Raw genomic sequence first — 57466 nt, 5'->3', positions numbered from 1 at the left:
TTTACATCATATATTGTTTCTATGTCACCTTGAGCACATTCGAAAGGTTTTTAACTTCTTACATTTTTTAAAGGTTTCGACTGAGCTCAACCTTACATTATTAATTCATTAAACATAAAAAGAGCTCAAACAAATTGTTCAAATACGGAGTATTCACGAACTCAAATATTTAAAATAGAATACATGAGCAATCCTTAACGCAATATTTAGTTTTAGATTGAATCCTTTTACTACTTTTATGTTTTTATTTAAAACTTTATAAGTAATGAAGGTTGCAAATCATAATCTAGAAATAGACGGCATTGATAAAAAAATTCTTCGCACTCTGATGGCAGACGCGAGAACACCCATTCTTGAAATTGCAAGAAATGTTGGTATTTCTGGCGCAGCTATTCATCAACGATTGAGAAAACTTGAAAAGTCTGGTTTGATTTCGGGTTCCAAATTCGTTATTAATCCAAAAGTTTTAGGATATAACACCATGGCATTTATTGGTATTCATTTAGATACAGCCATGAGCCATAGTGACGTACTGAAACAGCTAAAAAAAATTCCTGAAATATTAGAATGCCATTACTCTACGGGAAGTTGGAATGTATTTATTAAAATTCTTTGTAAAGACAATGTGCATTTAATGCACTTACTAGAAAAGGAAATTCAATCTATTCCTGGTGTTTCACGAACGGAAACCTTTATTTCACTGGATCAGCAAATAGATAGACAAATAAGTATATAAAAACAAAACCCAAACGAAAGCTTGGGTTTTGTTTTTATTAAGATTCCTGCTTTTGCAAGAATTAGTTACATTTTCATCAACCAAGAACGTACATCGACTTCCTTCTTAATTAAATCTCTTAAATCATCTATTTTAACACGTTCTTGCTCCATGGTATCTCTATGACGAATCGTAACCGTATTATCCTCTAAAGTATCGTGATCTACTGTAATACAAAATGGTGTTCCGTTTGCATCTTGGCGTCTGTAACGTCTTCCAACAGCGTCTTTTTCATCGTAATCTACATTAAAATCCCATTTTAATTCGTCTACGATTTTTCGGGCTACTTCAGGTAAACCATCCTTTTTAACTAATGGCAAAACAGCGGCTTTTACTGGCGCTAATACACTTGGCAATTTTAAAACGGTTCGTGTTGTACCATTCTCAAGTTCTTCTTCAACTAAAGAATTTGAGAATACGGCTAAAAACATACGGTCTAAACCGATAGACGTTTCTAACACATACGGAACATAACTTTTATTTTCTTCAGGATCGAAATATTGTAGTTTCTTACCTGAGAATTTTTCGTGCTGACTTAAATCAAAATCAGTTCTAGAATGAATCCCTTCTAATTCTTTAAATCCGAACGGAAATTTAAATTCAATATCGGCAGCAGCATCAGCATAATGTGCTAATTTTTCATGGTCGTGAAAACGATAATTCTCTGCCCCCATTCCTAAACTTAAATGCCATTTCATTCGTGTTTCTTTCCAATGCTCGTACCATTTGGCTTGAGTGCCAGGTTTAATAAAAAACTGCATTTCCATTTGTTCAAACTCACGCATTCTAAATATAAATTGTCTTGCTACAATTTCATTTCTAAACGCTTTTCCTGTTTGAGCAATCCCAAAAGGGATTTTTAAACGGCTTGTTTTCTGAACATTTAAAAAGTTAACAAAAATACCTTGTGCTGTTTCTGGACGCAAGTACAAATCCATCGCATTTTCGGCAGACGCACCCAATTTGGTTCCAAACATTAAATTGAACTGTTTAACCTCTGTCCAATTTCTTGATCCTGTTAACGGGTCAGCAATTTCTAACTCTTCAATAAGTGCCTTCACATCCGCTAAATCTTCATTTTCTAAAGATTTTGCCATTCGCGAAAGCGTTGTATTTATTTTTTCTTGATAGCCTAAAACACGGCCATTGGTAGAAATAAATTCTTCTTTATTAAAGGCATCACCAAAACGTTTTGCTGCTTTATCAACTTCTTTATCAATTTTAGCTTCAATTTTAGCACAGTAGTCTTCAATTAAGACATCAGCTCTATAACGTTTTTTGGAGTCTTTATTATCAATTAACGGATCGTTAAACGCATCAACGTGCCCCGATGCTTTCCATGTGGTTGGATGCATAAATATAGCAGCATCAATACCTACTATATTGTCATTCATTTGCACCATTGCTCTCCACCAATAATCGCGGATATTTTTCTTTAATTCTGCCCCGTTTTGGGCGTAGTCGTAAACTGCGCTTAAACCGTCATATATTTCGCTGCTTTGAAATACATAACCGTATTCTTTTGCATGCGAAATTACCTTCTTAAATTGATCGTCTTGATTTGCCATGGTGCAAAAATATAAAACCGCTTCAAACAAATAGCTTGTTTGTTAAAAAATAAGTAGTCAATTCTTTTATTTTTTAATTAAGTTTACAAAAGTTCATATTGTCTTTCAATGCTACAATCTATTGTTAATGTATTCTTTCCTAAAGTATGTTATGCTTGTCATGACCTTTTAGGTGATAACGAACAAGATATTTGCACCCATTGCAGAAACAGTTTACCTGTAACCGACTTTCATTTTAATGATGATGATACCGTTTTAAAGGTGTTTTATGGGCGCGTTAAAGTTATCAATGCGACGGCTTTATTACGATTTGAAAAAAAAGGAATTGTTCAACAATTAATTCATAGTCTAAAATACAAAGGGCAAGAACAAATTGGTGTCTTTTTAGGTGATTGGTTAGGAGGTGAGTTAAAAACGGTGAAAGCTTATGAAGATATTGACCTTGTAATTCCGGTACCACTTCACACAAAGAAACTTAAAAAACGGGGTTACAATCAAGTTGCTAAATTTGCACAACACATTGCTTTGGCTTTAAATGTTCCTTATAGGGATAATATACTTTTAAAAGTAACCAACACAGAATCGCAAGTACTAAAAAAACGCCTGGCAAGATGGAATGACTCAAACGAATTATTTACTCTTAAAAACAAACACACCATAGCAAACAAACATATTTTATTGGTGGATGACTTAATTACGACTGGAGCAACCATGGAAGCTTGCATCTCGGTTTTAAATCGTGCAGATAATATAAAAATAAGTGTGGCATCCATGGCAATTGCGTAACGAGTTTGTCGTTATATCTGTAAAATTATGTAGGTTTGCTTAAATTTTATTTTGGTAATGAATAAAACGGTTTCAAATTTTATTTTTATAGTTGTTATAGGTCTAATTTTTATTAATTGTGCCAACCGAGGAACACCTCAAGGTGGCGACAAAGACATTACACCGCCTAAAATACTAAAATCTGAACCAGAGAATTTTTCAACAAATTTTAAAGGCAAAGAAATTAAAATATATTTTGATGAATACATTAAGATTAAAGATATACAAAAACAACTAATTATTTCACCACCAATGAAAACACTGCCAGAAATAACCCCCTTTAGCAGTGCTAGTAAATCTATTACCATTAAAATTTTTGACACCCTTCAGCCTAACACAACCTATGCGTTTAATTTTGGAAACAGTATTTCTGATAACAATGAAGGAAATCTGTTCCCTTACTATCGTTATGTGTTTTCAACGGGAGATTATATAGATTCATTAACAGTGAACGGTCAAATTTTTGATGCCTTAGACAAAAAGCCAGACACCTTCGTGTCTGTTGGCTTGTATGAAGTGGACTCTACCTTTAATGATTCCATTATTTATAAAGAAAATCCAAAATATGTTACTAATACCTTAGACAGTGCAACCACCTTTTCTATTCAAAATATTAAGGCTGGGACTTACATGCTATATGCCTTAAAAGACGCAAATCAAGATAACAAATTTCAACAAAAAACAGATAAAATTGCGTTTTATAACCACTTTATAACCGTTCCAACAGATTCTACATACAATTTACGCCTATTTTCAGAAAATTTAGATTTTAGATCTTTCAGACCTCAAAATATTGCAGGCCAAAAAATTGTTTTTGGATATGAAGGTGATTATGAACATATGCATATTGATTTACTATCTGATACTCCAGAAGACTTTAAACACCGTATTACAAAAGACGAAAAAACGGATTCTTTATATTATTGGTATGCGCCTAAAATTGAAGCAGATTCATTAGTTTTCAAAGTAACAAACAAAGATTTCGAAAAAGACTATACGGTTAATCTTGGGGACAAAAAGCGTGACTCCTTAACTATTAAAGCTACCCCAACAGGAGCTATAAGAGTTGATGAAGATTTGAAAGTTTCAGGATCTATCCCATTCACTGCCTTTGATGCTTCAAAAATAACCATCATGGATAAAGATTCTACTCTGGTTGATTATACGACAACATTTGATACTATTACCAACAATTACATATTTAATTTCAAGAAAACGGAAGACAACACTTATAAGATTCAGGTGCTACCAGAAGCGTTTACAGATTTATTTGACACTAAAAATGATACTCTAAATTTTAATGTTAAAACAAAAAAGTCATCGGAGTTTGGATATGCGCGTTTTACCTTAGTTAATGCTACGTATCCCATTATTTTTCAATTAGTTAATGAAAAAGGTGATGTTCAATATGAACAGTATTCAAGTAAACAAGAAATTTTAGATTTTTTAAATTTAACTCCTGGAAAATATACTATTCGCGTTATTTTTGATACTAATGGTAATAAAAAATTTGACACTGGTAATTATCTAAAAAAAATACAACCAGAACGTGTTAGCTTTTTTAAAGAAATAGAAATACGTGCTGATTGGGGCTATCCAGAAACTCTTGTGTTTAAGGAAGAAGAGTAAAGTTGTCCTTGTCGTTTAAAAACTTAAGCTTGTTCCTGTAATAATTAATATGATTCTTTTCTAAAGTAACGACTCCTACTTGCTCCCTATTGGGTTTAAAAGCAATTATCTCATTTCCAAGAACATCAAAAGTTGCAGAATGACCACAAAACTCATTTTGTACTTCGTCCAACCCAACACGATTAATTCCGATACAGTAACACATATTTTCTATGGCTCTTGCTTTTAGTAAGGAGTCCCATGCAAAAATTCTAGGTTTTGGCCAATTGGCAACATATAGCAAGACGTCATAATCTTCAATGTTTCTTGCCCAAACAGGAAATCGTAAATCATAACATACTAACGGACAAATTTTCCAGCCTTTAAACTCAACAATTAATTTTTTACTGCCGGCAGTAAAAACTTTATCTTCACCAGCCAAGGTAAACGTATGTCGTTTATCATATACCTGAATATCTCCAGAAGGTTCAACAAAAAGCAAGCGATTATAATAGGTTTCGCCTTCAGAAATAATAAGACTTCCAACAATAGCGGCATTTGTTTTTAAGGCTCTCTTTTTCATCCATGCCACCGTTTTTCCATCCATGGTTTCAGCAACCTCTTTAGCATTCATAGTAAATCCTGTAGAAAACATTTCTGGAAGAATAATAACATCAACAGTCTTTGATATGCTTTCTATTTTTTCTTTTAATTGTTTTCGATTCTTTTTAGGGTTTTCCCAAACCAAATCTGTTTGAATTAAGGCTATTTTAAGTTGCTCTTGCATGATTATAGGGTATTTAATATATCTGCTGCTTTTTTAAGGGTTTCATTGCTTTTAGCAAAACAAAATCGCAACACGTTATTATTTAAATTATTGGTATTGAATACCGACAATGGAATGGATGCAATTCCTGATTCTGCAGTTAATCGCTTGGCAAATTCCACATCGTTTTCTGTAGTGATGTCTGAATAATCTAAAACCTGAAAATACGTACCTTTTGATGGTAAAAACTTAAACCTTGACGATTCAATTAATCCTAAAAACAAATCCCTTTTCTCTTGATAAAACTGAGGCAAGTTCAAGTAATAACTTGGTTCTTTTAAATATTCTGCTAAACCTTTTTGCAAAGGATGATTTACACAAAACACATTAAATTGATGCACTTTTCTAAACTCGCTCATCAATTCTTTGGGCGCGCAACAATACCCCACTTTCCATCCCGTATTATGAAACGTTTTTCCAAAAGAAGCCACCACAAAACTTCGTGATTTTAAATCGGGAAACAAACACGCACTTTGGTGTTTTTCACTATCAAAAATAATATGTTCGTATACTTCGTCACTCAACACCACAATATCAGTTCCGTTTGTTATTGCTTCCAATTGAAGCATGTCTTCTTTTGAAAAAATACTACCGCTAGGGTTGTGAGGTGTATTGATAATAATCATTTTTGTACGATTAGTAATCTGTTCCTTTACCTGTTCCCAATCGACATTATACTGAGAGTGTTGTAATTGGATTGATATGGTTTTGCCGTCGTTTAATTCAATAAAGGGCTCATACGAGTCATAGGCGGGTTTAAAAATAATAACCTCATCGTCTTTACTAACGAATGCCGAAATAATGCACGAAATAGCCTGAGTAGCACCCGCTGTAATTGTAATTTCTGATTCAGAATCGTAACTTGATTGATAGAGTAAATCAAATTTTTCAGCAATCTGTTCTCGCAACTCAAAAACCCCAGCCATAGGCGCGTATTGATTATAGCCTTTTCGCATAGCTTTCGTTACTAAATCAATCAGTTTGGGGTCACTCTCAAAATCCGGAAATCCTTGAGACAAATTAATAGCTTGATGCTTGGATGCCAAAGCACTCATTACCGTAAATATTGATGTCCCTACATGAGGAAGTTTAGATTGATATTGCATATTTTTCATTAAATATATAGTAAATTTACAATAATAAATAGATGCTTTTATTTTTAACCCCTTTGAATTTTTTACATTATGAAATTTCTTAAAATTATACTGTTTTTTTTAACAGCAACAATGTCTGCTCAACAAGGAGGCATGTGGATTCCTTCGCTTTTAGAAGGTATGAACGAAGAAGAAATGACCAATCTTGGAAGCAAATTAACAGCTAAAGATATTTACGATGTTAATCACTCCAGTTTAAAAGATGCCGTTGGTCATTTTAATGGCGGCTGTACCACGGAAGTAATTTCTCCTCAAGGTCTAATATTAACCAATCATCATTGTGGTTTTAGTCAAATACAATCTCATTCTTCACTTGAAAACGACTATTTAAAAAATGGTTTTTGGGCTATGAATTTTGATGAAGAATTGCCAAATAAAGGATTGTATGTAGAGTTCATTGTAAGTATTCATGATGTTACAAAAGAGGTTTTAGACATGGTTAATGATGATATGACTGAGAAAGATAAACAGTCTATGATCTCAAAAACCAGTAATGGCATTATGAAAAATTGGCCAAGAGAATCTTGGCAAGACGTAAAGATTAAATCATTTTATAAAGGCAATCAGTATTTCCTATTTGTTACAGAGCGTTTTGAAGATATTCGTTTGGTTGGCGCACCTCCAACAAGTATTGGTAAATTTGGAAGCGACACAGATAATTGGGTATTTCCAAGACACACGGGTGATTTTTCAATATTTAGAATTTATGCCGATGCTAATAATCATCCAGCAACCTACAGTAAAGACAATAAACCCTACCAACCAAAACACTTTTTACCAATTTCGTTAGATGGCGTTGAAGAAGGGGATTTTACAATGGTTTTCGGATTTCCAGGCACAACTAATGAGTATTTACCTGCTGTTGCTATCGAGCACATTACTAAAAATTTCAATCCAACCAATATCGCTATTCGCGAAGCTGCTTTAAAAGTGATTGATGCTGAAATGAAAAAAAATGATGCTGTCCGAATTAAATACGCTTCAAAACAAGCCCGAATTGCGAATGCATGGAAAAAATGGATTGGTGAAGATTTAGGTATTAAAAAAAGCAATGCTGTGGCCAAAAGACGCGATTTTGAAGCCACGTTTAAAAACGCTTTAAAAGAAAAAAATTTAGTTGAAAAGTATGGTTATATTTTGCCGGAATTTGACCGGTTATATAAAGATTTCGCACCTGTAGATATCAAGCGCCGTAATTTTATTGAAGTCTTTTTAGTGACGAATGAGTTGATGCAAATGACCCTTAGAGCCTATCAGTTTGAGCAAGCAATCACTGCCCATCCTGACTATTTAGAAAAAGCGAAAGAGAGATTAACAGGAATCTTGAAAGGCATACATAAAAATTATGATGTTAATGTGGATAAAGGTGTTTTTGTTAACATCATGCCTTTATATGGCAAAGAAGCCGATGTTTCAATTTATAATCAAACGGCATTTACCAATTTAGACGATGCCTTAAAATTATTTGAAGGTGATGTTAACGATGTTCTTAAAAAATTGAATGAAGATGCTGCTTATCAATATGCCAAACCTATTATTGATGAATATTATAATACCATTGATAAAGAATTTCAGCAAAAAAACGAGATTATCACAGCTTTACAAACCACCTATATGACAGCGTTAATGGAAGCTTTGCCTAACGCGCGTTATTTTCCAGATGCAAATAGCACGCTTAGAGTAACTTACGGTCAAGTGCGGGGTTACTCTCCTAGAGATGCGGTATACTATAACCCCGTGAGTTATTTAGATGGCGTTATGGAGAAATACGTACCCGGCGATTATGAATTTGATGTACCTAAAAAACTACGTGATTTATATGAAACTAAAAATTATGGGCCATATGCTGATAAAAACGGGAAAGTTCCAGTCTGTTTTTTAGGAACAAACCATACCACTGGAGGAAACTCTGGAAGTCCAGCAATTGATGCCTATGGAAACCTTGTAGGATTAAATTTTGATCGTGTTTGGGAAGGTACAATGAGTGATATGTACTATGATCCTGAAATTTGTAGAAATATTATGGTCGATTTACGTTACGTGCTTTTTATAATTGATAAATATGCTGGAGCAACAAACTTAATTGACGAAATGACTTTGGTACATCCTAAAAACAAAAAACACTAAAGCAAGATAGTTTGTAACTTAAATGAGTTACTAAACTAAACATGTATTAAAAAAACAGTGCTCAGATTTATATTATGAGCACTGTTTTTTATCTTTTTTAAGTAATTAATTGTTTATTTTTAGTTCTGCTTCTTTTAGTTTTTGTTCTAATTTTTTAAGTCGCTTTTGCCATTTTTCATCATCATTTGGAGACAAACCTCCTTTATTTTTCAATTGGGTATACTCATCTTTTACACTATTCAATTTTTCTCTTATCTCAAAAAAATCGTCTCTTGCGTCTTCTCTAGCTTCTATTTTATCATCTAATTGTTTCTGCTGTTCGTTAAGTTCCTTCTCCTTTTGTTTTAATTGCTTTAACGATTCTTCAATTTGATCTTGTTTTTTCTCTTCAGCTTGTTTGACTTCATGACGTTTTTCTAAAATAGATTGTATGTTTTCTTTTTCAACTTTTGTCAGTTTATCCGTTACGTCTTTATCGTTAGTATAAAAAGAATTTCCTTTAACCGTATATACTTTACCGTCATTTGTAATAACACGTTCGCTACTGCTGCAAGAAGTTAGAATTGTTAGTGCAATTACAACTATTAATTTTATTTGTTTCATATTTTTTAATGTAAATGTTCTCTATCCTTTTAGATGCATTATCTATAAAATAGTCACTTTTTTTTAAATAAAAAAACTAAACAATATTCATCTTTTTCAAAAGAAAAGAGGCATTCATGTTTTTACAAACACCCCCTTTTAATTTATAGTCAAAATAAAGTTCGTTATTAATAATCTCGGCATCAAAATAATAGTTTTTAACGGCATCGAGTTCCTTTTCAATCTCACATAAGCTTAAATCGTGTGTTGCAATAATTCCAGTAGCATTAGACGCTACCAATTTCTCAACAAACTTTCTGGAACCAATGGCTTTATCTGTGCTGTTGGTACCCTTTAAAATTTCATCTAACACAATAAAATAAGGTTCTTTTTGAATGGCATCCACAATGTACTTTAAACGGGTTAACTCCGAAAAGAAATAGGAACTTTCATCGGTTAAAGAATCAGAAGTTCTCATACTGGTAATTAACTTAACAGGGCTATATTGACTTGACTTGGCGCATACTGGCAAGCCCATATTAGCCATCACAATGTGCAAGGAAACCGTTCTTAAAAACGTACTCTTTCCTGCCATATTAGCGCCTGTAACAATAAAGAACTGCTCACAATCTATCAATAAGTCACTATCAACGCGTTTTTCTTTATTAAGTAATGGATGTCCTAATTGTTCTGCTTTTATAACGAAATTATTATTTACAATCTCCGGAAAGATAAAATCTGGATGATTAAACGCAAAATTACCGAACGAATTATAGGTATCAAAAAACGAGACCACTTCAAACCAATCGGCTACTTTATGTGCGTATTGCTTAATCCACTGTTCAACCCGATAACTGTTCTTTAAATCTAAAAGAAATAATCCGTTTCCAAAAATGGCTGAAATTAGGTTATTCCGATTATCAAGCGCATCTAAAGACTTAGAAAATTCCTTAAAAATCACTGATGCTTTTTTTTCTTCAGATTGAATTTGATGTTGCTTTTGTTGTAACAATTCAGAAGAAAATGTAGTACTTTCAATTTGCCTTAAAAGCAAGGCGTATTGACGAAATGTATCTTTCAATTGATCACAATGTGAGGCTAAATCACTTATTTTTTTGAGATACACAGAAGTTATTGCCAACCCAACGAGCAACCAATATCCAATTAATGATTTATCAACCATATCAAAAATAATCAATCCTAATAGCGCGAAAGAAGCCAAACTAACCACAAGGGGTAACCATTTTACTATTTTTGGCAGAAAAGGTTTATAGTTTTTTAACCAATCAATAATATAGGCTGCTGGCGTTTCTACTTTAATAAGGGCAGATGTGGCTGCATAATGTTGTCGCCATTCGGGTTTTGAATTTAAATTTTTAATAGCCTCTTGACGTAATTTAATATTGTTGATATTATTAGCCTTTAAAGCATCAACTAGCTTTTGAGTTCCTTCTTTAATGGCTGTTCTATTTATGTATTGAAAAAAAGATCCTCTTCCAAATAAATCAATATCTAAACTGTAAAAATGATTGGTTTCTTGAAATTGTAAACCATCATCTCTATGATGAAAATTTCCAGAATGGATTTGTATTTCTTCCTGATTGATTTTGACGAGCTCAGTATAAAAATCTCTTTCTGATTTAATCCTGGTATATTTTAAAAGTAAATAGATAAATACTATAGCTCCTATTATACCAGACATACTAGCGAATTGCCAAGAGTTAAAGAGCATATATATCCCAAAAGCAGTTGCTAAAAACACGAATACCCTGATTGTACTTAAAAAGGCCATTTGTTTATTTCGCTTTTGTTCTTCGCTTTGGTAGGTTTTTAATTGCTGCTTATAGTATTCTAAAGGGTGATTCATGGTATTTTGATTGCTCTATAAATAAACAAAAAAGCCCTAAAATACTTCAGGGCTTTTTAACTTTTTTTAATGTATCATGTTAGTTTCTACCTCCAAAAATTTGCAACGCCCAATATAACAACGAGGCTAATGCACCAATTGCAGCCACTAAATAGGTTCTAGCAGCCCATTTTAAAGCATCTTCAGAACCTGCATACTCATCTGGTGTTACTATATTTCTGTTTTTCAACCATGCTAAGGCTCGGTTACTAGCATCATACTCTACAGGTAACGTAATAAAACTAAATATAGTAGCAAAGCCCATAAACACAACACCTAAGGCAGCAACCCACCATCCTAGTCCCATGCCTGCAGCACCACCTAAAACAAGTCCTCCAATGATTAACCATTGCGACATTCCAGAGGTTACACTTACCACAGGAACCAAAGAAGATCGCATTTGCAACCAACTATAGGCTTTGGCATGTTGAACCGCATGTCCACACTCATGTGCTGCAACGGCAGCAGCAGCGGCATTACGCTGATTGTAAACCGCTTCACTAAGGTTGACTGTTTTATTTTTTGGATTGTAGTGATCTGTTAAACGACCAGGTGCAGAAATAACTTCTACATCATAAATACCATGGTCCGATAGCATTTTTTCAGCTATCTCTTTACCACTCATACCATTTTTTAAATGTACTTTAGAGTACTTTTCAAATTTTCGTTTTAGGGTACTGCTTACTAACCAACTTACTAAAGCAATCGCACCTATTAATATATAATATCCAATCATTTTTATTATTCTTTAATTACAAATTAAATATAACAAAAATAGCGCCACTTTTTACTTATGAAATTTTGTCAGATTGAAAGAGATTTAATCCCAGTGAAAAGCTTCAATAATTTCTTTATAAACGACCTCGCCTTTTACAATGTTTAAGCCTTTAGCTAAGGTTTTATCGCTTTCGCAGGCTTGTTCCCAACCTTGATTAGCCAATCTAAGCACATAAGGCAATGTCACATTTGTTAAAGCCACCGTAGATGTATAAGGAACGGCTCCCGGCATATTCGCCACACAATAGTGAACCACATCATCAATAATAAAAGTTGGATCTTCGTGCGTAGTTGGTTTAGTCGTTTCTATACAACCACCTTGATCTACAGCCACATCTACAATAACTGCTCCTGGATGCATATCTTTTAGCATATCACGGGTAATTAATTTTGGAGCTTTGGCACCTTTTATCAAGACACCACCAATAATTAAATCGGCTTCTTTAATACGCTTTCTAATGTTATACTGACTAGAAAATTCGGTCACCACATGATTGGGCATAATATCATTTACATAACGTAACTGTTTCATATTAATGTCCATAATCGTGACATGCGCACCCAAACCAGCGGCCATTTTAGCAGCCTGAATACCCACAATACCAGCCCCTAACACTAAGACTTTTCCCGGAGGAACACCTGGCACACCACCAAGCAAAACACCACGACCCTTAATAGGTTTTTCTAAATATTTAGCACCTTGTTGAATGGCCATACGCCCAGCTACTTCAGACATGGGAACTAATAATGGTAACGAGCCATCATCATCCTCAACCGTTTCATAAGCAATACAAACAGACTTACTGTCTATCATGGCTTTAGTTAAGGTTTCACTAGATGCAAAATGAAAATAGGTAAAAATAACTTGATCTGGTTTTATCAATGCGTATTCTGATTCAATAGGCTCCTTTACTTTTACAATCATATCACTGATTGCATAGACCTCCTCTATTGTTTCAAGAATAAGAGCACCGGCTTCTATATAATCGTCATTAAAAAACCCGCTGCCAAATCCAGCATCGCTTTGTACATAGACTTTATGGTTGTTTTTGGTTAGTTCAAATACACCTGCAGGCGTCATGCCTACACGGCTTTCGTTGTTTTTAATTTCTTTGGGCACACCTATAATCATGATATCAATTATTTTATCTGTCAAAATTGAATATTTTAATTGATACCCCAAAATTAAATAGGGGTTGATTGACATAATTTATTTGTTTCTTGTCGAAAACCCTAAAAAATTAGGGGTCTAAAAAATATTTAATATTTTTTAGACCCCAATATAAACTGAATAAAAGCGATGTTATCCTACAATATTGACGATTTTACCAGGAACAATAATCACTTTTTTAGGTGTTCTGCCTTGTAATTGTTCTTTGGTTTTTTCGTGGGCTAAAACAGCTTCTTCAATGGCTTCTTTACTTAAATCTAACGGTAATTCCATCGTGAAACGCATTTTACCATTAAATGAAATAGGATATACTTTATTGCTTTCTACCAAATGACTAGCATCAAATGTTGGAAATGCTGCGGTTGCAATCGATTCGTTATGCCCTAACTGACTCCATAATTCTTCAGCGATGTGCGGTGCATACGGTGAAATTAAAATTAGTAATGGCTCTAAAATATCTTTAGATGTACATTTTTGAGCGGTTAACTCATTGGCTGCAATCATAAAGGTTGAAACCGAGGTGTTAAACGAGAAATTCTCGATATCTTCTTCTACTTTTTTAATCGTTTTATGAAGTGTTTTTAAGCTGTCTTTGGATGGTTCTGCATTGGTTACTTTCAACCCATTATCATCAACATACAATTTCCAAAGTTTTTTAAGGAATGAATGCACACCCGTAATTCCAGCCGTATTCCAAGGTTTGTATTGCTCTAACGGACCCAAAAACATTTCGTAAAGTCTTAAGCTATCTGCACCATAATCGATACATATTTGGTCTGGATTGACCACATTGTATTTGGACTTAGACATTTTTTCGACTTCGCGTTTTACTTTAAAGGTTCCATCTTCTTCTGTAATAAATTCGGCATCCTTAAACTCTGGTCTCCAAATCTTGAATGCTTCAATATCTAATTCATCAGATGCGTTTACAAAAGAAACGTCTGCATGAATATTATTAATTTGATGAACAGTAACAGTTTTTCCAAAAGAATTTATATACTTTGAATTCCCTTTTAAAGAATTAAGAAAATTATCAATTTTATTTTCTTGCTTGGAGTTATACTTTTCAACCTCACTTTTAGAAACTAATACTCCTATTGACTTCGGGGATTCATTTTTGGATGATGATTCTTCATTTTCATCTAAAAATAAAACTTGAATACCAAGAACTGACACAAACGCACTTGTGCCTAAAATCATCCCTTGGTTAATGAGTTTTTTAGCAAACTCATCATAAGGCACTAAACCTTTATCAAACATAAACTTTTGCCAAAAACGAGAGTACAACAAATGTCCTGTGGCATGCTCGCTTCCGCCAATATATAAATCCACTTGTTGCCAATAGTTGATGGCTTCTTGCGAGAAAATCTCGTTATCATTATGCGGGTCCATATACCGGTTAAAGTACTGTGAACTACCTGCCCAACCTGGCATGGTGTTCAACTCTAACGGATGAATGGTTTTGTTATTAATCAAATCATTTGAAACCACTTCATTTTTCGCGGTATCCCAAGCCCAAACAGTAGCGTTACCCAATGGTGGTTCGCCAGTTTCGGTTGGTAGATATTTTTCAACTTCGGGCAAACTAATTGGTAAATATTTGGCATCGATCATTTGCGGCATGCCATTCACATAATACACCGGAAATGGCTCACCCCAATAACGCTGACGACTAAACACAGCATCGCGTAAACGATAGTTTGTTTTTCCTTGTCCCTGCCCTAGTTTTTCCAATTCTTCAATAATTTTTTTGGTGGCTTCTTTATAGTTTAAACCATTTAAAAAATCACTATTAGCAATGATGGTTTTGTCTTTATCAGCAAAAGCTTCTTCAGAAATATCAACGCCTTCAAAAATATTAGGAATCGGGATATTAAAATGTTTTGCAAAATCATAATCGCGTTGGTCGCCACATGGCACAGACATTACGGCACCGGTTCCGTAGCCTGCCAACACATAATCGCCAATCCACACCGGAATAGGTTCTTTGGTAAACGGATGCTCAACATAAGCGCCAGTAAAAGCTCCTGTAATGGTTTTTACATCGGCCATTCTATCTCGTTCGCTACGTTTTGCTGTGGCTTCAACGTAAGCTTCAACCTCAGCTTTTTGAGCTGGAGTGGTTATTTGCGATACTAATTCGTGTTCAGGCGCAAGTGTCATAAAACTGACTCCGAAAATGGTGTCGGGGCGGGTTGTGAAGACTTCTATTTTGTGAGACCCTTCGACTGCGTTCAGGGTGACATTTTCATTGTTAACAGATTGCTTCGTTTCACTCGTAATGACGTTGAACGAAACTGAGGCTCCAACGGATTTTCCAATCCAGTTACGTTGACTTTCCTTTAAAGAATCGGTCCAATCAATGGTATCTAAACCTTGAAGTAAGCGTTCTGCATAAGCAGAAATACGCATACTCCATTGCGTCATTTTTTTTCTGATAACGGGATGGCCACCACGTTCGGAAACGCCATTTACAATCTCATCGTTTGCCAATACCGTTCCTAAAGCAGGACACCAGTTTACTTCAGTTTCAGCTAAATAGGTTAGTCTATATTGAAGTAATATTTCTTGTTGTTTAACCGAATCAAAAGTATTCCATTCTTCAGCAGAAAACACTTCTACGTCATCATCACAAACCGCATTCACGTTTGCATTTCCTTCCGAAGCAAATAGTTTTATTAATTCTGAAATATCTTCCGCTTTATTGGATTCGTTATTGTACCATGAATTAAATAGTTGAATAAAAATCCACTGTGTCCATTTATAATAACTCGGATCTGATGTTCTAACTTCACGAGACCAATCGAAAGAAAATCCTATTTGGTCTAACTGTCGACGATACGTTTTTATGTTTTCAGCAGTCGTAATTGCAGGATGTTGACCTGTTTGAATCGCGTATTGCTCAGCGGGCAACCCAAAACTATCATAGCCTTGCGGATGCAGCACATTAAACCCTTTATGGCGCTTGTAACGCGCATAAATATCTGAAGCAATATATCCCAGAGGATGTCCAACATGTAAGCCCGCACCACTTGGATACGGAAACATATCTAACACGTAAAATTTAGGTTTGTCGCTTTGGTTTTCTGCTTTAAACGTTTGGTTTTTGGCCCAATATTTCTGCCATTTGGCTTCTATCTCGTTAAAATTGTATATCATTCTATCTTATAAATATGATCGCCATTGCGAACAAAGAGAAGCAATCTGTTCATTTAAAAAAGATTACCACGTCGTTTCACTCTCGTCATGACGAAATTTAAAGGTGCAAAGTTACGGTTTAAAAAGAAAAAACTAAAAGCTATTTGTATTACTTCGGAGTATTTATATATAATTGTATCTTTATTTTACCTTATTATTACATCATTATGAATGAAGAAATTGGCTTAGTGCTATCTGGCGGCGGTGTGCGAGCTATTGCCTATGTTGGTTTAATACAAGTTTTATTAGAAAACGATATTGTCCCAACTCAGGTTTCTGGAACAAGCGCAGGCGCTCTGGTTTGTGCTTTATATGCTGCCGGATATAATACAGATGAGATGCTTAAGTTTTTTAAACAAACACCCATTTTGGCGTTTTCGTTATACGCACGAAATAAACCCGGAATTTTAGATAGTGAGAAATACGAAAAGTTTTTTAAAACGTTTTTTACTGAAAATTCATTTGAAAAATTAAAATATCCGTTAACAACAACAGCCACCAATTTATTGTCTGGTAAACTAGAATATTTTAACCAAGGCGAATTAATAAAACCCTTAATTGCATCGTGCGCATTACCTCCTATCTTTTCTCCTTTAAAAATTAACGATAACTTTTATTCAGATGGTGGTATTTTAAATAATTTCCCTGTAGAACCTATTAAAAAAAATAAGGTTAGAAAAATTATTGGCGGTTTTGTTAACCCCATAACACCTGTTCAAGAATCAGATGTTAATACGTCTATAAAATTAATGCATCGGGTATATCATATTGGTTTAGAAGCAAATAATGTAAAAAAATTTAATTTATGTAATTATGTTTTTATGCCACAAGAAATTGATAAAATAGGAACTTTTGAAGCAAAAGGCATTGACAAAGCTTATGAAATTGGCTATAATCATGCTAAAAAAGAAATCAAAGAGATTCTCATTTCATTAGAAAAATAACCTAAAAAGTCTACTTTCGCATCCAAATTGAAAGTACATCCTTGAAGAATAACTTATTTAAAGCGCATTTAGCACTACTTGGTGCCAACTTAATTTATGGTGTCAATTTTATTATTGCCAAAGGCATTATGCCCGATAAAATTGGACCCTCTTCCTTTGTGTTTATCAGGTTGCTTTTTGCCACGCCTTTATTTTGGATATTAAAAAGCTTTGTTATTAAAGAACGTGTTGCCAAAAGTGATATGTTACGTTTGATGTTTTGTGGTTTATTCGGTGCCGCCGCTAATCAACTCTTGTTTTTTCATGGAATCAATCTTACATCACCTATTGATGCATCAATCATCATGACAGCGGTTCCTGTAATTGTTTTAGTTTTTAGTTCCTTTTTATTGAAAGAGCGCATTACTAAACATAAATTATTAGGTATTACCATTGGAGGTGTAGGCGCTATAGCGTTGATTTTATACGGCAACAAAGCTTCGGGAACTAGCTCTGTTCTAGGGAATCTGTTCGTTTTTTTAAATGCAACCAGTTATTCGCTTTATCTTGTTTTTGTAAAACCTCTAATGAAGAAATATAAAGCCATAACAGTGGTAAGTTGGGTGTTTTTATTCGGATTTTTGTTTACATTTCCAGTGGGAATTGGCGATTTTCTAAACACCGACTTTAGTGGCTTTACCTTAAATACCTATTTGGTTATTGGTTTTGTAGTTTTATTTACCACCTTTTTTGCTTACTTATTTAATATTTATTCGCTTCAGTATGTTACACCATCGGTAACCAGTAGTTATATATACTTACAGCCTTTAATAAGCTTTGTTATGGTTGCTGTTTATGCGAATATCCTATCGCAAACACAGTATACCCAAGACATAAATCTTGTAAAAATTATAAGTTGTTTGCTGGTTGTTATTGGCGTTTATATGGTGAGTAAAAAGCCCAAAACTATGTCCTAACTTCGTGCTTTAATTTCTTGTGGCCTCAAACAATGATAAATAAAAGCATTGGTTGGTGTTTCTATACCCAATTCTTTTCCTTGTGCCACAATATAGCCATTAAAATTGTCTAGCTCGCTCGGTTTGCCTTCCATCATATCGCGTTGCATTGATGCAGTAGTATTGTAATCTAAACTGTCAATAACCTTTACAATGATTTCAATATCCTTAGAAGTTAACCCAACACCTTTTGCGTTCGCGATAGCGACCATTTCTTTCGCGGTATCATAAATAATTTTTCTAATTCCTTCTTGTTCACGCATCACACCAAAAACGGCTCGCGTTAAAGCACCAATGCCGCTAATAGTTCCGATAAACAAAAACTTTTTCCAAATATCTAAATGAATATCCTCAGATAGAGTATTTTTAAAACCCGCTTTATCGAAAACGGATTTAAGATTTTGTATTCTCTCAGATTTCTTATTGTCATATTCACCAAAAACAATTTCGGGTTCAAACGTAAAATGATTAATAACACCAGGTGATTCAACCTTACTTACAATTTTACACAACCCAGCCAACACATTTTCCTTTGGTAAAACAGACAATAATTTATCTGCATTATCCGCACCATTTTGTAACGGTAATACCATAGTTTCAGACCCAATAACAGATTTTAATTGTTCAGCTATACCTAAAACTTGCCAAGACTTAACGCCTAAAATAATCAAGTCGGGATTTTTTATATCACTCAAATTATCTGTCACTTTGGGGTACACAGTAAAATCTCCCAAAATACTTTTTACTTGTAAGCCTTTCGTTTTAATAGCTTCTAAATGTTTTCCGCGAGCTATAAACGTAACATCACAACCAGATCTAGCTAATTTTCCACCAAAATACCCGCCAACGCCACCAGCACCGATTACAACAATGTTCATATGTTTTAGTTTATATAAATAGAGTTTAAATATACTTTATTATTTTTACAACGTTAATATATCTATATGAGTTCATCATTTGAAAATCATCAAAAGCGCAGGCTTATTTCATCCTACTTTTCTGTGGTTTTAAGTATCGCATTGGTTCTGTTTTTATTAGGGTTGTTAGGCTTGTTAATTTTAAATGCTAAAAAAGTATCAGACCATTTTAAAGAACAAGTCGTATTGACTATCTATCTAAAAGATACTGCCAAAGATGTTGAAATGAAACAGCTTGAAAAAAGTTTGGCGATGTCTGATTATGTGAAATCTACCGAATACGTCTCGAAAGAACAAGCAGCCGAATTTATGAAGGCTGAAAATGGAGAAGACTTTATGGATTTTGTGGGTTATAATCCGCTTCAAAATAGTATCGATGTCCATTTGAAAGCAGATTTTGTAACCTCAGATCAGTTAGAAAAAATTTCAGATGAAGCGCTAAGTAAAAACTTTGTTGATGATGTCGATTACGATAACGATTTGGTGACTTTAATGAACAACAATGTTAAAAAAATTAGTTTTTGGGTACTAGTGATTAGTGGCATTTTCACGTTGATTGCAGTTTTACTTATAAATAGTTCTATTCGTTTGGCAGTCTATTCTAAAAGATTCACCATTAAAACCATGCAAATGGTTGGTGCTACCAAACAATTTATTAGAAGACCTTTTGTTTGGAAAAGTGTACGGTTGGGTATTATTGGTGGGATTATAGCGCTTATAGGAATGGCTATTGTTTTATATTATTTAAATAAAACATTCCCAGAATTAGAGTTAATAAGTAATCCCGTATTAATTACCCTATTATTTGTATTTGTATTTACCTTAGGAATTATCATCACATGGATTAGTACACATATTGCAACACAACGTTTTTTAAATTTGAAAACAGACCAGTTGTATTATTAGTTGCGACTTGTTGGTTGCTACTTGTTGGTTACTAAAAACAATTTATTATATTCTTAACAAGGCTATTTTAAATAAATCCGTTAATTTGCATATTAGTTTATAAAACATCATGGGAGAGAAAAAACGTAAAGAAGCCGCAAAGAGTGTCTTTGTATTCGGAAAGAAAAACTATAAATTTATGTTTATAGGCATTGCTTGTATTGCTTTAGGTTTTATTTTAATGTCTGGCGGTGGTAGCGACGACCCGAATGTTTTTAATCCTGAAATTTTTAGTTTCAGACGTATTCGCTTGGCGCCAATGTTGGTACTTCTTGGTTTTGGGATTCAGATTTATGCTATCTTATTAAATCCAGACAAAGAGTAGGTTCACACGAACATTTTAGCAAATTTTTCAGCCATTCCTTCAATATAGTTATATCCATTTTTTATAGCATCCTCTAAATTTTTAGAATAGTTTAAAATAGCATCGGCATAGTCGATTCCGAAGTTTTTAATATCGGTGTCTGATAAGTCCATTGCCCCACAAAAAGCCGCAACTTTTATGTTTTTCGCTTTCGCGGAAGTAATTACCCCGTGAATCGCCTTGCCTGAAAACGTTTGGTTATCTAATGTGCCTTCACCTGTAATAATCCAATCGGCATTGTTTATTTTAGCATCAAAATCTATTAAACCCTTCACTAAATCGATTCCTGATTGCAATTCAGCATTTAAAAAAACCGAAGCTCCGGCACCCATACCGCCAGCAGCTCCGGCACCTTTCAAATTCTGAATATCTCTATCAAATTGTTTTATAAAAAGCTTAGAAAGATGTTGTAACCCTTCATCTAATTGTGCTATTTCACTACTTGATGCTCCTTTTTGTGAACCATAAACATAGGCCGCCCCATTACTTCCAAATAACGGATTGGTGACATCACAAGCCACTTTAAATTCAACCTCATCTAAAACTTTTAAAACATGGTTTGTATTGATGTGATGAATTTTTAATAGATTTTTTCCAACAGGGCTTAGTTCCTTTCCTCTTTCGTCTTCAAACGTATATCCTAAAGCGGCAGCCATTCCAATACCGCAATCATTCGTAGCACTACCGCCAATACCAAGAATTATCGTTTTTGCTCCTTTTTTTATAGCATGTTTAATGAGTTCTCCTGTTCCAAGCGACGTTGTATAAAAACAATTTTGCTCTTCTGGTTTTAAAAGCGCTATTCCTGAAGCTGCAGCCATTTCAATAAATGCTGTGTTTATGGCATCCATATATAAATACGAGGCTTGAATAGGCCGAAACAACGGGTTATTAACTTGTAATTTTAGTCGTTTTCCGTGAAGATGATATTCCAAGATATCTATGGTTCCATCACCCCCATCAGATAAAGGTAACCTGTAAATTTCAGCATTAGGCAAGATTCTTTTTAAACTGCTCTCTACAGCATTGCAAAATTGTATGGCTGTTAAGGAACCTTTAAACTTATCTGGAGCAATTACAAATTTCATTTAACGTAAAATAAACTACAATTTAATAAAATACATCTTCAATTTTGATATTTTTGTCTCATGAATTTAATTGATACTATTATACTTGCCATTATTGAAGGTATTACTGAATATCTTCCGATTTCTTCAACAGGACATATGATTATCGCTTCGTCTTTTATGAAGATTGCAGGCGACGACTTTACTAAATTGTTTACCATAGTTATTCAACTTGGTGCTATTTTATCGGTAGTTGTACTTTATTGGAAACGATTTTTTCAAAGTTTTGATTTCTATTTTAAACTGTTAGTTGCTTTTATTCCTGCGGTTATTTTAGGCTTACTTTTAAATGATGTCATTGATGAGTTATTAGAAAGCCCAATTGTAGTTGCTATTTCATTAATTATTGGAGGTTTTATTTTATTGAAAGTAGATGATTGGTTTAAAGCCAATGAAGTTGTAGATGAAGACAATCCTCAGGCTCACACCAACATAAGTTATCTAACGGCTTTAAAAATTGGTTTTTTTCAATGTCTTGCCATGATACCTGGTACGTCACGAAGTGGTGCGAGTATAGTTGGTGGGATGACACAAAAACTGAATAGAAAAACAGCTGCCGAATTCTCGTTTTTTCTTGCTGTTCCTACCATGTTTGGGGCTACTGCTAAGAAACTTTTTGATTATTACCAAGCTGGTTTTGAGCTTAGCAGCAATCAAATTAATTATTTAATTATAGGCAATGTTATTGCTTTTGTAGTCGCACTTTTAGCTATTAAATCGTTTATTGATTATTTAAGTAAAAGAGGATTTAAAATTTTTGGATACTACCGTATTATTTTAGGAGTTGGTTTGTTATTGATTCACTACTTTTTGTATCCTTTAACTACTGTATAATGTTAACACCTGAAGATTATTTATCTGGTCAAGTATTGTTAATTGACAAGCCGTTGCATTGGACATCATTTCAGGTAGTTAATAAGTTACGCTGGGAAATTCGTCAAGCTTTCAAATTAAAAAAAATAAAAGTCGGTCATGCAGGAACTTTAGATCCGCTTGCCACCGGCTTATTAGTGCTTTGTACAGGTAAAATGACCAAACAAATTGACACCTTTCAAGGACAATTTAAAGAATATACAGGCACCCTAGTTTTGGGTAGTACCACACCTTCTTTTGATTTAGAGACAGAGATTGATAGCACGTTTGAAACGAGCCATATTACTCATGATTTAATTCATGAAACTACCAAACAATTTATTGGAGACATCGAACAGAAGCCTCCTGTGTTTTCAGCTTTAAAAAAAGATGGTAAACGCCTGTATGAATTTGCCAGAGCAGGTGAAGTTGTTGACATAAAATCACGAACCGTAAGTGTTTCTGAATTTGAAATCACTAAAATTGATAATCTCCATATCGATTTCAGAATCGTTTGTAGTAAAGGTACTTATATACGCTCCTTAGCTCATGATTTTGGAAAAGCTTTAGACTCTGGTGCCCATTTATCGGCACTAAGACGAACAAAAATTGGCGATTTTGATGTTAAAAATGCTATATCTGTTGAGGATTTTATTAAAAATCTTGCTCCTTAATAAATATTCTTACGGTATATCTTCTTTTTTAATCGGATTAAATTTTACAAAAAAACATTCTAGATATAACACCCTTAAATAGTTATTAAGCGTTTCAATTTTTATGGAATTTATGTTATTTTAAACTTTTTGTCTTAATTTGTCGTATATATAGTGATATTGCTATCACAAAAACCTAAATCTTTGGAATTTAACAATCAACAAAAAGCCCTATTACTTACGTTTCTCATTGCAGGAACGGTCGTGCTTTCTGTTTTTAATTTAAGCTTAAAACAACAGAATGAAAGATCTTCTGAAAGTTATTATGAAGTAGAACCTGAAAAGGAACTTACCAAAGAAGAAGCTAAAGTACTTGAAGCTTTAGAGCAATTAAATAATAGTAAAGCTGAAACAAACAAAGCCTTTAATGAAACCGTTAAAGAAAAGTCGTTTGCTGAAGCCTATAAGCCTATTGCTCCTCCAGAAGATTATAAACGACCTGAATCTCAAGTAAATGAAGATATTAGTAAAGAATCTTCAAGCGACAATAACGATATTTCAGATTTGAATCATGAAGAAGTTTCATCGTTTTCAAAAGTCAACTCGTTTTTAAACAAAAGCACTAAAAAAAATACAAATACCTCTAACAATAGAAAAAGTACCATACGGTATTCTTTAGTAGATAGAACAGACGAGTATCTACCTATCCCCATTTATCTTTGCGAAGCCGGCGGTAAAATTGTAATTAATATCACCGTAGATGCTATGGGAAATGTCATTGACGCGTATGTAAATACCTCATCAACCTCAACTAATGAGTGTTTAATTGAGAGTGCTTTAGAATATGCAAAAGAAGCGAAATTTAATGCGAAACCTAATAAGAACAAGCAGTTAGGTTCTATTACTTTTAATTTTGTTGGCAAATACTAGGTTCTAACTTACAAAGTATTTCAATAATATCATTTATAATACTTTGTCCTTTATTTTTATTATACCAAACTTGTAATGCTTCTTTAAATTCTGGTGTGATAGCACCATGTTGTTCTTTATAATCTATTACCATTTTAGTGGCTTCCAAAGGTCGTGGTCCAAACGTATTTAATACATTTCCTGTCACATTATCAATCATAATTAATTTTGGAATAGCTCTGGCTCCATTGGTTAAAAATTGATCCATCAACTCCAAATTTTCATCTCTGAGAACAACTCTAAAATTAATATTAATTAACTCAGCTATTTTATATAAAACAGGAACAATATGAGCTGCATCTCCGCACCAACTTTCGGTAATGACTAACCAAGTTATGTTGTCATTAAAATGAGATAATTTAGCTTTAGAATCATCTGCTATTTTTAAGGTTTTATCCCAACGATTCATTCGCCTATCATTAAGCTTTGTATATTCTGCTAAACTTTCATTTTTCTCAAGACCAGTATTTGAGTTTTCCTCAACCAATTGTTTCATTAAACTTCTATAGGCCATGTAAGACATACTACGTTCAATTCCATTTTTTATAATCTCATTCATATTTTCTGAATTTAACGAAACAAAATTACATTCTTAATGTTTCCTTTTATATGATATTTGTCATACTTTTAAGCTGATACTTACAACCTTAATCATGAAAAAAAATAGATGTGGCTGGTGCGAGGGAGACGCCTTATATGAAGCCTATCATGACCAAGAATGGGGTGTTCCTGTTTTTGATGATGCAACTCTTTTTGAGTTTTTAATGTTAGAAACCTTTCAAGCAGGTCTTAGTTGGATTACTATTTTACGGAAGCGAGAAAATTTTAGACAGGCGTTTGATAATTTCGATTATAAAAAAATAGCACAATACCAACAGAATAAAATTGATGCTTTATTGCAAGATGCAGGTATTATTAGAAATAAATTAAAAGTAAATGCTACGATTACCAATGCTCAGGCTTTTATTGAAATTCAAAAAGAATTTGGGAGCTTTTCAAAATACATCTGGAGTTTTGTAGATGGCAAACCTATAAAAAATACGCTTAAAAGTTATAAAGATGCTCCTGCCAATACAGCACTAAGTGATCGCATTAGTACCGATTTAAAAAAACGAGGGTTTAAGTTTGTTGGTTCAACGGTAATTTATGCGCATATGCAAGCCACAGGTATGGTAAACGACCATGAAGTTGGTTGTTTTAGATATAACGAAGTTTAAATTTATCCTAAACATCCAATTAAGCTCTTAAATCTTCCATATCGGCGATTAGCTCGTCTAGTTTTTTTAATATGTGACCATAAACAATGTTCAAATCCCATTTGTAAATTCGTCCACCAAAAATCGCCAATAGTATTACCATTAAAAGCATTCCAATTGCCCAAAATACGGGAACATCAAATACCATATAAGGCTGATAATTACCAAATAGCCTGTTTAAAGTTTCCCTAAATGGGTTTGAAAACCAAAACCCTGAAACCAAAGCTATAAAAATATACGGATAAATATATTTTGACATTTTATAATTAACCGCAATTTGATCTTTCATCCACGTATCAAAAGACTTAAGGTATTCATAACTGCTCACGTTTTTATCTATAGTATTCAAGCCTTTAAATAGTCTTTTATTTACAATAACTATAACATTAAAAAGAATGAACATTAGTATTCCCATGACAGGAATTTTTGAAAAAAAAGATACTATTAAAATAATAAAAGAAAATACAACTAGTGCAATCAGATTTATTTTAAACATCCTTTTAAATTTATCAATAATATGAATGGACTTTTGATTGTAAAGATTATTTAACTTTGGTGCTACCATAGCGTTGCTATCTAAAAATCCTTCTTTCCAAATTGATTCAATTGATTTTTCCATCTAGTATTTTTTTTAATCGTTCTTTAATTCTATTAATTCGAACACCTATATTATTGGGTGTAACTCCAATTATATCGGCAATTTCTTTATTTGGTTTTTCTTCAAGATAAAGCAGAATAACGGCTCTGTCAATCTCTGATAATTGTTTGATTGCATCGTATAACAGGTTAAGTGATTCATCTGAAAAGGTATGTTCATCCTCTACAATTTCATTTTGAATCTTATAATCTGAATCGTAATGCTCACGATGTCTTTTCTTTTTCTTGATTAATGTTAAGCATATGTTTAGCGTTAACCTATATATCCAAGTAGACCATTTAGCGTCTCCACGGAATTTATCTCGACTTCTCCATATTTGCAAACAGACCTCTTGATAATAATCTTCGAAATCTTCTTGCGAATCTGTATAAGCCCTACATATTTTAATTATTATTCCGGAATAGGGTAAAATGGACGATATATAAAAATCGTTACTCAAACACTGTTTTTAAAGATTAGTGGTAGAAGTTAACGATTATTACACTTTTTTAAATATTTTTTTTCAATTTTACAATTGAAATTAATTGGTTTATATATAATGACGTTTAAACTGCTAACAAGTGTTTTATTTTTATGTTGCTATTCTTTCGGTGTTTCTCAAACAAAGAATGAACAAGAAGAGCGTGTAAAGGTTAATGAATTCCCTAAAGTAGCTCAAGAGTATTTTAACAAGCTTCCAAATCAATTAAAACTCCTGAGGTTTTATAGAGAATCAGATGGTGATAAACTGAGTTTTGAAGCTAAATTTAAATACAAAAAGCAACATTACAGTGTTGAATTTGATGCGAATGGCATTTTAGAAGACGTTGAAGTTCTTATAAAGAAAAAAGATATTCCTAAAGTATCATTTGAAACTATATTAAAATACTTCAATACCTATTTTGACCATGTTAGATTTATTAAAATACAAAAACAATATATTAATGCTTCACATACTAACGACCTGCAATTTATCAATTTTGTTCTTGATGATTCCATAAATAAAAACACACATTTTGAGATTATTGCAGACATAAAAAGTAATGGAAAACACCTTTTAAAAGAGTTTACCTTTAAAAGTAATGGTGAATTTGAAAAATCAAGACCTGTTTCATCATCTTCATACGAATATGCGCTATATTAAAACTCTCTTATTCTTAGTTCTATTATTTGCCGGTTTAATATCAAAAGCCCAAAATGATTTTATTACTTTAGGTGAATCTGTTTTTGGCGTAAACCATGATATCTCGGACACATATAGTATAAACTTTACAGCTAGATCTCGATATTTTTTATATCGTGATGCAACCATTCAATACAAACAACAACAAGTCGATATCTTTCACTTTTCAACTTTAAAATTAAACTATAATCACGCTTTAAGTTTTGGTGTATTTTATCGAAACAGGGATGTGTTTGAATCTGGTAAAAACGAAATACGTTTTACACAACAATTTAATTATAAAACACAAAAGTTAGGTGTTCGGTACGGACATCGTTTTAGAACTGAACAGCGTATTATAGATACAAGAACTATTTTTAGACAACGGTATCGTTTTGCAATAGATTTTCCGTTAAATGGTCAAAAACTTGATATTGGAGAAGCTTATTTTGTTGGAGCTTTGGAGTCTTTATTAAGTTTGAGTAAAACAAGCACACCAGCCATAGATCAAAGAGTCACCTTTCAAATAGGTTGGCAATTAACTGAAGATTTAAAATTGCAAACCGGTTTAGAATATCGTTTAGAAGCTTATAACATTAAAGCTAACCATAGTTTGTTTGTTTTAACCTCGGCAATTTTAAAAATTTAAATTAAACCATCTTCCTTCCTATAAACCTAATAAGTTTAGCCTTACCGTTATGAAATTCACCTTCCTTAAGCGTATCTTCTATTTCGTCTAATTTAAGAATCTCAAAATTAGGAAAATCTCTTGCAATAGTTTCTTTTGAAAATAGCATATCTATATTTTTCGGTCCACCAGCCAATGGGTTTACCTTTTGAAATTCTATATGATTTTTGCTAAAGGCCTCAATAATAATAAGTCCGTTAGGTTTTAATAATTCGACCACTTTTTTATGATAATCTTGCAAAATATCAAGTGAGAAATGAGCGAAAATGAGTGCAGCCGCATCAAATGTTTCATTAAGTAATTCAAGATTAAAAAAATCTCCCACTTCATAATTAATGCTCACATTATTGCGCTCTGCTAATTTCATGGCTTTATTTTTACCTTCAATACTGGTATCGAAAGCATACACATTTAAACCTTTTTTAGCGGCATAGGTTGCATTACGTCCTTCTCCTTCTGCTGGCAACAATAGTTTTCCTGTTGGCTTGTACCTATCAATAGCTTCTTTAAAAAAAGCATTTGGCTGTGTACCATAAACATACGCGTCTTGTTTAAAACGCATATCCCAAAAATTTTCCATTCATTTATTTTTTAACTATTTCAAAAATGTGTCTAAGAGAATAATAATAATTCTCAAAACTTATAATTATTGACTATTGAAGTTTATTAGCTAGTTGCCGTTTCAGAAACAAACGCCATGGCTTCATCCATCTGAGACACATCAAAATAGCGCTCTAGTCGTCCTTCTTTGGCTCTTTGAAAAAACAAATTATCAATAGGTACCAAAGCTTTTAGTATGTTTGAATGTGCTACTATGGCAAGATGTCCCATTTTTTTATAATTCCTCAAAGCAAATATAACATCTTCCATAAAGGTTTTAACGCTAGTTTTACTAATTTTTAGTTCGTCTAATTTCACTAGAATATGGACTTGTTTAAATCCTTGATCCAACTTTTCTTGAAAAAATTTTTGACATATTTTTTCGTCAGTTTCCGTAAATCCATCAATAACTTCAATAGCTAAAATGTTTTTTTCCGAAGTAATTATTTGTTCTACCATGATATAAAAAAATTAGTTTTTTTAATCGTTTTCATAAAGTCGTAATCTATTTTTTAACGCATTTAATTCATTCCGCAATTCTCGTTCTTTATCCAAAAGATTAAAAACCACATCAATGCCTTCTAGGTTAACGTTTAACTCGTTATGCAGTCTTATCATTTTTTCAAGATTTCCTATTTGGTCTTGATGAATGTATTGTTTTTGTTCAACGATTTCAATTTCAATCAGTCCTATATTCTTTAATTCATCAAAAAACGAAAATTCAAGGTTATAATGCGAACAAAGGGTCTGTATTTGTATTAAGTTTTTTGCATCCATAACTATCTTATTTTTTGTAATTCTTTGAATAGCTCTTTTTCTTTATCGCTTAAATGAGTCGGTGTTTTAATGTTGTACGTAATAATTAAATCACCAAACTGACCTTCTTTTTTATAAACAGGAAATCCTTTTCCTTTTAATTTTACTTTGGTCCCGTTTTGGGTTTCTGGTTTAACATTTAGTTTAACCTTCCCATTAAAGGTATCTATAGTCGTTTCTCCTCCTAAAATAGAGGTATATAAATCTAAATCGACATGGGTATATAAATTGTTTCCATCTCTTTTAAATTGCGTATGATTATTTATGAGGAATTTTATGTACAAATCCCCATTGGGACCGCCATTTATACCATTACCGCCTTTTCCTTTTATTTTTATTATTTGACCGTTTTCCACTCCTGCAGGAATAGTTAGCCTTATTTTACTACCATTAACGGTTAACTCCTGCTTATGTGTTTTGTAAACATCTCTTAAATTTAATTGTAATTCGGCATTAAAATCTTGTCCTTTAAATTGTACATTTCTGCCTTGTCTTGATGACGATCGTGCTCCACCAAACATAGATTCAAAAAAATCTGAAAAATCCTGATCTGAATACCCTTCGCCAGAAGAACCTTGTTGATACGATTGCCTATGTGATTGTTGTTGCTGTTTGGCTTTTTCAAAATCTTCAGCATGCTTCCAGTCTTTACCATATTTGTCATATTTTTTTCTGTTTTCAACATGACTCAATACCTCATTGGCTTCATTAATTTCTTTGAATTTCTTTTCAGCGTCCTTGTCATTGGGGTTTACGTCTGGATGATATTTACGTGCTAGTTTCCGATAGGCTTTTTTTATGTCACTATCAGTGGCGTTTTTATCAAGTCCCAATACTTTATAATAGTCTATAAAATTCATTCTCTTGGGGTTTTGTATTATTAAAAGGAAGGTAACTACGCTATTTAAAAAATTCTGTTAGCACCTATAAATATAACGAAATTTATGAAGAAAAATTAGTAAAACTACTTTGATTTTAGGTAACAATGCACGAATAATAAATATAACTTATCTGAAAAGGTATTACTTTAAAAACTTTAAAAACTCATCTCTAGGAATATCCTCTGCACCCAAGCTTTCTAAATGCTGTGTGTAAACTTGACAATCTATCAACCTATAATTGTTGTTTTGCACAAAGGTGATAAACCCTGCTTTACTGGCATTACTTTCTTTACTAAACATACTTTCTCCACAAAAAACACCATTACCTAAATCCACACCGTAAAGCCCGCCAACCAATTGATTGCATCTCCAAACCTCAACTGATTTAGCATACCCCAAGTCATATAATTGTGTGTAGGCTTTAATCATACTATTAGTAATCCAAGTTCCTGGTTGTCCATCGCGTTTTATGTTTGCACATTCTGAGATAACCGTTTTAAAATCTTTATTAACAGTGACTTCAAAATCGCAGTTACGCAATACTTGTTTCATGCTTTTAGAAACTTTTAGTTTTTCTGGAAACAATACAAAACGCGGATCTGGCGACCACCACAAAACAGGTTCTTCTGCTTCAAACCAAGGAAATATACCTTGACTATAGGCCTCTATTAATCTGTTGACAGATAAATCGCCTCCTACAGCCAATATTCCTTCTTCTGAGGCTTCAGACACATCAGGAAATCCTGTATTGTTTGTTAGGCAGTGCATGTTATCAGATTATTTTACTAATTTATTTATCATTACGAAGAATAAAGTACTCTGTCAATCACAATTAAATAATAAACAGATAGCTTCGGTCATGCTTCATTAGCAAGGATGTAAAATTAAAAAACCCCGATATGTTACGAACATCGAGGTTAATTTTTTTATAAATCTCCTATTTAATAGGTATTAATTAAAAAGGTAAATCGTCGTGATCCTCTTCATTAAGGTCTCCTGCTGGTTCAAAGGCATCAGCTGGCGGTACTGGTGGTAAATTATCACTTGACGCATCTGTTTGTAATGCTTCAATACGCCATCCTTGAATAGAATTAAAATATTTGGTTTCTCCTTGTGGATTTACCCACTCTCTGCCTCGTAAATTAATGCTTATTTTAACTTCTTGACCTTCTTTATAACTATTAAGCAAATCTGTTTTATCCTGTACAAATTCCACCATAATGTGTTGTGGGTATTGTTCCTCTGTAGTTACTACAATTTCTCTTTTTCTAAACCCATTATTTCCAAAAGTTTGGGTTTCTCCTATCATTTTAATTCTTCCTTGAACTTCCATTAATTTTTGTTTATATGTATTAATTACTATTTACTTTTAACTTAACAATATTTTCCAAGCGCTTTCAATATCTCCAAAACTTAAATATTTACGAGCCAACTTATGTTTTTCTCTGTGTGATGCGTTTTTTATGTTTGGATAACGTTCCCCCAAACTATCAATAAATTCTTTTGCCTTATCTTTAGTTGGTATTTTATCTACATTAGCCAAAATACCTAAATCATTACCTGTTAAAACCATACTGTTTTTAATATCTTCAGGTAAATTATCAACGCCTATTCCCAATTTACTCAAAGGTTTTGGAATTTCAAAAAACCCTTTATTGGCTCTGCTATACAAACTACCTCCAGCACGGGATACTAAATCTAATTTCTTTTGGTTGATGGTATTGTCGTCATTAAGAACTTCTTCAGTAATATGAAACTTTACCACTTCGCAAATAATTAAATTACCTGCACCGCCTTCCGTACCCAGGTTAATAATCTCATTGACCTTACATTCAAACTGAACGGGAGACTCTGCGACCCTGAACGGTTTAACTACATCCGATTTCAACATCGTAAGACCAGATTTATCAAACTCGTTAACGCCCTTAGCATACTCGGTACTACTTAACGACATTTGATGAACAATATCATAATTAACCACGTTAATAACTACTTCTTTGGTAGCTTCTGCATTCTCTAACGTATGCTTAGTGGTATTATCTCTTACTCGTCTTGACGGTGAAAACACCAAAATTGGAGGGTTAGAACTAAATACATTAAAAAAGCTAAATGGTGACAAATTAGGGTTCCCATCAACATCAACAGTACTGGCAAATGCTATAGGCCTTGGCGCTACCGCACTTAATAAATAGGCATGTAAAATATTTGTTGGGGTACTTTTAGGATCAAATGATATCATTCAACTTGTTATTTTCACAAAACTAACGATTTATTATATTAATACTTAACAAAATAGACCCGTTAGTTTCACTTTGTCTGAAATATTAACTCTTATAGCAAATGTAAGTAATCTAGTTTTCAACTAAAAACTGATTTACTAACATCTAGGACAATAATATTAACAGATTTGCATTATATTCATATTCAAATTAAGTTTTAATGATTTTTACAAAATATAGAAACGCCTTTCGTTGGGTTATGATTGTAGTTTCTTTCATTATTATCTCCCTCATTTTATGGAATACCTATGTATTCTTTCAAAATTTTAAAGCTGAAGAACGCACAAAAATGCAAAATTGGTCCATTGCTCAACAGGAACTCAATAAAACCAGTGATTTAAATATTGATATAGGCGATCTTCCTATAGAAATTCTTCAAAGTAATAAAACAACTCCCATGATTAAAGTTAGTAAAGACGGGAGTTATGACTTTAATAATATTGATGAAGAAAAGGCTAAAGACTCTACCTATATAAAAAAATTAATTTTGAAGTTTCAGAATGAAAATAAGCCCATTGAAATTAGATATCAAAACGAAGTTTTAGCCACTATTTATTACGGAAATTCTGATTTACTTAATAAGTTAATGTATTACCCTTTAGCACTCTTACTTATTATTGTTTTGTTTGGTTCTGTGGTTTATTTTTTCTATCGAAGTAATAAAACTGCTACCGAAAACAAATTATGGTCTGGAATGGCAAAAGAAACGGCCCACCAAATAGGAACTCCTTTATCCTCTCTAATTGGTTGGACAGAAATTTTAAAAAGCGAACCTGTAAACCCAGATTATATTGTAGAAATTGAAAAGGATGTTGACAGATTGCAAACCATCACAGAACGGTTTAGTAAAATAGGATCTATTCCTACTTTAGAGCCGATTGATATTATTAAAGAAACCATAGATGCTTACAGCTATTTAAAAACACGCTCTTCAAAACTTATTGAATTTGAATTAATAACACCAAGCGGAGAGATTTTCGTTAATCTGAACAGGCAACTTTACGGTTGGACTATTGAAAACTTAGTGAAAAATGCTATTGATGCCATGAAAGGTCGCGGTAAAATTACCATCACCATTTCTGAGCTTGAAGATGATATTAAAGTGCTAGTTTCTGATACAGGAAAAGGAATTTCTAAAAAGAATTTCAATACTATTTTTGAACCTGGTTATACGACTAAAAAACGCGGTTGGGGACTCGGTCTGTCGCTTACCAAACGCATTATAGAAGAATTCCATAACGGAAAAATTAAAGTACTACAATCTGAAATAGGTAAAGGAACCACCTTTCAAATTGCATTAAAACGGGCTATAAGTTAGCTTGAATGGCGCTGACAACATCTTGAAATTCTTCGGCTGTTAACGTTTTTTTCTGGATAAAGCGTGCATCTTCCATGGTATGAAGCGGAATTAAATGTACATGCGCATGAGGTACTTCTAAACCAATAACAGTAATGCCTACTCGTTTGCACGGAATCGCTTTTTCAATAGCGATACCTACGCGTCTAGAAAAACTCATTAATCCATTATACGTTTCCTCATCTAAATCTAGAATTTTATCAACTTCTTGCTTAGGAATACAAAGCGTGTGTCCTTTACTATTAGGGTTAATATCTAAAAACGCAAGAAATTTATCAGTTTCAGCAACTTTATAACATGGTATCTCGCCATTAATTATTTTTGTAAATATTGAAGCCATAGGACATTGAGAGTGTTGAGAGTTATGAATAGATGTAAATATAAAAGATTCCTAATAAAAACAATTAGGAATCTTTTTAAAAAGTTATTTATTACTAAATTATCTGGAAATTTCGATAATATCAAACTTCATAACACCGTTTGGCACCTGTATTTCGGCAACATCACCGACAGACTTTCCTAATAATCCTTTACCAATAGGTGAATTAACAGAAATTTTTCCCGCTGCTAAATTAGCTTCACCATCAGCTACCAAAGTATAGTTCATTTCCATACCATTGGTTTGATTCTTTATTTTAACTTTAGATAATACTAAAATTTTAGTATTATCTAATTGAGATTCGTCAATAACACGTGCTCCTGCCAAAGCATCTTCTAATTTAGAGATACGCATTTCCAACATTCCCTGAGCCTCTTTAGCAGCATCATATTCTGCATTTTCACTTAAATCACCTTTATCTCTAGCTTCTGCTATTGCTTTTGAAGCTTTTACACGTTCAACGTCTTTTAACTGCTTAAGTTCGTCTCTTAATTTTTTTAACCCTTCTGGTGTATAGTATGATACTTTACTCATAACTTCATCGTTTTATTAATAAAAGATGCTGAACCATGTTCAGCATAAAAAAAATCTCGCATACTACGAGATTACATACAAATATACAAAATATTTAAATCAATTTGCTTTTTGTTGTAAATTGCATACTAAATTATGACTTGGATGAAGCGCCCTTTATATCTTTTTTTAGCAATGAATTTGTTAGCTTGTAGTGGTAGTAGAAATGAAAATGAAAACTGTAAATTCTTGCTGGATTTGAATGTTAATTTGTCTATTAATTTAAGTCTTCCTCAATATAGTCAACTTCAATTTGATACCGAATCTGTTTATATTCCCAATGTTGGAAACAATGGTATTATTGTCACCAATGCGATAACCAATTTTTTAGCTTGGGATGCCAGCGACCCGAACCATTCACCCAGCAACAGTTGTCGCCTTGAAATATCTGGTTTAGAAGCCACTTGCAGTTGTGGCGACGGAAATACCTATAGTTTAATTAACGGTCAGCCTCTTAAAAGCTCAACCTTAGTTTGTGGTTTAAAAAACTATCGCGTTGAACAATCAGGCAATACACTTATTATTTCAAACTACTAAAAAAAGCGGCTTTAAAAACCGCTTTTTAATAAATTTTGGGACAAAGAAAACTAAAACTTTAGCGTAGCTCCCAACAAAAAGTTAGTGGTTGCTTGTGGATAATACCCTGCTCCTTCAATAGTTGTAACTTGATTAGGATTAGACCACGTATCATCATACGTATAATAATATCCATTAGACACATATTTTACTCCAAAAATATTGTTTATCAATCCTGATAGCACAATAGATTTGAATATAGAATTTGGTTTTATTTCATAAGTAATATTAAAATCATTTACAAAATAACTATCCAATTTTGAGGCTTCAGAATCTGTATTTCCCATAAATTGTTCACCCACATATTTACTTAAAAAAGATAGCTGAAGACTATGTTTTGGCTGAAAAACCAATGCATTGGCAGCGACTAATTCCGGTGAAAATGAAATGTTTGTTTTCCCAAAATCGACAAGATCACCATCAATTTGAGAAATAGTACTTTTGTTTTTATTTGAACTGATAGTTACATTAGGTTGAATAGCAAATTGTTTTGACAGTTGAACTGCTGCATCTAACTCTAAACCAAGTCTGTAACTTTCACCACTGTTTGAACGAATAGGATTCCCTACATCATCAATAGCTCCAGAAAGCACCAGCTGCTCATTGTATAACATATAATATACATTGGCGTTTAATTTAAACGTATTGGTATTGTGTCTCCAGCCTAATTCAAAATCATTAAGCTGTTCTGGTTTAATTGTAGGATTGTTTTCAAAATCATCTCTATTGGGCTCTCTATTAGCTCGTGCATAAGACATGTACAAGCTGTTTTCTGAGTTAAATTTATAGTTAATTCCAGCTTTAGGATTGAAAAAATTGTACTGCTCATCTATCAACATATTAACTCTATCTGAAGTTAATCCTGTTGTTTTATAATTTACAAAACGCATCTGTAGGTCGCCATAAAGACTCAACTTATCATTCAATCTATAAGTGGCTTTGGCAAACATACTAACGTCTTTTTTATTGCCTTCCCCGTTATAATATCGATCTCCAGGTTCTGAATTACTAGCATATCGCGCCCAAATAATTTCACCATAATGATCACCAATATAATGACTAAAGGATGTTCCGAAAGTAAAATTTAGTGCCTCATCTTTATAGTTTACGTTAGCATTCACCACGTAAAAATCATTATCAAGCCAACGTCTTCTTACTAAATCAGTTGTGTTGACGGTTTGTCCACCAATAACCAACTCTGCCAAATCGTAATCCGCAAAATCTTCATCTTCTTTGTACTGTTCAAAATAGCCTCTACCATACGTGTAATTTAACCCTAAATTAGTAGACCAATTGTTATTGTAACGCTCATTCCAATGCAGTTGATAATGATCTTGCTTGTAATCATCGACTTCATTTTTATAAAACTGAGTATTACCATTTTCATCGGTATACATTCCAGCCGTATTAAATGTTCTATGATTTTTTAAAAGATTTAAATCTTCAAGACCATTCCACGATTGATAGGTTCTTTCATATCCGCCAAAAGCCAAGGCTTTAATTAGCGTATTACCATCAACATAAGACGCTTGAAGAAAATACGATTTCAAATCAGACGTTGCCCTGTCAATATAACCATCAGAATTGATTTGCGACAAACGCCCGGCAATTTCAAAATGATTATTTAAAGTTCCAGTACTGAATTTTACATTATGTTTTCTAGTGTTATAACTTCCAAAAGAATTGGAGATTTCTGCATTGGCTTTTTCTGAAATAGCATCGGTTAAAATATTAATACTTGCACCAAAGGCACCAGAGCCATTTGTTGATGTACCAACACCACGTTGCAACTGTAAACTTTCTACTGACGACGCAAAATCCGGTAAATCTACCCAAAATGTTCCTAAGGATTCCGCATCATTATAAGGAATTCCGTTAACGGTAACATTTGTTGATTGGGCACTCACTCCACGAACTCTAATACCCGTGTAACCAACGCCAGATCCAGCATCGCTCGTGGTGACTACAGATGGTAAAAAGTTTAATAAAATGGGTAAATCTTGTCCAAGATTGCGCTTTTCCAAAGCTTCCTTTGTAACATTGGAATGAGTAATTGGTGAATCTGCATTAACGCGAACAGCATTTACCAAAACTTCGTCTAAAGTTTGAATTTTTGTTGAATCTTGTTGTTTTTCTTGAGAAAAAACGGAGTTCGACAGCACTAAGAGTGCCAAAATTTTGAATAGGTTTTTCATCCGATAAAATAAATTTATTCGAATAAAAAGAGGTAATTATTCTGATTAATATTAATTTAATTGGCTACTATCGCCGTCCCTAAACAGCATTACCTGTTCTAGGTTCATTGGGTATGATCTCAGCCGTTTATAGGCACCCCTTTTTTGAGAACAATGCAAAGGTACTAACAATTATCAATTGACAATTGATAATTACTACTTATTTTTTACTCTAAGTTAGGCTTTTTTCTATTTGCTTTTTTTTCGGAAAGTTGGCTTTTACTTTTTAGACGTTTTCGAATAGCAGATTTTGATATTTTAGTTGGAATACGTTTTTTAGGAACTTTTAAACCGTCTTTTATTACTTGCAAAAAACGTTTGATTACCAACTCTTTATTCTTATGCTGGCTTCTGCTTTCGTCACATTGCAAAATAAGAACATTCTCGTTTGTTAATCTGCTGCTTAATTTGTTTTGCAAACGTTCCTTTTGCAAATCACTCAACACTAAAGATTCTGCTAAATTAAAGGATAACTCAATTTTTGACGATACTTTATTAACATGTTGTCCGCCACTACCCGAACTTCTTACAGCTTTAAAACTTAATTCTGATATGAGAGCATCTTCAGAAACCATTATAACATTTGATGTGCAGGTTTAATTAAATCGTTTACTGTTTTTACCGGATTGAACGTAATAAGTGGCACCTCAACAAAAATAGAATTCCAATAAGCCATACTGCCATTCCATAACCCAGGAAGTTCTAAAGCACTAATATCGGTTCCTGCTTGTGTTTTTGATGTTATAAAAGCGGCATCGTGGTCTACATACTTTGTTAAATCAAAAACTTCTCCTCGATAGTTTTTAACGCCACAAACCAAATCAACAGGATTAAAATGAGTCGCATTTTGTAATAAACTTATTTGGCTTTCTATGGTACTATCTATTTGAGCAGATTCTACAATTTGTAAGGAAACTGTTCCTTTATTATCTTCTACCCAGAACGGACCGCCGCCAGGTTCTCCCTCATTTTTAACCATACCACAAACACGAATAGGCCTATTTAACTTCTCTCTTACATAAAATATTTTAGATTCCAAGGAAGCGGTTTCAAAATCTGTAGCTATAACAATATTCAATTTATTGGTCATAAATTCTGTTATCCTATCTATGCCTTTTTCATCTATATCTCCTTTTTCTAAAAGGTGTAAAAATTTAAATGTCTGCTCTTGAACTTCCAACAAAATACCTGCTAATACTTTTTTATAGTTTGATATGGTTTGATAATGTTTCTTTACAACAACATTATCAATGTTTTTTATAAAAACGATATCATAATCAAGGTCGTTTAAGTTTTCCAATAAAGCGCCGTGCCCCGATGGCCTAAATAAAATAGAACCGTCTTGTTCTTTATAAATTTCTTTGTCTTGTGTTAACGCAATGGTATCAGTAGTTGATTTTTGATATGAAAATGAAATATTAAAACTGTTTCCTGTTTCATTTTCTATCTCTTCTTGAATATGATTAAGTTCTTCCTGAAACTTATTGTGATGTACCTCTGAAATGGTGAAATGCAAATTTGCCTTATTATTTGAAGATGCATAATAGGCGGCTTCAAACAAATGTTCTTCAAAGGCCGTTGCTACATAATCTTTATATCTATGAAAAGGCAAGAGACCCTTTGGGTAAAAACTATAATTTAATCGATCGTCATCCAACATGGTCTTTACAAATTCTATGCAACGTTCACCATAAGACAAGTCGTTATAATTTGGAATGACTTTATGGATTTTATGAACCACCTCCTCAAAACATGGTAGTTTCTCAAGATTATTTACAAAAGTTTGAACGTTTACATTATCCATTCTCTTTATATAATCTTCAAGAGTTTCTTCTTTAGAATTATAGCTATTTAAAAACTGAAATAAAAATTTAAACATTCTAGTAGCCGCACCAGAAGCAGGAACAAACTTTACCATAGAAAGTTCATTTTTCTTACGTTCGAATAACTGAATATAATGAGATTCCTTTTGGTTTTCAATATTAAGAATACCATTACCAACCGTAGCTGCTTCCTTTAAATTTGAATAAGACATTCCAGATGTAATAAGCTTAACTTGCTCATTAACTTTATCAATAGTTAATCCGTGATTTTCAATTTGAATAGTGTCGTTTTCAGAAAATGTCATTTTTTACTTTTTAGCAAGTTATCTATATGTTTCACGGCCAAGTCTAAACGTTCTTTTTTATCTCCTTTTAACAACACGTATGGCCGTTTATATTTTATTAAGGTATTTTCAAAAGCCTTAAACATAGCTTCTCTCTCATCAGGTTTGTCACGCAAATCATCTGCTTCCCAAGGTGTATCAATATACGTTAAAAAATATAAATCGTATGAATTTTCGAGAGCATATTTTTCTAGAATAGGATCGCAAGAACCGATATAATACGCCTCAGAATAGACCTTTGTTTCCAACAAATCGGTATCACAAATTAGTACTGTATCTGTTTTTTGTGCTAACTTGTTTTCTAACAACATTTGTCCCTCAGCAATTGGCAGTAAATCTTTTGGTTCACATGTTTTACGCTCTTCATTCCACTTATTTTGAAGATATTCTCTGGCATATTCTGGTACCCAAACCGAATTATAATAGCGTGCTAAATGCCTTGATAGCGTGGTTTTTCCAGTAGATTCTGGGCCGAACAAAACAACTTTTATGCAGTTTGACGGTTGTTGTTTAAGATTTTTTTCCATGCAATGTATCCTTGAATTGCTAATATAGTGAAGATTAAATACTGAAGTGATAACATCCCGAGACCTCTGTAGGCATATAGCGGAATAGTGATTAAATCAGCAATAATCCATAAAGTCCAATTTTCTAATTTCTTAACAGCCATATACCACATAGCTGTAAAGAAAATACCCGATGTTACAATATCAATATAGTTGGGAATTTGTAACGTGTAATCAAATCCTTTATAAACAAAATAGGTAACTATCATGGTTAAGATAAATAACAAAACCCCTATTAATTTTTCTTTTGTTGTAGTTCTTGAAATAGGTACCACAAATTTATTTCCTTTTTTTCTAGACCAGTTCCACCAACCATAAATACTCATGACGGAATAGTAAAAATTCATCATCATATCTCCAAAATACTGACTAATATATAGAAGATATACCGTGATAACGGTACAAATTAGCCCCGTTGGATAAACCAAAATATTTTCCTTTTTGGCATACCAAACACTCATAATTCCAAACACAAAAGCAATCGCTTCTAAAACAATTTGAAATGTTGGAGCATCGCGATATGGATCTATAAAAAAATCAAAAATGTGGTTCATAATCACTTCTATCTGTTTTAACAACCTTCATGGTAAGGACAGATATATCGGCTCCTTCAAAAGATGTTTTAATGGCTTTGGTAAGAAATAACATTAGTTCATCATATTCCCCATAAATTTGGGTACTTAACGGATTTTCCAACACGGTAAATTTTGATGCTCTCAATGCTTTTATAAAATTAATGACATGTACTTCATAATCATTTTGCAAAGGAGATAAGGTTAAGTCTACTGATATTTTCATAGTTATTAATTCTTTTTTAATTCTTCAAGAAACGATTCATCTTCCTCAAAAGCCGTACCAACAACTACCAAATCCGCTCCTGAATTATACGCATCGTCTAATTGCTTTTTGTTTTTTATACCCCCACCAACTAGTAACGGAATATTTAATTCTTTTTTAACTGCGCTTATAATATCTGCTGTTATTGGCTTTAAAGCACCACTACCAGCTTCTAAATAAATTAGTTTCATTCCTAATAATTCCCCTGCCTTGGCCGTATCTACTATGTTTTGAATATCGTTTCGCGAAATAGGTTTTGTTCTGGTAACTCTTTCAACGCTTGTTTGCTTTCCGTTTTCAATTAGAATATAACCCGTTGGAATAACTTCAAGGTTCATTGTACGTAATTTTGAAACGGCTTTAACTTGTTTTCCTATAAGATATTCAGAGTTTCTTCCTGAAAGTAATGATAAAAATAAAAGAGCATCGGCTTTTCCTGTTAATTGCTGGATATCTCCCGGAAATAATATAACAGGAATCTTAGTATACTTTTTTATTTCTATAACCAAATCATGACTAGCATGTTCTTTAACAGTACTTCCGCCAACAAAAATATGGGTTGCCATAGATGTACTCAGCTTTTTAATAAAACTTGAAATAGTACTAAAAGCTATCTTATCTGGGTCAATTAAAACCGCAAATAACTTCTCATTATTTTTTATCGATGCCTGTATGTTTTTGTAGATCGTTGTCATTTAAACTAAGGCATAGGCACAAGTAAAGCCTTCAAACTCTAAAAAGTTAATGTTGTAGCGGTATTTTTTGTTGTCATAATCAATCCAAGCATATGTTTTGTCATCTTCTATTGCAAATGGAATAACCAAACAATGATCTTTAAAGCTTAACCCAGGCGTTGCAAACAGTTTATATAAGGATTCTTTTACGCACCAAATTCGTGTTAGTTTTTTAATATAATCTTCATCGGTTTTGCTTAGATAATCAAATTCATAATCAAGAAACTTATGAGCAATAATGGTTATTTTATCGCGCTGTTTTTCAACATCTATACCAACGACATCATCACTTACAACAACAGCCGAAAAAATAAAGGAATGTGTAATCGAAATATGTTTACCATCATGTAAGTGCGGTTTTCCGTTTTCATCATAAAACAAATCGGAATCCTGATATCCAAACTCGGCCAACAAATGTCTCACACTTAAAAAACCGCGTTGGTGTAATTCACTTTTCATTCCTAAAACTCGTTCTAAATTTTCTGATTTTAAAGAAATTCCATTTATCAAATCATCGTAAGACTCTGTAATCTTCCATATTTTAACAGTAGTTTGTGAATTTGGAGTAATGGATTTATAAAGAGGCATTTAATTTTCTGAAAGTTATTAGTTATCTTTGCAGGCAAAAATTGTTAAATACAAATATACTAATATGAACACAAAAACAATTGCTTACGTTCCTAATAAGGTAAAAGATATATCGCTAGCTGCCTGGGGAAGAAAAGAGATTGAATTAGCCGAGGCCGAAATGCCTGGTTTAATGAGTCTGCGTGAAGAATACAAAAATTCACAACCACTTAAAGGAGCTAGAATAGCAGGTTGTTTACATATGACCATTCAAACAGCTGTACTTATAGAAACCTTACAGGCATTAGGAGCAGAAGTAACTTGGAGTTCTTGTAATATTTTCTCAACACAAGATCAAGCTGCTGCTGCAATTGCCGCCGAAGGAACAGCTGTTTATGCTTGGAAAGATATGACTGAAGAAGAATTTGATTGGTGCATTGAACAAACACTTTTCTTTGGAGAAGACAGAAAACCGCTTAACATGATTTTAGATGATGGTGGAGATTTAACTAATATGGTTTTAGATAAATATCCCGAACTTGTATCAGGAGTAAAAGGATTAAGTGAAGAAACTACAACGGGAGTTCATAGATTATATGAACGAATGAAGGAAGGCACCTTACCTATGCCAGCAATCAACGTTAATGATTCTGTTACCAAAAGTAAATTTGATAATAAATACGGCTGTAGAGAAAGTGCTGTTGATGCTATTCGAAGAGCTACCGATGTTATGTTAGCTGGAAAACGAGTTATTGTTTGTGGTTATGGCGATGTAGGTAAAGGTACTGCTGCCTCTTTTAAAGGTGCTGGAAGTATTGTAACAGTTACTGAAGTTGACCCAATTTGTGCATTACAAGCGGCTATGGACGGTTTTGAAGTTAAAAAACTGGAAACTGTTGCACCTAATGCAGACATTATTATAACTACTACAGGAAATAAAGATATTGTGCAAGCACAACATTTTGAAGCTGTAAAAGACAAAACTATAATTTGTAACATTGGACATTTTGATAATGAAATTGATATGGCTTGGTTAAACAAAAACCACGGTCATACCAAAAACACTATAAAGCCTCAAGTAGATAAATATACCATTAACGGAAAAGACATTATTATACTTGCAGAAGGTCGTTTAGTAAATTTAGGTTGCGCTACTGGTCATCCAAGTTTTGTAATGAGTAACTCATTCACAAACCAAACCTTGGCTCAAATTGAACTATGGACCAATAGTGAGGCTTACGAAAACAAAGTATATATGTTGCCAAAACATCTTGATGAAAAAGTAGCAAAATTACACCTTGAAAAAATTGGTGTTGAATTGACTGAACTTCGGGAAGATCAAGCTAAATATATTGGTGTAAACGTTGAAGGTCCTTTTAAACCTGAGTATTACAGATATTAATATATCGTCATTGCGAGGAGTTTGCGACGTGGCAATCTCTCAATAATGAATAAAATTATAAGTCCTAAGCAGAAATGTTTGGGACTTTTTTTGTTTACATTTTATAACAACACAATACCTAAGGTATGGATTAAATCAATATCTTATGCCTTAAAGTTTTTGTAAATGAACAATAGAAGATTAACTATTTTAAAAAACCAGCTATCCAAGTTAGAAGCATATATTCCATTAATTGACAAAGAAAATCCTAAAGTTTCAAAATCAACAGTGGGTTGGCAACTAGACCATACCTTAAAAGTGTTTAACGCCGTTAGTGAATGGATCGAAAACTCAAATTCAAAAGATTACGAACGAACATTTAATTTTTGGCGTAGTATTCTATTTCCATTAGGCTATTTTCCAAGAGGAAAAGTAAAAGCTCCAAAATTTGTTATGCCACCTGAAATTATTATTCCTCAAGATTTACGCACCCAAATACAAATAGCAAGAACACATATTGAACACTTAAAGCAATTACCAAAACAAGCTTATTATAAGCATTTTGTTTTTGGAAAATTATCAAAAAACCAGACGTTACGATTTTTAGAAATACACACCAAACATCATTTAAAAATTATAAATGATATTTTGAAGAAATAAAAAAACCTTTCTGAAAACAGAAAGGTTTGTTATACTTAAAAGAATTGTTTCTTAAGCTTCAAAAGGCTCAATAGAAACATAAGATTTATTATCTTTTTTCTTTGTAAATTTTACAACGCCATCAACTTGAGCGTGTAATGTATGATCTTTTGAAGAATATACATTTTCTCCTGGGTGATGTGTATTTCCTCTTTGTCTAACGATAATATTTCCAGCTATCGCAGCTTGACCACCAAAAATCTTAACACCTAAGCGTTTTGATTCTGATTCTCTACCGTTTTTCGAACTTCCGACTCCTTTTTTATGTGCCATTTTATTTCGATTTTATTTTTTATATTAACTTAAAGCATCAATTAATTCAGCTTTCTTCATTGAAGAATATCCTGTAATTTCTTTTGCTTTTGCCATCTCTCTTAATTCAGCAACCGTTAGGCTACTTAAATCTTGGGTAGCTTCTTCTTTCTTAGCTGGTTTAGCTTCTGCTTTTGGAGCAGCAACTTCAACTTTTGGTTCTGCCTTTTTTGGTTCTGCTTTTTTCTCTACTTTGGCAGCTTTTTTAGCTCCTGAAGCAGCAATGCTTTCAATAATAATTTCAGTTAAAGATTGACGATGACCGTTTTTCTTACGGTAACCTTTACGTCTTTTCTTTTTGAAAACTATAACTTTATCACCTTTTAGGTGCTTTAAGACTTTTGCTCCTACTTGAGCTCCGTCTATAGCTGGGGCGCCTACAGTTACATTGTCACCATCACCAATTAGAAGAACATTATCAAAAGCAACTTGCTTTCCTTCTTCAGTTTGTAAACGGTGAACAAAAACTTTCTGGTCTTTTACAACTTTAAATTGTTGCCCTGCTATCTCTACAATTGCGTACATAGCGTAACGTTTTATTAATTAAATTATTTAAAAATGAGTGCAAATATACTGCTAATAAATTAATTTACAAACGTTTTATTTCTTTTGAGACATATTTCCGCTATTTTTAAAAAGCATCATCACTGTAAGGGCAGAAACAATCGTTGTAGCAAAGCCCATAATAGCAACAATAAAAGTAACCAAACCATCATTAATATCGAAACCGCCATTCATAGTTTTGAGCAATTCGACTAGAAAATCAGGATTAATTTCAGTCGAATACAATAAAAAGAATAAAGTAAACACAATGGTTGCTGTGGCTCCTGTTATAATTCCTGCTGAAAAACCACTTGTATATGTAAATGCGTCACCTTGTTCTAATTTGTAAAACCTAATAGCCTCATAAATACCAATAGCTGTAATGGCTGCATTTAAAAAACTGAATATTGGATTGGTGTGTTTATTAAACAGGGCAAGAAATAAAAAGTAAGCAATTAATACGGCACTTGTTACAAGGCCAAATCTAACGGGAAGGATTATTTTTTTCATAATATTTTTTATTTAATTCATTTAAATTTCGGAAAAAATTATGGTTTAAAATAATTACACCTTCATTTTCGTCATTAGTAATCAAATAATTAGAAAGAAATATTCTTTAACTAGACACGCGCTTGTGCGATAAATAAACCCCAAACAAAATAATCATACTTGCAAATATTTGAAGCATTCCAAACGTTTCTCCATCTAAAAATCCCCAAGTTAAAGCTACAATTGGCATTAAAAATGTCACTGATGAAGCAAACACAGGTGTTGCAATATGAACTAATTTATTAAATAATACTTTCGCCAAAGCGGTTCCAAAAAAAGAAAGTATGGTTATATAAACCATAGACATTTTTAGTTCTGGGTTTTTAAAGGTCGCTTCCGAAAAGAAATCTGTAAACAATAAAACTATAACAGCTGGAAAAAATATAGCCATATAATTACCTGCAGCTATACTCAAAGGAGGCACATTTTGTAAATGGCGTTTGATAATATTTACATTGGTGCCATACATTACAGTAGATAAAATTACAAATCCTGCAAATAGATAATTTTGATTAGGATTCAATTCTGCTCCTTTTAAAATAAGCATGGTTGTTCCTACAAAACCAACCAAAACCCCTAAAACTTGTCGTTTTGTTGATGTTATTTTAAACGCTGCAAAACCAATTAAAACCGTATTTAATGGTGTTAATGAATTCAAAATTGAAATGACGGCACTATCTATTTCTGTGCCAGCAATAGCAAATAAAAATGCTGGAAAAAAAGAGCCCAAAAACCCTGAAATAGCAAGCCATTTCCATTCTTTTTTTGAAATTAATTTTAGTTTATTAAATCCTACAGCAAATAGAAATAATCCAGTAATAATAGTTCTTAATGCACCTAGCTGATACACCGTTAAACCTAAAAGTGATTTTTTTATTAAAATGAACGAACTTCCCCAAATAATTGAAAGTATAAAAAGGTACATCCATTTTGTGTGTTTTTCGTTCATAGTTTACGATTCTTTTTCAAAAATTAGAATGATTAATTTTTTCGCAAAAGAAGACTTTATTTTTGTATTTTCACCAACAATTTTAATACTTATAAATAATGAACACATTTAAAAACATTATGGGAGTTTTATTGCTGACTCTAATTTCTTTTAATTGCAAAAATAAAGCTAATCCTGAAGTAAAAACCATAGAAGTTGAAACTGCATCCCAAGCAGCAAAATCAGTTGACCCAAATGCAACATATGCTAAAGCTGAGTTTACCATTGATGGGATGACTTGCGCTATAGGTTGTGCCAAAACTATTGAAAGAAAAATTGCAGGAATGGATGGTGTAAAATCTGCGACTGTGGATTTTGATCGTAAATTAGCTATGGTTGAATATGACGAAGCCAAAGTAACACCTACTTCTCTTGTTGAAACCGTTGGTAAAGCTGGTGACATGTATAAAGTTAGTGATATGAAAACAGTTGAAGATTTTTCAACTAACAAACAAGAAAGCGCTGCAAAATGCAATCCAGACTGCACAAAAAAAGACTGTGCGAATTGCAAAACAAAAGCCAAAGGTTGTAACGCAAAATGTGCTAATAAAACAGATGCTGAAAAAATGGCGTGTGCTAAAGATTGCAACAAGCCTTGCTGTGCTAAAAAAACTGAAGTATAAGTAAGTCTATATATCTACATAAAAAAAGCTTCTCAAATGAGAAGCTTTTTTTATGTGCTATTTCCATTTAACAGTTTCCATGATGTGCTTAATATCTTTTTCTAAATATTTTGCGGCTGGAAAAATAGAGTCATAATTTGGTTTTGCATAAAAATACAGAGAACCTGTTAAAAAATGTTCAACACTATCGGTTACATAAAACTGTGATTGTGATGCAGCATTACCACCAACTTCGTAAAACATACCATACACCTTATTCATTTTGTTTTCATAAGCTCTATCTATAATTTCATCAGCCTTAATAGTATGCTTTTGTGTAAAATTTTGTGCATCTTTTACAAAAGCCAACAAATTATTACGATCGTGATTTATGGATTTATAAGTTAAATAAATAGTTCCCTTTAAACTCGGATAGGCAATGTTAATTCCATAACTCTCTGTTGTACTTTTTATATTCTTCTCTGTAATTTTTTTAGCTAGGGTATTCACTTCAAAAGAGAACGGTATGTCATCAACTTGTGTTTTAACATAATTAGCTATTGGATATTCTAAACGTAAATATGCTTTGGGTTTTGGAACAACATCATCGTTACAACCCATAATAACAAAAAACACTAAACCTATATACCAACAATGTTTCATCTGCTTATCATACTTTTATAGAGGCTACAAATAGTTAACCACTTATTAATTTTTATTTTGTAAAATGATTTTTAAACACACTTGGCATTATTCTAATTTAGTGAATTTTACAAATTTAATGCGTTTTTTATCTAAAGCCTCAATAGTAAAAACGTAATTTTTAAAATTTATTTTACTGTTTAATTTTGGAAAATTTCTAGAAACTTCAAGAACAAAACCAGCAACGGTTTCTGCCTCACCTTTATGTTCTTCAAACATGTTTTCGTCTTCAACTTTTGTAATCTTATAAAAATCTCTCAGAGCTGTTTTGCCTTCAAAAACAAAATTATGATCGTCTAATTTTGAATACTTTAAATCTTCATCATCAAACTCATCACTTATATCACCTACTATTTCTTCAATAATATCTTCTAAAGATATTAATCCAGACGTTCCACCGTATTCATCAACTACAACCGCTAGATGCACTTTTTTCTCTTGAAATTCTGCCATTAAATCATCTAACTTTTTATTCTCTGGTACAAAAAAAGGTTCCCGCAATAAAGTTGTCCAATCAAACTGTTTTCTATCTAAATAGGGTAGTAAATCTTTCACATAAAGAATACCCTGAATTTTATCAATATTGTCTTTATAAACAGGAATTCTAGAATACCCGTTTTCAACAATTTCTTCCATGATTTCTAAATATTTTTGATCGACATTGAGCGCAAAAATATCTATTCTAGGGCGCATAACTTGCTTGGTATCGGTATTTCCAAAAGACACAATGCCTTGCAATATTTTTTGTTCTTCTTTAGTGGTATCTTCCTCGCTTGTAAGTTGTAAAGCTTGTGATAATTGGTCGACACTTAAATTTGATTTTTGTTTACCCAATTTGTTATGAATACCAATGGTAATACTTCTCATAGGCATACTTAATGGTGATAACAATACATCTAAAACTCGCAACGGATAGGCCATAAATGTTGCAAACTTAACCTTGTTTCTGCTAGCGTATATTTTTGGTAAAATTTCACCAAATAATAAAATTAAAAAGGTAACTAATATCACCTCAACAAAAAACTTAATATTCAAGTTGAAAAAATAAAAGTCAATCGTCATATCTACACCTTCAAAAATAATCTCGCTTAAAAATGCAAATAAGATGACGATGCCAATATTGATAAAGTTATTCGCAACAAGTATAGTAGCTAATAATTTTTTAGGCCGCTCTAATAGTTTTGAAATTATTTCTATGCGTTTAGATTTCTTTTCTAAACCATCCTCTATATCGGTTCTTGTAAGTGAGAAAAGAGCAACTTCGGCTCCAGAAATAAGTGCTGAAAAGAACAGCAATAAAAATAAAAGTACAAGACCAGAAACAATAGAAAAATCAATTGTCATTAATAAGGTTTTAAAACTCGGGGGATCAGGATCCAAATAATATAGATATTAGTTAAACAAATTAAAATGGAAGGTCATCATTCTCTTCTTCAATAGGCTCATTAGCCATTTGTTGATTATCTGTTTTTTGGCTAGCTGTCTTATTTTGTGTTTGTCCTTCGCTCTCTTTTTTAGTTGTTAAAAACGTAAAATCGGTACACTGAATTTCGGTAGAATACCGTTCGTTTCCACTATCATCTTGCCATTTTCTGGTTTTTATACGTCCTTCAACATAAATTCTATCACCTTTACTTAAGTATTTTTCACAAATTTCTGCTGCCTTGTTACGTACTACAATATTATGCCACTCTGTATTGGTTACATGCTCATTAGTTTGTTTACTTACATAAGTTTCATTGGTAGCTAAAGGAAATCTTCCTACGCATCCGCCTCCTTCAAAATAATGCATTTTTACTTCATCTCCTAAATGCCCTATTAGCATCACTTTATTTAATGTTCCAGACATAAAATTTTGTTGTATTTAAAAAGCAAAATTAACCAATTGCTTCTCATTTTTTTAAAATTAATAAAAAAATATCACAGTGAAGACTAAACTCTTAAAAATTAAAATGATCTATAAAATTTCCTATTAGAATGGGCACAGGAAAGTCGTGTATTGTATCAATTGAAATACTTTTAGGCAAAACAGCATCAACTGTTATAATCCAAAATTTTACATACAAATGCTGATGAGATAATTTATGAATAATTACTGCTTCATTATATAGGGACAATTCATAATCAACATTCTTTAACAACTCATTTTTATTTATATGCTTTTCAATGTCGTTAACATCTAAATGTCTTTTGCTTTCTAAAAGAGGAAATTGATATAAATTCTGCCAAATACCCTTACCCTCTCTTTTTTCTAAAAAAGTTTTTTTGTCTTTAGAAAGAAAGACTAAATAGTTAAAGTGCTTCTTAGAAACTTTTATGGTTTTTAATTTAATGGGCAATTCATTAATAGTTTTAGTTTGTAGTGCTACACAACTATTTTGAAATGGACAATCCTCACAATTTGGATTTTGTGGCTTACATTGTATAGCGCCAAACTCCATAATAGCTTGGTTAAACTCTGCTGGATTTTGTTTATCAATTAAATCTTGTGCCAACAATTTAAATTCCTTGGAGCCCTTTGAAGAATTTATGGGTGTTTTAATACCAAAATAACGCGATAACACTCTATACACATTACCATCTACAACAGCTGTGGCTTCATTGAAACAAATAGACGCTATAGCACTAGCTGTATAATCGCCAACTCCTTTTAATTGTAACAAGCCTTCATAGGTATTTGGAAATACACCATTTAATTCTTCGGCAATATATTTTGCTGTGGTGTGCAAATTTCTAGCACGTGAGTAGTACCCCAAACCTTGCCATAATTTTAAAACCTCACTTTCTTGAGCTTTTGCAAGATGAAAAATTGATGGAAATTCTTTGATAAATGACTCATAATAAGGTAATCCCTGCTTGATTTGTGTTTGCTGTAAAATAATTTCGGATAACCAAATGCGGTAAGGATCAATAGTTTGCCTCCAGGGCAAGTCTCTCTTATTATTTGAGTACCAATGTATTATTGTTTTTGAAAATACCATTCTTTAATTTAAACGAGCTGGCAAAAATAAACGTTTATAATCTTAAATTTTAATGAATTAGGTTTGAAATATTGAATATTAAATTCCTATATTTGCATCCCTTTAAATTTATACAGTAACTAAAATAAAATATTAAAAATGACTAAGGCTGATTTAGTAGCAAAAATTTCTGAGAAATTAGGAATCGAGAAAGGTGATGTTCAAGCAACCGTTGAAACGTTTATGGACGAAGTAAAAACCTCTTTAGAAAGCGGAGACAACGTTTATTTAAGAGGATTTGGAAGCTTCATTATTAAAACAAGAGCAGAAAAAACTGGTAGAAATATTTCAAAAAACACTACTATAAAAATACCTGCACACAATATTCCTTCTTTTAAACCTGCAAAAGTTTTTGTTGAAGGCGTAAAAACTAATGTAGACGTTAAGTAACAACATTTTAATTTATTATTAATTTTAAAACATAATATATGCCCAGCGGTAAAAAACGTAAAAGACATAAGGTTGCAACGCACAAACGAAAAAAACGTGCACGCGCTAATCGTCACAAAAAGAAAAAATAATCTAAAAAAGTAGTTTCTAAGCTACTTTTTTTTGGTTTTTGAAACACAAAAGTTCTTTGAAATGAGTTCATTAATAATTTAAACACTTTTATGTGTCTTTTTTGAACTCCACGGATTTAAAAAATCCTGTGAAATGCCTTGAAAAAGGAAGTCTTAAAATCACTTAGACAACCTAAGGCATTAAATTTGATAATTAAAAATTATTGAATTTTAAAATAATGTATAATCCATCTGTATAATTTGGTTGCTAGTTGATGGCTTTTAGTTGATGGTTATTGGTGTTACACTTTTAACTTTTAACTTTTAACTTTTTAACTTTTAACTAGAGAGTATGGATAAAAATTAACTTAATGGATAAAGAATTGATTATTCGATCTAGTTCAGAAGATGTTGATTTTGCCTTATTAAAAGATGGAAAACTTATTGAATTACATAAAGACGAAGGTGGTAACGACTTCTCTGTTGGTGACGTGTTTATCGCCAAAATAAGAAAAGCAGTACCAGGACTAAATGCTGCATTTGTAAATGTAGGTTATGAAAAAGATGCCTTTTTGCATTATCATGATTTAGGCCCAAAACTTCCCTCTCTTTTAAAATTCACAAAACGTGTAAGCACAGGTAAACTAAAAGATTTTTCTTTAAAAAATTTCCCATTTGAAAAAGATATTGATAAAAACGGAAGCATTGCCGATGTTTTAAAATCAAATCAATCGCTATTAGTACAAATAGTAAAAGAACCCATATCAACTAAAGGTCCCAGAATCAGTTCTGAGTTATCAATAGCTGGTAGATATATCGTTTTAGTTCCTTTTTCTGATCGTATTTCTATTTCTCAAAAAATAGAAAGTAAAGAAGAAAAGGATAGATTAAAACGGTTGGTAAAAAGTATTACACCACAAGGTTTTGGAATTATTGTTCGTACCGTAGCAGAAGGCAAAAAAGTAGCCGAACTAGATAAAGATTTACAAAATTTGCTTAGTCGTTGGACGGCAATGTGTAAAAAGCTACATAAAGCCCATCATCCAAGTAAAGTGTTAGGAGAAATGAATAAAGCCTCGTCTATGTTACGAGACATATTCAATGATACCTTCACTAGTATTCATGTTGATGATGAAGAGCTTTATTATCAAATTAAAGATTATGTGCAAGAAATTGCACCCAATAAAGAATCAATCGTCAAATTGTATCAGTCTAATGTTCCTATTTATGAAAAATTTGGAATAGAAAGACAAATTAAAACCTCCTTTGGTAAAACCGTTTCTATGGCAAAAGGCGCCTATTTAATTGTAGAGCATACAGAAGCCCTGCATGTTGTAGATGTAAATAGCGGTAATAGATCTAATAAAGCCAATAACCAAGAGGATACAGCATTAGAAGTTAACTTAATAGCTGCTACAGAAATTGCCAGACAATTACGCTTGCGTGATATGGGTGGAATTATTGTAATAGATTTTATAGACATGACCAGTGCTGAAAACAGGCAACAGCTTTTTAATCACCTTCGTGATGAAATGAAGGATGATAGAGCAAAGCATAAAATATTGCCCCCAAGTAAATTTGGCTTGATACAAATAACAAGACAACGAGTACGTCCAGAAATGAACATAAAAACTCGTGAAGAAAATCCAGATGCCATTAATAATGGTGAAGAAGTAGAAGCACCAATTGGATTGGTGACTAAAATTACTCACGATCTGGAACAATTATCAAAAAAAGACTATAAAAAGCTGATTTTAAACACACATCCTTTTATAGCAGCCTTTTTAACAAAAGGTTTTCCATCAGTGCGTTCAAAATGGTTTTTTGAACACAAAAAATGGGTTAAAGTTTTACCAAGAGATGCTTACACATATTTAGAATATCATTTTTTTGATAAAGATGGTAAACAAATTAAATAATTAAAAAACCCCTTACTATTTGTTTAGTAAGGGGTTTTTGTTTTATGGCACTTCGAGTGATTTTGATTTTTGTCAAAATTTTATCGAGAATTTAGGCAATTGCTAAAGCACCACTCTTGTAGTTTGCCTTGAACGAAGCCGAAAGACTATATCTTTTTTGCTTTTAATGGCAAAAAAAGGATGCCGCTTAAATCGCTATTGTAAAGTTTTGAACTAGCTACAAATTTAGAATTAAATCAACTTTAATTGCTCTTCTCCCACTAAGCAGAGCTTAGCGCTAGTGGGCGGTATAATAACGACTAATTTTTCTATATCAGAAAACATTTGCGTAAGTTATTTCCTTATATTTAGTGCCAAATAATTCCATGTTAAAATAGTATTTTAAATGAAACTCCTTAATTTATTCATATCTTTTTTATTTTTAAGTGTATTGACTTATTCATGCTCAAACTCAGATAACAATCAACCAGAAGAAGAACCATTAAAAAATGTAACTTATAATGTTTTATTTTGGGAATTTACTCCTGATACTGGTAATAACACTTTTAGATTACACTACGAAATAGAATTCCATAATCCAAATGATGTTACTATTAATGGGTTTTATAGAATAACTCAAAATGCTGATGGCTTAGAAACAACCCTTCTTTCTTCTAATAAATCTCCATGCTATACAATAGAAGCTAACTCAAGTTGCACTTTTAGTTTTGACGAAGAAGATTCATTTGATATAGCAAGGATTAACTCAATTAAGTTAATATCTGTAGAATATAATCTTGAAGAATAATACGCAAACATTAAAACAACCGATGTTTACTTAAATGATATGATTACATTAAAATATTTTGATTTATTCCTTATAGCCATCTTATTCTTGGGTTGTACAAGCAATTCTGAAGATAAGGAAGAATCTGTTGATTGTTTTAACAAAGCTTCCATGGAATCATTTGAAATTGAACCTGGACAATGCGTTGTAATTACTGAAAATCCAGACATGAAGTTAGTATTAGTAGGATTTGAAAACCACTTTAAATCTATTAATAAGATTTATAAAACCACAGTAACAGTCAGATTAGAAGAACCTAACTTCACATGGGAGACACTCCATGAAATTGAGGATAACCCAGATACTGATATCATAAAATTTTCTGGAGAAATCCGTACTGGTATAAATAATGATTCATATACTATTTACATAGACAACATTGATTATACTGAAACGGAAACAGAATTTATTTTTCACAAGGCAACTATTAGGGTTGAATATAGCATTAATTAACTACTTCCCCCACTAACGCTAAGCTCAAGCTTAGTGTAACTCATTACAAGACATAGCAAATCTAAATATTTCAAGAAAGAACCTTTATAACGAAGTAGCGCTAAACGTATCACCCTGAGATAAATCTCCTGTATCAAATCCTTTTTTAAACCATCGCATGCGTTGTGCAGACGTTCCATGAGTAAAAGAGTCTGGAACTACCCTTCCACTGGATTGCTTTTGCAAACGGTCGTCACCTATAGCGTTAGCTGCATTTAAAGCTTCCTCAAGATCACCAGACTCCATCATTCGTGTCATTTCTTGAGAATAATGCGCCCAAACTCCTGCAAGAAAATCGGCCTGAAGTTCTAGTCTAACCGAGTATTTATTATATTCCGTCTGACTAACTTGTCCTCTTAATCGCTCCATTTTAGCAGTAGTTCCCATTATTTTTTGAATATGATGCCCAACCTCATGAGCAATCACATAGGCTTGCGCAAAATCTCCTGGCGCGTTTAACTGACGTTCCATGTCGTCAAAAAAACTTAAATCTAAATATAACTTTTCATCACCCGGACAATAAAAAGGTCCCGTAGAACTAGAAGCAGACCCACATGCAGACGACACCGAACCAGTAAAAAGCACTAAGGTTGGCTCTCTATAATTATCTAAAAGTTTGTTCCAAACATCCTCGGTATTTGCTAAAATAGTCGCACTGAAATCAGCTAATTCTTCATCTTTAGCTGTTGGCTCATAGCTTGTAGATGATTCTGTCTGTATTGGTCCACCACTTAAAAACTGACTAATTAAAGACAACGGATTTTTGCCCATTACTAAAGAAATAACTAAAAATGCTCCAACAATAAAAAGTCCTACTTTAGAAAAAAGAATTCTAATTAAAGGCATTAATAATGATGGGTTAAACCCACCAATTCCTTGACCAGAACTACTCTGCCCTCTGCGGTCTTCAACATTAGAACTTCGTCTTCTACCTTGCCATTTCATATTACTATCAAATTAATTACATGAATTTGTGCGTCAATTTACATATAATTTCAATATTTCAAATAAATATTTTTCAGCTACTTATTCAAATAATTTTTTTAAACACTGCTTTTAATACTGATGAAATAATCAAAAACCCCTTGCTTTTTGAAAGTAAGGGGTTTTGTCTTTTATAAAGATTATACCTGAGTAGAGATGACAAAAACTAAGGTGCCGGATTAGGAATCACAGCATGTACCGCATTAATTTGCTCTAATATATTTTCATTCAATGTAATATCAATACTATCAATGTTTTCTTTTAACTGCTCCATTTTGGACGCACCAATAATATTACTGGTTAGAAATGGCTGCTGGTTTACGAAAGCTAAACTCATTTGAGCCAAAGTCATATTATTATCTTCTGCTATTTTTAAGTAACGCTTTGTAGCCTCTGTAGATTGCTCACTGCTATATCGTGCAAATCTTGGATACAATTTCAATCTGGCATCATCCCCTGCTATTCCCTTAATATACTTCCCGGAAAGTACTCCAAATGCCATAGGCGAATAAGCTAGTAACCCAATGTTTTCTCTAATAGATACTTCAGCCATATCGCCTTCAAACACCCTGTTAATTAAAGAATAAGCATTTTGAATGGTACTCATTCGTGGTAATTTATGAGTTTTTGATTCTTCCATATACCGCATGGCACCCCACGCTTTTTCGTTAGACATGCCTACATGACGAATTTTTCCCGCTTGAATTTGTTCATCTAGTGCATGTAACACCTCATTAAAATTATCTTTCCATTCATCACTAGGGTCATGTTTGTAGTCCCTTATACCAAATGTATTGGTTAAACGTTCTGGCCAATGAATTTGATACAGATCAATATAATCAGTCTGTAAGCGTTGTAACTCTTTATCAATTGCTTCTTTAATTGATTCGGACGTAAGTCCTGTTGTTCTAATATGAGCTGAATAATCACTTGAGCGACCAATAATTTTACTTGCTAAAACAACCTTATCTCTATTACCAGTTTTTTTAAACCAAGTACCAATAATCTTACTCGTTCTTCCCTGTGTTTCAGGGTTTGCCGGAACAGGGTACATTTCAGCGGTATCAAAAAAATTAACACCATGTTCAACGGCATAATCCATCTGCTCGTGACCTTCTGCTTCGGTATTTTGATTGCCCCAAGTCATAGTCCCTAAGCAAATTTTACTAACTTTTATATCACTATTTGGAAGTGTTGTGTATTTCATAACAATTTTTAACTTTTTTTTTAAAAGCTTAAAGATAAAAAAACCTTTCAGATTCTATTTCTCTGAAAGGTTTAAAACTTTGTTAACTAAAGAACTCTATTATTACAAAGAGTATCTTCGCAATGATGTTTCTTAATTATCATTTAATAA

The 57466-nt window shown here is 32.7% G+C and carries 64 protein-coding genes (1 of these 64 only partly in view); 23 read left to right on the top strand and 41 right to left on the bottom strand.

The features are described 5' to 3' along the window. Positions 1–265: 265 nt before the first annotated feature. Complete coding sequence (locus G5V56_RS02515; RefSeq protein ID WP_166960803.1) at positions 266–736, top strand: Lrp/AsnC family transcriptional regulator; 471 nt, start codon at positions 266–268, stop codon at positions 734–736. A gap of 65 nt (positions 737–801) precedes the next feature. Here G5V56_RS02515 and G5V56_RS02510 read toward each other — a convergent pair whose 3' ends face one another. Then, entirely contained in the window at positions 802–2343 is a 1542-nt protein-coding gene (locus G5V56_RS02510; RefSeq protein ID WP_166960800.1) for a glycine--tRNA ligase, read from the bottom strand. A 108-nt stretch (positions 2344–2451) separates the two neighbouring features. Here G5V56_RS02510 and G5V56_RS02505 point away from each other — a divergent pair, with 108 nt between their 5' ends. Continuing rightward, complete coding sequence (locus G5V56_RS02505; protein WP_166960797.1) at positions 2452–3129, top strand: ComF family protein; 678 nt, start codon at positions 2452–2454, stop codon at positions 3127–3129. Between the two features lie 57 nt (positions 3130–3186). Next, a complete protein-coding gene (locus G5V56_RS02500) occupies positions 3187–4797 on the top strand; it encodes an Ig-like domain-containing protein (protein ID WP_166960794.1) in 1611 nt (536 codons plus the stop codon). On the opposite strand, the gene G5V56_RS02495 is transcribed toward G5V56_RS02500, so the two are convergent. After that, positions 4781–5563, bottom strand: a complete 783-nt coding sequence (locus G5V56_RS02495) for an amidohydrolase (RefSeq protein WP_166960791.1) — start codon at positions 5561–5563, stop codon at positions 4781–4783. The two genes, G5V56_RS02500 and G5V56_RS02495, sit on opposite strands and share 17 nt — an antisense overlap. A gap of 2 nt (positions 5564–5565) precedes the next feature. Further along, a complete protein-coding gene (locus G5V56_RS02490) occupies positions 5566–6708 on the bottom strand; it encodes a methionine aminotransferase (RefSeq protein ID WP_166961123.1) in 1143 nt (380 codons plus the stop codon). A 78-nt stretch (positions 6709–6786) separates the two neighbouring features. On the opposite strand from G5V56_RS02490, the gene G5V56_RS02485 reads away from it, so the two are divergent. After that, positions 6787–8883: a S46 family peptidase gene (locus G5V56_RS02485; RefSeq protein ID WP_166960788.1), complete on the top strand. Its 2097-nt coding sequence runs from the start codon at positions 6787–6789 to the stop codon at positions 8881–8883. 105 nt (positions 8884–8988) lie between these two features. Here G5V56_RS02485 and G5V56_RS02480 read toward each other — a convergent pair whose 3' ends face one another. The 5 genes from G5V56_RS02480 to G5V56_RS02460 form a co-directional block, all read right to left on the bottom strand. Then, positions 8989–9486: a YgdI/YgdR family lipoprotein gene (locus tag G5V56_RS02480; protein ID WP_166960784.1), complete on the bottom strand. Its 498-nt coding sequence runs from the start codon at positions 9484–9486 to the stop codon at positions 8989–8991. A 76-nt stretch (positions 9487–9562) separates the two neighbouring features. Then, complete coding sequence (locus G5V56_RS02475; RefSeq protein ID WP_166960781.1) at positions 9563–11332, bottom strand: MutS-related protein; 1770 nt, start codon at positions 11330–11332, stop codon at positions 9563–9565. Positions 11333–11411: 79 nt separating this feature from the next. Continuing rightward, the gene (locus G5V56_RS02470; protein ID WP_166960778.1) at positions 11412–12107 is read right to left on the bottom strand and encodes a zinc metallopeptidase; all 696 of its coding nucleotides are present in this window, start codon (positions 12105–12107) and stop codon (positions 11412–11414) included. Between the two features lie 84 nt (positions 12108–12191). Further along, positions 12192–13280, bottom strand: coding sequence for an alanine dehydrogenase (ald, locus tag G5V56_RS02465; protein ID WP_166961120.1), 1089 nt, complete (start codon positions 13278–13280; stop codon positions 12192–12194). Between the two features lie 171 nt (positions 13281–13451). Beyond that, positions 13452–16478, bottom strand: coding sequence for a leucine--tRNA ligase (locus tag G5V56_RS02460; protein ID WP_166960775.1), 3027 nt, complete (start codon positions 16476–16478; stop codon positions 13452–13454). Positions 16479–16684: 206 nt separating this feature from the next. On the opposite strand from G5V56_RS02460, the gene G5V56_RS02455 reads away from it, so the two are divergent. Both G5V56_RS02455 and G5V56_RS02450 read left to right on the top strand, forming a co-directional pair. Next, complete coding sequence (locus G5V56_RS02455) at positions 16685–17461, top strand: patatin-like phospholipase family protein (RefSeq protein ID WP_166960772.1); 777 nt, start codon at positions 16685–16687, stop codon at positions 17459–17461. Positions 17462–17502: 41 nt separating this feature from the next. Beyond that, positions 17503–18417 (top strand): DMT family transporter, encoded by a 915-nt coding sequence (locus tag G5V56_RS02450; RefSeq protein ID WP_166960769.1) that lies wholly within the window; start codon positions 17503–17505, stop codon positions 18415–18417. Here G5V56_RS02450 and G5V56_RS02445 read toward each other — a convergent pair. Beyond that, the gene (locus G5V56_RS02445; RefSeq protein ID WP_166960766.1) at positions 18414–19334 is read right to left on the bottom strand and encodes a ketopantoate reductase family protein; all 921 of its coding nucleotides are present in this window, start codon (positions 19332–19334) and stop codon (positions 18414–18416) included. The genes G5V56_RS02450 and G5V56_RS02445 overlap by 4 nt on opposite strands. Positions 19335–19400: 66 nt before the next feature. On the opposite strand from G5V56_RS02445, the gene G5V56_RS02440 reads away from it, so the two are divergent. Both G5V56_RS02440 and G5V56_RS02435 read left to right on the top strand, forming a co-directional pair. Further along, entirely contained in the window at positions 19401–20279 is an 879-nt protein-coding gene (locus tag G5V56_RS02440; RefSeq protein ID WP_166960763.1) for a cell division protein FtsX, read from the top strand. 109 nt (positions 20280–20388) lie between these two features. After that, positions 20389–20643, top strand: a complete 255-nt coding sequence (locus G5V56_RS02435; protein WP_166960761.1) for a DUF3098 domain-containing protein — start codon at positions 20389–20391, stop codon at positions 20641–20643. 2 nt (positions 20644–20645) lie between these two features. Here the strand turns inward: G5V56_RS02435 and G5V56_RS02430 are convergent, their stop codons facing one another. Next, positions 20646–21770, bottom strand: coding sequence for a glycerate kinase (locus tag G5V56_RS02430; RefSeq protein WP_166960758.1), 1125 nt, complete (start codon positions 21768–21770; stop codon positions 20646–20648). A gap of 60 nt (positions 21771–21830) precedes the next feature. Between G5V56_RS02430 and G5V56_RS02425 the strand changes: the two genes are divergently transcribed. From G5V56_RS02425 to G5V56_RS02415, 3 genes are all read left to right on the top strand, one after another. Then, positions 21831–22643, top strand: a complete 813-nt coding sequence (locus G5V56_RS02425; RefSeq protein ID WP_166960755.1) for an undecaprenyl-diphosphate phosphatase — start codon at positions 21831–21833, stop codon at positions 22641–22643. Then, positions 22643–23335, top strand: coding sequence for a tRNA pseudouridine(55) synthase TruB (gene truB, locus G5V56_RS02420; protein ID WP_166960752.1), 693 nt, complete (start codon positions 22643–22645; stop codon positions 23333–23335). Before G5V56_RS02425 ends, truB begins: the two co-directional genes overlap by 1 nt. A gap of 183 nt (positions 23336–23518) precedes the next feature. Beyond that, on the top strand, positions 23519–24244 hold the full coding sequence (locus G5V56_RS02415; protein WP_240911195.1) for a TonB family protein: 726 nt from the start codon (positions 23519–23521) through the stop codon (positions 24242–24244). Here the strand turns inward: G5V56_RS02415 and G5V56_RS02410 are convergent. Further along, a complete protein-coding gene (locus G5V56_RS02410) occupies positions 24222–24842 on the bottom strand; it encodes a thioredoxin family protein (RefSeq protein WP_166960750.1) in 621 nt (206 codons plus the stop codon). The genes G5V56_RS02415 and G5V56_RS02410 overlap by 23 nt on opposite strands. Positions 24843–24936: 94 nt before the next feature. Here G5V56_RS02410 and G5V56_RS02405 point away from each other — a divergent pair, with 94 nt between their 5' ends. Further along, positions 24937–25500, top strand: coding sequence for a DNA-3-methyladenine glycosylase I (locus G5V56_RS02405; RefSeq protein ID WP_166960747.1), 564 nt, complete (start codon positions 24937–24939; stop codon positions 25498–25500). A 19-nt stretch (positions 25501–25519) separates the two neighbouring features. Here the strand turns inward: G5V56_RS02405 and G5V56_RS02400 are convergent, their stop codons facing one another. Next, positions 25520–26158, bottom strand: coding sequence for a hypothetical protein (locus tag G5V56_RS02400; RefSeq protein ID WP_166960744.1), 639 nt, complete (start codon positions 26156–26158; stop codon positions 25520–25522). After that, positions 26142–26636, bottom strand: coding sequence for an RNA polymerase sigma factor (locus G5V56_RS02395; protein ID WP_166960741.1), 495 nt, complete (start codon positions 26634–26636; stop codon positions 26142–26144). The genes G5V56_RS02400 and G5V56_RS02395 overlap by 17 nt, the downstream gene beginning before the upstream one ends. 99 nt (positions 26637–26735) lie before the next feature. On the opposite strand from G5V56_RS02395, the gene G5V56_RS02390 reads away from it, so the two are divergent. Then, positions 26736–27320 carry a hypothetical protein gene (locus G5V56_RS02390; RefSeq protein WP_166960739.1) on the top strand — a complete coding sequence of 195 codons (585 nt, stop codon included), beginning with the start codon at positions 26736–26738 and terminating at the stop codon, positions 27318–27320. After that, positions 27268–27987 carry a DUF2490 domain-containing protein gene (locus G5V56_RS02385; RefSeq protein ID WP_166960736.1) on the top strand — a complete coding sequence of 240 codons (720 nt, stop codon included), beginning with the start codon at positions 27268–27270 and terminating at the stop codon, positions 27985–27987. Before G5V56_RS02390 ends, G5V56_RS02385 begins: the two co-directional genes overlap by 53 nt. A 1-nt stretch (position 27988) precedes the next feature. Here G5V56_RS02385 and G5V56_RS02380 read toward each other — a convergent pair whose 3' ends face one another. The 7 genes from G5V56_RS02380 to G5V56_RS02350 form a co-directional block, all read right to left on the bottom strand. After that, positions 27989–28606 carry a class I SAM-dependent methyltransferase gene (locus G5V56_RS02380; RefSeq protein ID WP_166960733.1) on the bottom strand — a complete coding sequence of 206 codons (618 nt, stop codon included), beginning with the start codon at positions 28604–28606 and terminating at the stop codon, positions 27989–27991. Between the two features lie 86 nt (positions 28607–28692). Continuing rightward, complete coding sequence (locus tag G5V56_RS02375; protein ID WP_166960730.1) at positions 28693–29085, bottom strand: SpoIIAA family protein; 393 nt, start codon at positions 29083–29085, stop codon at positions 28693–28695. A gap of 21 nt (positions 29086–29106) precedes the next feature. Next, positions 29107–29403: a chaperone modulator CbpM gene (locus G5V56_RS02370; RefSeq protein WP_166960727.1), complete on the bottom strand. Its 297-nt coding sequence runs from the start codon at positions 29401–29403 to the stop codon at positions 29107–29109. Between the two features lie 2 nt (positions 29404–29405). After that, positions 29406–30302 carry a DnaJ C-terminal domain-containing protein gene (locus tag G5V56_RS02365; protein WP_166960724.1) on the bottom strand — a complete coding sequence of 299 codons (897 nt, stop codon included), beginning with the start codon at positions 30300–30302 and terminating at the stop codon, positions 29406–29408. A gap of 162 nt (positions 30303–30464) precedes the next feature. Then, complete coding sequence (aat, locus tag G5V56_RS02360) at positions 30465–31091, bottom strand: leucyl/phenylalanyl-tRNA--protein transferase (RefSeq protein ID WP_166960721.1); 627 nt, start codon at positions 31089–31091, stop codon at positions 30465–30467. 187 nt (positions 31092–31278) lie between these two features. Then, entirely contained in the window at positions 31279–31656 is a 378-nt protein-coding gene (locus tag G5V56_RS02355; protein ID WP_166960718.1) for a DUF3127 domain-containing protein, read from the bottom strand. 36 nt (positions 31657–31692) lie between these two features. Continuing rightward, positions 31693–32562, bottom strand: a complete 870-nt coding sequence (locus G5V56_RS02350) for a flavin reductase family protein (protein ID WP_166960715.1) — start codon at positions 32560–32562, stop codon at positions 31693–31695. A 200-nt stretch (positions 32563–32762) separates the two neighbouring features. Between G5V56_RS02350 and G5V56_RS02345 the strand changes: the two genes are divergently transcribed. Further along, positions 32763–33920 (top strand): sensor histidine kinase, encoded by a 1158-nt coding sequence (locus G5V56_RS02345; RefSeq protein ID WP_166960713.1) that lies wholly within the window; start codon positions 32763–32765, stop codon positions 33918–33920. Here the strand turns inward: G5V56_RS02345 and G5V56_RS02340 are convergent. Beyond that, positions 33910–34299, bottom strand: coding sequence for an HIT family protein (locus tag G5V56_RS02340; RefSeq protein WP_166960710.1), 390 nt, complete (start codon positions 34297–34299; stop codon positions 33910–33912). The genes G5V56_RS02345 and G5V56_RS02340 overlap by 11 nt on opposite strands. A gap of 99 nt (positions 34300–34398) precedes the next feature. Beyond that, a complete protein-coding gene (gene greA / locus G5V56_RS02335) occupies positions 34399–34872 on the bottom strand; it encodes a transcription elongation factor GreA (protein WP_166960707.1) in 474 nt (157 codons plus the stop codon). 144 nt (positions 34873–35016) lie between these two features. Here greA and G5V56_RS02330 point away from each other — a divergent pair, with 144 nt between their 5' ends. After that, on the top strand, positions 35017–35448 hold the full coding sequence (locus G5V56_RS02330) for a hypothetical protein (RefSeq protein WP_166960704.1): 432 nt from the start codon (positions 35017–35019) through the stop codon (positions 35446–35448). Positions 35449–35498: 50 nt separating this feature from the next. Here G5V56_RS02330 and G5V56_RS02325 read toward each other — a convergent pair whose 3' ends face one another. From G5V56_RS02325 to G5V56_RS02290, 8 genes are all read right to left on the bottom strand, one after another. Then, positions 35499–37682 (bottom strand): TonB-dependent receptor, encoded by a 2184-nt coding sequence (locus G5V56_RS02325; protein ID WP_166960701.1) that lies wholly within the window; start codon positions 37680–37682, stop codon positions 35499–35501. Between the two features lie 206 nt (positions 37683–37888). After that, positions 37889–38296, bottom strand: coding sequence for an alternative ribosome rescue aminoacyl-tRNA hydrolase ArfB (gene arfB, locus G5V56_RS02320; protein WP_166960698.1), 408 nt, complete (start codon positions 38294–38296; stop codon positions 37889–37891). Then, entirely contained in the window at positions 38296–39849 is a 1554-nt protein-coding gene (locus tag G5V56_RS02315) for a DUF4301 family protein (protein ID WP_166960695.1), read from the bottom strand. Before G5V56_RS02315 ends, arfB begins: the two co-directional genes overlap by 1 nt. Then, complete coding sequence (locus tag G5V56_RS02310) at positions 39846–40415, bottom strand: AAA family ATPase (RefSeq protein ID WP_166960691.1); 570 nt, start codon at positions 40413–40415, stop codon at positions 39846–39848. Before G5V56_RS02310 ends, G5V56_RS02315 begins: the two co-directional genes overlap by 4 nt. Further along, the gene (pnuC, locus tag G5V56_RS02305; RefSeq protein WP_206285856.1) at positions 40376–41008 is read right to left on the bottom strand and encodes a nicotinamide riboside transporter PnuC; all 633 of its coding nucleotides are present in this window, start codon (positions 41006–41008) and stop codon (positions 40376–40378) included. The genes G5V56_RS02310 and pnuC overlap by 40 nt, the downstream gene beginning before the upstream one ends. Continuing rightward, positions 40992–41252, bottom strand: coding sequence for a thiamine-binding protein (locus G5V56_RS02300; RefSeq protein WP_166960689.1), 261 nt, complete (start codon positions 41250–41252; stop codon positions 40992–40994). Before G5V56_RS02300 ends, pnuC begins: the two co-directional genes overlap by 17 nt. 5 nt (positions 41253–41257) lie before the next feature. After that, positions 41258–41986, bottom strand: a complete 729-nt coding sequence (locus tag G5V56_RS02295; protein WP_166960686.1) for a phosphoglycerol geranylgeranyltransferase — start codon at positions 41984–41986, stop codon at positions 41258–41260. Further along, positions 41987–42613, bottom strand: coding sequence for a 4'-phosphopantetheinyl transferase family protein (locus G5V56_RS02290; protein ID WP_166960683.1), 627 nt, complete (start codon positions 42611–42613; stop codon positions 41987–41989). 64 nt (positions 42614–42677) lie between these two features. Between G5V56_RS02290 and ahcY the strand changes: the two genes are divergently transcribed. Continuing rightward, positions 42678–43994, top strand: coding sequence for an adenosylhomocysteinase (gene ahcY / locus G5V56_RS02285; RefSeq protein WP_166960680.1), 1317 nt, complete (start codon positions 42678–42680; stop codon positions 43992–43994). 165 nt (positions 43995–44159) lie between these two features. Beyond that, on the top strand, positions 44160–44633 hold the full coding sequence (locus tag G5V56_RS02280; protein WP_166960677.1) for a DUF1569 domain-containing protein: 474 nt from the start codon (positions 44160–44162) through the stop codon (positions 44631–44633). 51 nt (positions 44634–44684) lie between these two features. Here the strand turns inward: G5V56_RS02280 and rpmA are convergent, their stop codons facing one another. The 4 genes from rpmA to G5V56_RS02260 all read right to left on the bottom strand — a co-directional run bounded on the left by rpmA (position 44685) and on the right by G5V56_RS02260 (position 47025). Next, on the bottom strand, positions 44685–44945 hold the full coding sequence (gene rpmA, locus G5V56_RS02275) for a 50S ribosomal protein L27 (protein ID WP_166960674.1): 261 nt from the start codon (positions 44943–44945) through the stop codon (positions 44685–44687). 24 nt (positions 44946–44969) lie between these two features. Next, positions 44970–45509, bottom strand: coding sequence for a 50S ribosomal protein L21 (rplU, locus tag G5V56_RS02270; protein WP_166960671.1), 540 nt, complete (start codon positions 45507–45509; stop codon positions 44970–44972). Positions 45510–45584: 75 nt separating this feature from the next. Continuing rightward, complete coding sequence (locus tag G5V56_RS02265; RefSeq protein ID WP_166960668.1) at positions 45585–46037, bottom strand: DUF4199 domain-containing protein; 453 nt, start codon at positions 46035–46037, stop codon at positions 45585–45587. Between the two features lie 106 nt (positions 46038–46143). Beyond that, the gene (locus tag G5V56_RS02260) at positions 46144–47025 is read right to left on the bottom strand and encodes a DMT family transporter (protein ID WP_166960665.1); all 882 of its coding nucleotides are present in this window, start codon (positions 47023–47025) and stop codon (positions 46144–46146) included. 98 nt (positions 47026–47123) lie between these two features. Here G5V56_RS02260 and G5V56_RS02255 point away from each other — a divergent pair, with 98 nt between their 5' ends. Next, positions 47124–47687 carry a heavy-metal-associated domain-containing protein gene (locus G5V56_RS02255; RefSeq protein WP_166960662.1) on the top strand — a complete coding sequence of 188 codons (564 nt, stop codon included), beginning with the start codon at positions 47124–47126 and terminating at the stop codon, positions 47685–47687. 57 nt (positions 47688–47744) lie between these two features. Here G5V56_RS02255 and gldD read toward each other — a convergent pair whose 3' ends face one another. From gldD to mutY, 4 genes are all read right to left on the bottom strand, one after another. Then, the gene (gldD, locus tag G5V56_RS02250) at positions 47745–48329 is read right to left on the bottom strand and encodes a gliding motility lipoprotein GldD (protein WP_166960659.1); all 585 of its coding nucleotides are present in this window, start codon (positions 48327–48329) and stop codon (positions 47745–47747) included. Between the two features lie 87 nt (positions 48330–48416). Further along, positions 48417–49748, bottom strand: a complete 1332-nt coding sequence (locus G5V56_RS02245; RefSeq protein ID WP_166960656.1) for a gliding motility-associated protein GldE — start codon at positions 49746–49748, stop codon at positions 48417–48419. Positions 49749–49773: 25 nt separating this feature from the next. After that, entirely contained in the window at positions 49774–50217 is a 444-nt protein-coding gene (locus G5V56_RS02240; protein ID WP_166960653.1) for a single-stranded DNA-binding protein, read from the bottom strand. Between the two features lie 91 nt (positions 50218–50308). Continuing rightward, positions 50309–51349, bottom strand: a complete 1041-nt coding sequence (gene mutY / locus G5V56_RS02235; RefSeq protein ID WP_166960650.1) for an A/G-specific adenine glycosylase — start codon at positions 51347–51349, stop codon at positions 50309–50311. A 138-nt stretch (positions 51350–51487) separates the two neighbouring features. Here mutY and G5V56_RS02230 point away from each other — a divergent pair, with 138 nt between their 5' ends. From G5V56_RS02230 to G5V56_RS02215, 4 genes are all read left to right on the top strand, one after another. Continuing rightward, a complete protein-coding gene (locus G5V56_RS02230; protein ID WP_166960647.1) occupies positions 51488–51778 on the top strand; it encodes an HU family DNA-binding protein in 291 nt (96 codons plus the stop codon). A gap of 481 nt (positions 51779–52259) precedes the next feature. Continuing rightward, positions 52260–53807: an Rne/Rng family ribonuclease gene (locus tag G5V56_RS02225; RefSeq protein WP_166960644.1), complete on the top strand. Its 1548-nt coding sequence runs from the start codon at positions 52260–52262 to the stop codon at positions 53805–53807. Positions 53808–54192: 385 nt separating this feature from the next. After that, positions 54193–54594 carry a hypothetical protein gene (locus tag G5V56_RS02220; RefSeq protein ID WP_166960641.1) on the top strand — a complete coding sequence of 134 codons (402 nt, stop codon included), beginning with the start codon at positions 54193–54195 and terminating at the stop codon, positions 54592–54594. A gap of 39 nt (positions 54595–54633) precedes the next feature. Further along, positions 54634–55086: a hypothetical protein gene (locus G5V56_RS02215; protein WP_166960638.1), complete on the top strand. Its 453-nt coding sequence runs from the start codon at positions 54634–54636 to the stop codon at positions 55084–55086. Positions 55087–55170: 84 nt separating this feature from the next. On the opposite strand, the gene ypfJ is transcribed toward G5V56_RS02215, so the two are convergent. The 3 genes from ypfJ to G5V56_RS02200 form a co-directional block, all read right to left on the bottom strand. Continuing rightward, entirely contained in the window at positions 55171–56070 is a 900-nt protein-coding gene (ypfJ, locus tag G5V56_RS02210) for a KPN_02809 family neutral zinc metallopeptidase (RefSeq protein WP_166960635.1), read from the bottom strand. Between the two features lie 205 nt (positions 56071–56275). Further along, a complete protein-coding gene (locus G5V56_RS02205) occupies positions 56276–57316 on the bottom strand; it encodes an NADP(H)-dependent aldo-keto reductase (protein ID WP_166960632.1) in 1041 nt (346 codons plus the stop codon). A 132-nt stretch (positions 57317–57448) separates the two neighbouring features. Then, positions 57449–57466, bottom strand: the final stretch of a protein-coding gene (locus G5V56_RS02200) for an OmpA family protein (protein ID WP_166960629.1). 942 nt of this gene lie beyond the right edge of the window; 18 of the gene's 960 nt are visible here — the last part of the coding sequence; its start codon lies beyond the right edge, outside the window; it ends in the stop codon at positions 57449–57451.

Source organism: Yeosuana marina, assembly GCF_011762485.1.
In the GTDB taxonomy this organism is placed as follows: Bacteria; Bacteroidota; Bacteroidia; order Flavobacteriales; family Flavobacteriaceae; genus Yeosuana; species Yeosuana marina.
Note: the sequence above shows the minus strand (reverse complement) of the source record. Positions and strands in the feature narration are given on the sequence as shown.

Coding starts and splice junctions, on each gene's coding strand:
- G5V56_RS02515 (WP_166960803.1), top strand. CDS start 266: ATGAAGGTTGCAAATCATAATCTAGAAATAGACGGCATTGATAAAAAA.
- G5V56_RS02510 (WP_166960800.1), bottom strand. CDS start 2,343: ATGGCAAATCAAGACGATCAATTTAAGAAGGTAATTTCGCATGCAAAA.
- G5V56_RS02505 (WP_166960797.1), top strand. CDS start 2,452: ATGCTACAATCTATTGTTAATGTATTCTTTCCTAAAGTATGTTATGCT.
- G5V56_RS02500 (WP_166960794.1), top strand. CDS start 3,187: ATGAATAAAACGGTTTCAAATTTTATTTTTATAGTTGTTATAGGTCTA.
- G5V56_RS02495 (WP_166960791.1), bottom strand. CDS start 5,563: ATGCAAGAGCAACTTAAAATAGCCTTAATTCAAACAGATTTGGTTTGG.
- G5V56_RS02490 (WP_166961123.1), bottom strand. CDS start 6,708: ATGCAATATCAATCTAAACTTCCTCATGTAGGGACATCAATATTTACG.
- G5V56_RS02485 (WP_166960788.1), top strand. CDS start 6,787: ATGAAATTTCTTAAAATTATACTGTTTTTTTTAACAGCAACAATGTCT.
- G5V56_RS02480 (WP_166960784.1), bottom strand. CDS start 9,486: ATGAAACAAATAAAATTAATAGTTGTAATTGCACTAACAATTCTAACT.
- G5V56_RS02475 (WP_166960781.1), bottom strand. CDS start 11,332: ATGAATCACCCTTTAGAATACTATAAGCAGCAATTAAAAACCTACCAA.
- G5V56_RS02470 (WP_166960778.1), bottom strand. CDS start 12,107: ATGATTGGATATTATATATTAATAGGTGCGATTGCTTTAGTAAGTTGG.
- ald (WP_166961120.1), bottom strand. CDS start 13,280: ATGATTATAGGTGTGCCCAAAGAAATTAAAAACAACGAAAGCCGTGTA.
- G5V56_RS02460 (WP_166960775.1), bottom strand. CDS start 16,478: ATGATATACAATTTTAACGAGATAGAAGCCAAATGGCAGAAATATTGG.
- G5V56_RS02455 (WP_166960772.1), top strand. CDS start 16,685: ATGAATGAAGAAATTGGCTTAGTGCTATCTGGCGGCGGTGTGCGAGCT.
- G5V56_RS02445 (WP_166960766.1), bottom strand. CDS start 19,334: ATGAACATTGTTGTAATCGGTGCTGGTGGCGTTGGCGGGTATTTTGGT.
- G5V56_RS02440 (WP_166960763.1), top strand. CDS start 19,401: ATGAGTTCATCATTTGAAAATCATCAAAAGCGCAGGCTTATTTCATCC.
- G5V56_RS02435 (WP_166960761.1), top strand. CDS start 20,389: ATGGGAGAGAAAAAACGTAAAGAAGCCGCAAAGAGTGTCTTTGTATTC.
- G5V56_RS02430 (WP_166960758.1), bottom strand. CDS start 21,770: ATGAAATTTGTAATTGCTCCAGATAAGTTTAAAGGTTCCTTAACAGCC.
- G5V56_RS02425 (WP_166960755.1), top strand. CDS start 21,831: ATGAATTTAATTGATACTATTATACTTGCCATTATTGAAGGTATTACT.
- truB (WP_166960752.1), top strand. CDS start 22,643: ATGTTAACACCTGAAGATTATTTATCTGGTCAAGTATTGTTAATTGAC.
- G5V56_RS02410 (WP_166960750.1), bottom strand. CDS start 24,842: ATGAATGAGATTATAAAAAATGGAATTGAACGTAGTATGTCTTACATG.
- G5V56_RS02405 (WP_166960747.1), top strand. CDS start 24,937: ATGAAAAAAAATAGATGTGGCTGGTGCGAGGGAGACGCCTTATATGAA.
- G5V56_RS02400 (WP_166960744.1), bottom strand. CDS start 26,158: ATGGAAAAATCAATTGAATCAATTTGGAAAGAAGGATTTTTAGATAGC.
- G5V56_RS02390 (WP_166960739.1), top strand. CDS start 26,736: ATGACGTTTAAACTGCTAACAAGTGTTTTATTTTTATGTTGCTATTCT.
- G5V56_RS02380 (WP_166960733.1), bottom strand. CDS start 28,606: ATGGAAAATTTTTGGGATATGCGTTTTAAACAAGACGCGTATGTTTAT.
- G5V56_RS02375 (WP_166960730.1), bottom strand. CDS start 29,085: ATGGTAGAACAAATAATTACTTCGGAAAAAAACATTTTAGCTATTGAA.
- G5V56_RS02370 (WP_166960727.1), bottom strand. CDS start 29,403: ATGGATGCAAAAAACTTAATACAAATACAGACCCTTTGTTCGCATTAT.
- G5V56_RS02365 (WP_166960724.1), bottom strand. CDS start 30,302: ATGAATTTTATAGACTATTATAAAGTATTGGGACTTGATAAAAACGCC.
- aat (WP_166960721.1), bottom strand. CDS start 31,091: ATGCACTGCCTAACAAACAATACAGGATTTCCTGATGTGTCTGAAGCC.
- G5V56_RS02355 (WP_166960718.1), bottom strand. CDS start 31,656: ATGGAAGTTCAAGGAAGAATTAAAATGATAGGAGAAACCCAAACTTTT.
- G5V56_RS02350 (WP_166960715.1), bottom strand. CDS start 32,562: ATGATATCATTTGATCCTAAAAGTACCCCAACAAATATTTTACATGCC.
- G5V56_RS02345 (WP_166960713.1), top strand. CDS start 32,763: ATGATTTTTACAAAATATAGAAACGCCTTTCGTTGGGTTATGATTGTA.
- G5V56_RS02340 (WP_166960710.1), bottom strand. CDS start 34,299: ATGGCTTCAATATTTACAAAAATAATTAATGGCGAGATACCATGTTAT.
- greA (WP_166960707.1), bottom strand. CDS start 34,872: ATGAGTAAAGTATCATACTATACACCAGAAGGGTTAAAAAAATTAAGA.
- G5V56_RS02330 (WP_166960704.1), top strand. CDS start 35,017: ATGAAGCGCCCTTTATATCTTTTTTTAGCAATGAATTTGTTAGCTTGT.
- G5V56_RS02325 (WP_166960701.1), bottom strand. CDS start 37,682: ATGAAAAACCTATTCAAAATTTTGGCACTCTTAGTGCTGTCGAACTCC.
- arfB (WP_166960698.1), bottom strand. CDS start 38,296: ATGGTTTCTGAAGATGCTCTCATATCAGAATTAAGTTTTAAAGCTGTA.
- G5V56_RS02315 (WP_166960695.1), bottom strand. CDS start 39,849: ATGACATTTTCTGAAAACGACACTATTCAAATTGAAAATCACGGATTA.
- G5V56_RS02310 (WP_166960691.1), bottom strand. CDS start 40,415: ATGGAAAAAAATCTTAAACAACAACCGTCAAACTGCATAAAAGTTGTT.
- pnuC (WP_206285856.1), bottom strand. CDS start 41,008: ATGAACCACATTTTTGATTTTTTTATAGATCCATATCGCGATGCTCCA.
- G5V56_RS02300 (WP_166960689.1), bottom strand. CDS start 41,252: ATGAAAATATCAGTAGACTTAACCTTATCTCCTTTGCAAAATGATTAT.
- G5V56_RS02295 (WP_166960686.1), bottom strand. CDS start 41,986: ATGACAACGATCTACAAAAACATACAGGCATCGATAAAAAATAATGAG.
- G5V56_RS02290 (WP_166960683.1), bottom strand. CDS start 42,613: ATGCCTCTTTATAAATCCATTACTCCAAATTCACAAACTACTGTTAAA.
- ahcY (WP_166960680.1), top strand. CDS start 42,678: ATGAACACAAAAACAATTGCTTACGTTCCTAATAAGGTAAAAGATATA.
- G5V56_RS02280 (WP_166960677.1), top strand. CDS start 44,160: ATGAACAATAGAAGATTAACTATTTTAAAAAACCAGCTATCCAAGTTA.
- rpmA (WP_166960674.1), bottom strand. CDS start 44,945: ATGGCACATAAAAAAGGAGTCGGAAGTTCGAAAAACGGTAGAGAATCA.
- rplU (WP_166960671.1), bottom strand. CDS start 45,509: ATGTACGCAATTGTAGAGATAGCAGGGCAACAATTTAAAGTTGTAAAA.
- G5V56_RS02265 (WP_166960668.1), bottom strand. CDS start 46,037: ATGAAAAAAATAATCCTTCCCGTTAGATTTGGCCTTGTAACAAGTGCC.
- G5V56_RS02260 (WP_166960665.1), bottom strand. CDS start 47,025: ATGAACGAAAAACACACAAAATGGATGTACCTTTTTATACTTTCAATT.
- G5V56_RS02255 (WP_166960662.1), top strand. CDS start 47,124: ATGAACACATTTAAAAACATTATGGGAGTTTTATTGCTGACTCTAATT.
- gldD (WP_166960659.1), bottom strand. CDS start 48,329: ATGAAACATTGTTGGTATATAGGTTTAGTGTTTTTTGTTATTATGGGT.
- G5V56_RS02240 (WP_166960653.1), bottom strand. CDS start 50,217: ATGTCTGGAACATTAAATAAAGTGATGCTAATAGGGCATTTAGGAGAT.
- mutY (WP_166960650.1), bottom strand. CDS start 51,349: ATGGTATTTTCAAAAACAATAATACATTGGTACTCAAATAATAAGAGA.
- G5V56_RS02230 (WP_166960647.1), top strand. CDS start 51,488: ATGACTAAGGCTGATTTAGTAGCAAAAATTTCTGAGAAATTAGGAATC.
- G5V56_RS02225 (WP_166960644.1), top strand. CDS start 52,260: ATGGATAAAGAATTGATTATTCGATCTAGTTCAGAAGATGTTGATTTT.
- G5V56_RS02220 (WP_166960641.1), top strand. CDS start 54,193: ATGAAACTCCTTAATTTATTCATATCTTTTTTATTTTTAAGTGTATTG.
- G5V56_RS02215 (WP_166960638.1), top strand. CDS start 54,634: ATGATTACATTAAAATATTTTGATTTATTCCTTATAGCCATCTTATTC.
- ypfJ (WP_166960635.1), bottom strand. CDS start 56,070: ATGAAATGGCAAGGTAGAAGACGAAGTTCTAATGTTGAAGACCGCAGA.
- G5V56_RS02205 (WP_166960632.1), bottom strand. CDS start 57,316: ATGAAATACACAACACTTCCAAATAGTGATATAAAAGTTAGTAAAATT.